Origin of the sequence: Streptomyces sp. NPDC002602 (assembly GCF_042889445.1) — a bacterium.
In the GTDB taxonomy this organism is placed as follows: domain Bacteria; phylum Actinomycetota; class Actinomycetes; order Streptomycetales; family Streptomycetaceae; genus Streptomyces.
This window is the reverse complement of the sequence record NZ_JBIAQX010000001.1, coordinates 953,021-1,010,433: the sequence shown is the minus strand read 5'-3', so window position 1 is coordinate 1,010,433 and position 57,413 is coordinate 953,021. Positions and strand designations below refer to the sequence as shown.

At 72.1% G+C, this 57,413-nt stretch carries 49 protein-coding genes, 2 pseudogenes and 3 riboswitches (1 of these 54 cut by a window edge); of the genes and pseudogenes, 31 read left to right on the top strand and 20 right to left on the bottom strand.

All coding sequences use genetic code 11. The features are described from left to right. Positions 1-120 carry the final stretch of a non-ribosomal peptide synthetase gene (locus ACFYW3_RS04110; RefSeq protein WP_389385458.1) on the top strand. It extends 1,689 nt beyond the left edge of the window, so the window shows 120 of its 1,809 coding nt (coding positions 1,690-1,809); its start codon lies beyond the left edge, outside the window; its stop codon occupies positions 118-120. Beyond that, positions 117-1,340, top strand: coding sequence for an argininosuccinate synthase-related protein (locus ACFYW3_RS04105; protein ID WP_389385457.1), 1,224 nt, complete (start codon positions 117-119; stop codon positions 1,338-1,340). Before ACFYW3_RS04110 ends, ACFYW3_RS04105 begins: the two co-directional genes overlap by 4 nt. A gap of 413 nt (positions 1,341-1,753) precedes the next feature. Here the strand turns inward: ACFYW3_RS04105 and ACFYW3_RS04100 are convergent, their stop codons facing one another. Next, positions 1,754-2,929 (bottom strand): PP2C family protein-serine/threonine phosphatase, encoded by a 1,176-nt coding sequence (locus ACFYW3_RS04100; RefSeq protein ID WP_351758306.1) that lies wholly within the window; start codon positions 2,927-2,929, stop codon positions 1,754-1,756. A 222-nt stretch (positions 2,930-3,151) separates the two neighbouring features. On the opposite strand from ACFYW3_RS04100, the gene ACFYW3_RS04095 reads away from it, so the two are divergent. From ACFYW3_RS04095 to ACFYW3_RS04055, 9 genes are all read left to right on the top strand, one after another. Beyond that, complete coding sequence (locus ACFYW3_RS04095; RefSeq protein WP_351758304.1) at positions 3,152-3,733, top strand: MarR family transcriptional regulator; 582 nt, start codon at positions 3,152-3,154, stop codon at positions 3,731-3,733. Positions 3,734-3,962: 229 nt separating this feature from the next. Continuing rightward, on the top strand, positions 3,963-5,189 hold the full coding sequence (locus ACFYW3_RS04090) for a PP2C family protein-serine/threonine phosphatase (RefSeq protein WP_389385456.1): 1,227 nt from the start codon (positions 3,963-3,965) through the stop codon (positions 5,187-5,189). Further along, a complete protein-coding gene (locus ACFYW3_RS04085; protein ID WP_389385455.1) occupies positions 5,171-6,955 on the top strand; it encodes an ATP-binding protein in 1,785 nt (594 codons plus the stop codon). Before ACFYW3_RS04090 ends, ACFYW3_RS04085 begins: the two co-directional genes overlap by 19 nt. After that, positions 6,952-7,410 carry a response regulator gene (locus tag ACFYW3_RS04080; protein ID WP_351758299.1) on the top strand — a complete coding sequence of 153 codons (459 nt, stop codon included), beginning with the start codon at positions 6,952-6,954 and terminating at the stop codon, positions 7,408-7,410. The genes ACFYW3_RS04085 and ACFYW3_RS04080 overlap by 4 nt, the downstream gene beginning before the upstream one ends. 72 nt (positions 7,411-7,482) lie before the next feature. Then, positions 7,483-7,863, top strand: coding sequence for an STAS domain-containing protein (locus ACFYW3_RS04075; protein WP_351758296.1), 381 nt, complete (start codon positions 7,483-7,485; stop codon positions 7,861-7,863). Positions 7,864-7,968: 105 nt separating this feature from the next. Next, a complete protein-coding gene (locus tag ACFYW3_RS04070) occupies positions 7,969-8,514 on the top strand; it encodes an ATP-binding protein (RefSeq protein ID WP_389385454.1) in 546 nt (181 codons plus the stop codon). A gap of 370 nt (positions 8,515-8,884) precedes the next feature. Then, positions 8,885-9,259, top strand: a complete 375-nt coding sequence (locus tag ACFYW3_RS04065) for a hypothetical protein (protein WP_389385453.1) — start codon at positions 8,885-8,887, stop codon at positions 9,257-9,259. A gap of 42 nt (positions 9,260-9,301) precedes the next feature. After that, positions 9,302-10,132, top strand: coding sequence for an ammonia-dependent NAD(+) synthetase (gene nadE, locus ACFYW3_RS04060; RefSeq protein WP_351758290.1), 831 nt, complete (start codon positions 9,302-9,304; stop codon positions 10,130-10,132). A 532-nt stretch (positions 10,133-10,664) separates the two neighbouring features. Beyond that, entirely contained in the window at positions 10,665-11,015 is a 351-nt protein-coding gene (locus ACFYW3_RS04055) for a hypothetical protein (RefSeq protein WP_351763523.1), read from the top strand. 131 nt (positions 11,016-11,146) lie between these two features. Here ACFYW3_RS04055 and ACFYW3_RS04050 read toward each other — a convergent pair whose 3' ends face one another. Together ACFYW3_RS04050 and ACFYW3_RS04045 are read right to left on the bottom strand one after the other, a co-directional pair. Next, positions 11,147-11,668: a universal stress protein gene (locus ACFYW3_RS04050; protein ID WP_389385452.1), complete on the bottom strand. Its 522-nt coding sequence runs from the start codon at positions 11,666-11,668 to the stop codon at positions 11,147-11,149. 678 nt (positions 11,669-12,346) lie between these two features. Then, positions 12,347-12,661 (bottom strand): GNAT family N-acetyltransferase, encoded by a 315-nt coding sequence (locus tag ACFYW3_RS04045; RefSeq protein ID WP_389385451.1) that lies wholly within the window; start codon positions 12,659-12,661, stop codon positions 12,347-12,349. A gap of 149 nt (positions 12,662-12,810) precedes the next feature. On the opposite strand from ACFYW3_RS04045, the pseudogene ACFYW3_RS04040 reads away from it, so the two are divergent. Continuing rightward, positions 12,811-13,187: pseudogene (locus tag ACFYW3_RS04040) on the top strand (VOC family protein). A gap of 182 nt (positions 13,188-13,369) precedes the next feature. Here the strand turns inward: ACFYW3_RS04040 and ACFYW3_RS04035 are convergent. From ACFYW3_RS04035 to ACFYW3_RS04025, 3 genes are all read right to left on the bottom strand, one after another. Then, positions 13,370-14,593, bottom strand: coding sequence for a lipase family alpha/beta hydrolase (locus tag ACFYW3_RS04035; protein WP_389385450.1), 1,224 nt, complete (start codon positions 14,591-14,593; stop codon positions 13,370-13,372). A gap of 218 nt (positions 14,594-14,811) precedes the next feature. Next, positions 14,812-15,921, bottom strand: coding sequence for a HAMP domain-containing sensor histidine kinase (locus ACFYW3_RS04030; protein ID WP_351763533.1), 1,110 nt, complete (start codon positions 15,919-15,921; stop codon positions 14,812-14,814). Then, a complete protein-coding gene (locus ACFYW3_RS04025) occupies positions 15,914-16,777 on the bottom strand; it encodes a response regulator transcription factor (protein ID WP_389385449.1) in 864 nt (287 codons plus the stop codon). The genes ACFYW3_RS04030 and ACFYW3_RS04025 overlap by 8 nt, the downstream gene beginning before the upstream one ends. A 123-nt stretch (positions 16,778-16,900) precedes the next feature. Here ACFYW3_RS04025 and ACFYW3_RS04020 point away from each other — a divergent pair, with 123 nt between their 5' ends. From ACFYW3_RS04020 to ACFYW3_RS04010, 3 genes are read left to right on the top strand one after another with little or no spacing between them, the layout of a single operon-like run. After that, positions 16,901-17,617: a glycosyltransferase family 2 protein gene (locus ACFYW3_RS04020; RefSeq protein WP_389385448.1), complete on the top strand. Its 717-nt coding sequence runs from the start codon at positions 16,901-16,903 to the stop codon at positions 17,615-17,617. Further along, positions 17,614-18,234, top strand: a complete 621-nt coding sequence (locus tag ACFYW3_RS04015; protein WP_351763539.1) for a DUF2064 domain-containing protein — start codon at positions 17,614-17,616, stop codon at positions 18,232-18,234. The genes ACFYW3_RS04020 and ACFYW3_RS04015 overlap by 4 nt, the downstream gene beginning before the upstream one ends. Next, complete coding sequence (locus ACFYW3_RS04010) at positions 18,231-18,887, top strand: class I SAM-dependent methyltransferase (RefSeq protein WP_389385447.1); 657 nt, start codon at positions 18,231-18,233, stop codon at positions 18,885-18,887. The genes ACFYW3_RS04015 and ACFYW3_RS04010 overlap by 4 nt, the downstream gene beginning before the upstream one ends. A 68-nt stretch (positions 18,888-18,955) precedes the next feature. Here ACFYW3_RS04010 and ACFYW3_RS04005 read toward each other — a convergent pair whose 3' ends face one another. After that, positions 18,956-19,360, bottom strand: a complete 405-nt coding sequence (locus ACFYW3_RS04005) for a hypothetical protein (protein ID WP_389385446.1) — start codon at positions 19,358-19,360, stop codon at positions 18,956-18,958. Next, the gene (locus ACFYW3_RS04000; RefSeq protein WP_389385445.1) at positions 19,360-20,502 is read right to left on the bottom strand and encodes a molybdopterin-dependent oxidoreductase; all 1,143 of its coding nucleotides are present in this window, start codon (positions 20,500-20,502) and stop codon (positions 19,360-19,362) included. Before ACFYW3_RS04000 ends, ACFYW3_RS04005 begins: the two co-directional genes overlap by 1 nt. A 115-nt stretch (positions 20,503-20,617) precedes the next feature. On the opposite strand from ACFYW3_RS04000, the gene ACFYW3_RS03995 reads away from it, so the two are divergent. The 7 genes from ACFYW3_RS03995 (at position 20,618) to ACFYW3_RS03965 (ending at position 26,743) form a co-directional block, all read left to right on the top strand. Beyond that, positions 20,618-22,039 carry a glycosyltransferase 87 family protein gene (locus tag ACFYW3_RS03995; protein WP_389385444.1) on the top strand — a complete coding sequence of 474 codons (1,422 nt, stop codon included), beginning with the start codon at positions 20,618-20,620 and terminating at the stop codon, positions 22,037-22,039. Positions 22,040-22,113: 74 nt separating this feature from the next. Beyond that, entirely contained in the window at positions 22,114-22,374 is a 261-nt protein-coding gene (locus ACFYW3_RS03990) for a hypothetical protein (protein WP_389385443.1), read from the top strand. A gap of 492 nt (positions 22,375-22,866) precedes the next feature. Then, entirely contained in the window at positions 22,867-24,045 is a 1,179-nt protein-coding gene (locus tag ACFYW3_RS03985; protein WP_389385442.1) for an ATP-binding protein, read from the top strand. Then, a complete protein-coding gene (locus ACFYW3_RS03980) occupies positions 24,042-24,443 on the top strand; it encodes a roadblock/LC7 domain-containing protein (protein WP_351761614.1) in 402 nt (133 codons plus the stop codon). The genes ACFYW3_RS03985 and ACFYW3_RS03980 overlap by 4 nt, the downstream gene beginning before the upstream one ends. After that, the gene (locus ACFYW3_RS03975; RefSeq protein WP_351761611.1) at positions 24,440-24,817 is read left to right on the top strand and encodes a DUF742 domain-containing protein; all 378 of its coding nucleotides are present in this window, start codon (positions 24,440-24,442) and stop codon (positions 24,815-24,817) included. The genes ACFYW3_RS03980 and ACFYW3_RS03975 overlap by 4 nt, the downstream gene beginning before the upstream one ends. Further along, complete coding sequence (locus ACFYW3_RS03970; RefSeq protein WP_351761609.1) at positions 24,792-25,385, top strand: ATP/GTP-binding protein; 594 nt, start codon at positions 24,792-24,794, stop codon at positions 25,383-25,385. Before ACFYW3_RS03975 ends, ACFYW3_RS03970 begins: the two co-directional genes overlap by 26 nt. Positions 25,386-25,393: 8 nt before the next feature. After that, entirely contained in the window at positions 25,394-26,743 is a 1,350-nt protein-coding gene (locus tag ACFYW3_RS03965; protein ID WP_389385441.1) for a cytochrome P450, read from the top strand. Positions 26,744-26,829: 86 nt separating this feature from the next. Here ACFYW3_RS03965 and ACFYW3_RS03960 read toward each other — a convergent pair. The 4 genes and pseudogenes from ACFYW3_RS03960 to aceA all read right to left on the bottom strand — a co-directional run. Next, positions 26,830-27,252, bottom strand: a pseudogene (locus tag ACFYW3_RS03960) (5-methyltetrahydropteroyltriglutamate--homocysteine S-methyltransferase); the annotation flags it as partial. A 170-nt stretch (positions 27,253-27,422) separates the two neighbouring features. Beyond that, positions 27,423-27,648, bottom strand: a riboswitch (cobalamin riboswitch). A gap of 147 nt (positions 27,649-27,795) precedes the next feature. After that, positions 27,796-28,680, bottom strand: a complete 885-nt coding sequence (locus tag ACFYW3_RS03955; protein ID WP_389385440.1) for a 3-hydroxybutyryl-CoA dehydrogenase — start codon at positions 28,678-28,680, stop codon at positions 27,796-27,798. Beyond that, entirely contained in the window at positions 28,677-30,275 is a 1,599-nt protein-coding gene (gene aceB, locus ACFYW3_RS03950; RefSeq protein ID WP_389385439.1) for a malate synthase A, read from the bottom strand. The genes ACFYW3_RS03955 and aceB overlap by 4 nt, the downstream gene beginning before the upstream one ends. A 116-nt stretch (positions 30,276-30,391) precedes the next feature. Continuing rightward, positions 30,392-31,681: an isocitrate lyase gene (gene aceA, locus ACFYW3_RS03945; RefSeq protein WP_351763325.1), complete on the bottom strand. Its 1,290-nt coding sequence runs from the start codon at positions 31,679-31,681 to the stop codon at positions 30,392-30,394. 378 nt (positions 31,682-32,059) lie between these two features. Here aceA and ACFYW3_RS03940 point away from each other — a divergent pair, with 378 nt between their 5' ends. After that, positions 32,060-33,475 carry a short-chain fatty acyl-CoA regulator family protein gene (locus ACFYW3_RS03940; protein ID WP_351763323.1) on the top strand — a complete coding sequence of 472 codons (1,416 nt, stop codon included), beginning with the start codon at positions 32,060-32,062 and terminating at the stop codon, positions 33,473-33,475. A gap of 156 nt (positions 33,476-33,631) precedes the next feature. Here ACFYW3_RS03940 and ACFYW3_RS03935 read toward each other — a convergent pair whose 3' ends face one another. Continuing rightward, on the bottom strand, positions 33,632-35,044 hold the full coding sequence (locus ACFYW3_RS03935; protein ID WP_389385438.1) for a hypothetical protein: 1,413 nt from the start codon (positions 35,042-35,044) through the stop codon (positions 33,632-33,634). A 117-nt stretch (positions 35,045-35,161) separates the two neighbouring features. Then, positions 35,162-35,238, bottom strand: a riboswitch (cobalamin riboswitch). A 161-nt stretch (positions 35,239-35,399) separates the two neighbouring features. Then, positions 35,400-35,472, top strand: a riboswitch (cobalamin riboswitch). 150 nt (positions 35,473-35,622) lie between these two features. Here ACFYW3_RS03935 and ACFYW3_RS03930 point away from each other — a divergent pair. The 8 genes from ACFYW3_RS03930 (at position 35,623) to xdhC (ending at position 48,252) form a co-directional block, all read left to right on the top strand. Continuing rightward, positions 35,623-38,430 (top strand): prenyltransferase/squalene oxidase repeat-containing protein, encoded by a 2,808-nt coding sequence (locus ACFYW3_RS03930; protein ID WP_389385437.1) that lies wholly within the window; start codon positions 35,623-35,625, stop codon positions 38,428-38,430. Further along, the gene (locus ACFYW3_RS03925) at positions 38,427-39,368 is read left to right on the top strand and encodes a hypothetical protein (protein WP_389385436.1); all 942 of its coding nucleotides are present in this window, start codon (positions 38,427-38,429) and stop codon (positions 39,366-39,368) included. Before ACFYW3_RS03930 ends, ACFYW3_RS03925 begins: the two co-directional genes overlap by 4 nt. Positions 39,369-39,372: 4 nt before the next feature. Further along, positions 39,373-40,563 carry an energy-coupling factor transporter transmembrane component T family protein gene (locus tag ACFYW3_RS03920; RefSeq protein ID WP_389385435.1) on the top strand — a complete coding sequence of 397 codons (1,191 nt, stop codon included), beginning with the start codon at positions 39,373-39,375 and terminating at the stop codon, positions 40,561-40,563. After that, a complete protein-coding gene (locus ACFYW3_RS03915) occupies positions 40,560-42,236 on the top strand; it encodes an ABC transporter ATP-binding protein (RefSeq protein ID WP_389385434.1) in 1,677 nt (558 codons plus the stop codon). The genes ACFYW3_RS03920 and ACFYW3_RS03915 overlap by 4 nt, the downstream gene beginning before the upstream one ends. After that, positions 42,233-43,060, top strand: a complete 828-nt coding sequence (locus ACFYW3_RS03910) for an ECF transporter S component (protein ID WP_351762930.1) — start codon at positions 42,233-42,235, stop codon at positions 43,058-43,060. The genes ACFYW3_RS03915 and ACFYW3_RS03910 overlap by 4 nt, the downstream gene beginning before the upstream one ends. 449 nt (positions 43,061-43,509) lie before the next feature. After that, positions 43,510-44,979, top strand: a complete 1,470-nt coding sequence (locus ACFYW3_RS03905; RefSeq protein WP_389385433.1) for a xanthine dehydrogenase small subunit — start codon at positions 43,510-43,512, stop codon at positions 44,977-44,979. Then, the gene (xdhB, locus tag ACFYW3_RS03900; RefSeq protein WP_389385432.1) at positions 44,976-47,372 is read left to right on the top strand and encodes a xanthine dehydrogenase molybdopterin binding subunit; all 2,397 of its coding nucleotides are present in this window, start codon (positions 44,976-44,978) and stop codon (positions 47,370-47,372) included. The genes ACFYW3_RS03905 and xdhB overlap by 4 nt, the downstream gene beginning before the upstream one ends. Position 47,373: 1 nt before the next feature. Next, positions 47,374-48,252 carry a xanthine dehydrogenase accessory protein XdhC gene (gene xdhC, locus ACFYW3_RS03895; protein WP_389385625.1) on the top strand — a complete coding sequence of 293 codons (879 nt, stop codon included), beginning with the start codon at positions 47,374-47,376 and terminating at the stop codon, positions 48,250-48,252. A 12-nt stretch (positions 48,253-48,264) separates the two neighbouring features. On the opposite strand, the gene ACFYW3_RS03890 is transcribed toward xdhC, so the two are convergent. The 7 genes from ACFYW3_RS03890 to ACFYW3_RS03860 form a co-directional block, all read right to left on the bottom strand. Further along, positions 48,265-51,078, bottom strand: a complete 2,814-nt coding sequence (locus tag ACFYW3_RS03890) for an NHLP bacteriocin export ABC transporter permease/ATPase subunit (RefSeq protein WP_389385624.1) — start codon at positions 51,076-51,078, stop codon at positions 48,265-48,267. A 94-nt stretch (positions 51,079-51,172) separates the two neighbouring features. Beyond that, entirely contained in the window at positions 51,173-53,443 is a 2,271-nt protein-coding gene (locus ACFYW3_RS03885; protein WP_351762922.1) for an NHLP family bacteriocin export ABC transporter peptidase/permease/ATPase subunit, read from the bottom strand. Next, positions 53,440-54,246, bottom strand: a complete 807-nt coding sequence (locus ACFYW3_RS03880) for an HlyD family efflux transporter periplasmic adaptor subunit (protein WP_389385431.1) — start codon at positions 54,244-54,246, stop codon at positions 53,440-53,442. Before ACFYW3_RS03880 ends, ACFYW3_RS03885 begins: the two co-directional genes overlap by 4 nt. Positions 54,247-54,364: 118 nt before the next feature. After that, complete coding sequence (locus ACFYW3_RS03875; protein ID WP_053680387.1) at positions 54,365-54,595, bottom strand: hypothetical protein; 231 nt, start codon at positions 54,593-54,595, stop codon at positions 54,365-54,367. 686 nt (positions 54,596-55,281) lie between these two features. Beyond that, positions 55,282-55,857: a TetR/AcrR family transcriptional regulator gene (locus ACFYW3_RS03870; protein WP_389385430.1), complete on the bottom strand. Its 576-nt coding sequence runs from the start codon at positions 55,855-55,857 to the stop codon at positions 55,282-55,284. Between the two features lie 148 nt (positions 55,858-56,005). After that, positions 56,006-56,845 carry an NAD(P)H-binding protein gene (locus tag ACFYW3_RS03865; protein WP_389385429.1) on the bottom strand — a complete coding sequence of 280 codons (840 nt, stop codon included), beginning with the start codon at positions 56,843-56,845 and terminating at the stop codon, positions 56,006-56,008. Further along, positions 56,842-57,267 carry a nuclear transport factor 2 family protein gene (locus ACFYW3_RS03860; protein WP_351762910.1) on the bottom strand — a complete coding sequence of 142 codons (426 nt, stop codon included), beginning with the start codon at positions 57,265-57,267 and terminating at the stop codon, positions 56,842-56,844. Before ACFYW3_RS03860 ends, ACFYW3_RS03865 begins: the two co-directional genes overlap by 4 nt. Between the last annotated feature and the right edge of the window lie 146 nt (positions 57,268-57,413).

Genomic DNA, 57,413 nt, shown 5'->3' with positions numbered 1-57,413 from the left:
GTGACCCGGAAGCTGGAGAAGCTGCTCGGCTTCGAGGTGCCGATGCGCCTGGTGTTCGACGAGCCCACCGTCGCGGAGTTCAGCGCCGCCCTCGCCGAGCGCCACGAGGAGGAACAGTGAGGCCCCGGACCCCGATCCGCTCGTTCGATGACCTGCGCCTCCACGCGCCCGACCTGTCCTCCCCCGTCGTCACCCTCTTCAGCGGGGGCCTGGACAGCACGTACCTGCTGCTGCGGCTGGTGCGTGCGGGCGTCCGGGACGTCCACGCGCTGAGCGTCGACCTCGGTGAGGACGAGAGCGGCGCGCACAAGCAGGCGTTGGCCGACCAACTCGGCATCCGGCTGCACCTGGTGGACGCCCGCGAGAGGTTCGCGCAGGAGTACGTCCGCCCCGCGATAGCCGCGCACGCGGTGTACCTCGACACCCACCCGATCAGCAGCTCCCTGAGCCGGCCGCTGATCGCCGAGATCGCGGTGGACACGGCGCGCGAACTCGGCGCCGGCACGGTGCTGCACACCGCGAACCGCTCGCAGAACACCCTGCGCCGGCTCAACGGGGCCCTGGACCTGCTCGGGTTCGCCGGGCGCCACGGCAGCCCGTACGACCTGACCCCCGTCGACCGGGACCGCAAGATGCACGAGTTGAAGGAGGCCGGGCTCGACCAGTTGAACGAGCGGCTGGTCAGCGGCGACTCGAACCTGTGGTGCCGGGAGTTCGAGTCGGGGATCCTCGACGACCCCGAGGACCACGCCGTGCCGGAGGAGCTGTACCGGTGGAGCGTTCCCCGGCCCGGTACGGGACCGGAGGAGATCGAGATCGGTTTCGACCGTGGCCGGCCCGTCTCGGTGGACGGTCGCGCCCTGCCGTTGACGGGACTCGTCGAGACGCTCAACCGACGGGTCGGCGCGCACGGCATCGGCCGCTACTCCGGGCTGGAACACCTGGCCGCGGGACAGAAGGTCCTGGAGGTGCGGGAGATGCCGGCGGCGACCCTGCTGCTGCGTTCGCACCGTCACCTGGAGACGGCGACGCTGCCCGCGGAGACCATCAGGGAGAAGATGCACCAGGAGCAGATCTGGGTGCGCGAGGCGTTGGAGGGCCGTTGGTTCGACGGTCTGCGGCGGGCGAGCCAGGCGTTCGTCGACGTCTGTTCGCAGAGCGTCACCGGCACGGTCCGTTGGCGGCTCGGGGCGGGGACGGCCGTGACGCGGTCCATCGTCGCCCGGGAGCCGCTCTACCTCCGGGACCGCGAGGCGTGGGAGCACGCCTCCGTCGCCGCCGAGCGGGGCTCCTTCGCCACCGCTCGCGAACCGGACCTCCGAAGGGCGTCCCGCACGTGACGCGCCGACGCCCCCGGGGCGCAGCGCGGGACCTGCCCGTGTCGGCCGTCGTCCACGGGCGCGGCGCGGCCGGCCCCCTGGGGATCCCGGACACGGCGCGGGGCCGTTGCGCGGTGGTGTTCCTCGGCGACCCGGGCGATCCCCTGGTCGCCGCGGACCCGGCCCCGGTGCCGGCATCTCGGACGTCCTGAAACCGGCGGGCGGGGACGGAGTGGATCCCGGGCACGGGCTACGGCTCGGCCCCCGGATTCGCCGAGCCGCGGGTCACCCTCAAGGCCGTCCAGGACCGCACGGGCGCCTTCTGGTCCGAGGCCGAGGGCCGGCACCGGGCGGGCCGGCGGAGTCGGCCCGCCCCGCCCGGCGGCTCGACTCGGACGATCAGGGCCGCCCTCGCGCCGGTCCGCCCCGGAGGATCAGGCCCCTTCCGGCGGCCGGCCCACCCAGTCCAGGCACAGCACCGTGGCGTCGTCGGTGGACTCGACGCCCACGCCCCGGTGGCCCGCGAGGTGTTCCAGGATCGCCCCCGGCACCTGGGAGGGCGGCAGGAGCCGGGTGCTCATGATGGCCCGGGCGAGTGCGCGCAGGCTGTAGCTCTCGCCGACCGGCGAGGCCACGTCGTACACCCCGTCGCTCGCGATGAGGAGCCGGTCTCCCGGCTCGACGCGGAAGTCCTGGCAGGTGTAGACCGTGTCCTCGAACATCCCGAGGGGCAGCTGCGCCTCCAGCTCGACGGCCTCGACGTTCCCGTCGCGCAGACGCCAGACCTTCGGCGACCCCGCGTCGACGATCTCGACGCGCCCCGTGTCCAGGTGGAAGTCGAGCAGCAGCATCGCCAGATGGCGCTCGCCCCGGTACTGCCCGTAGACGGCCTGGTCCGCGAGGGAGGCCTGGTCGACCAGGCCGAGCCCGGCGCGGCGCGCGTTGCGCACGGCGTTGACCGCCAGGTTCGTCAGCAGCGCGGCGTCGATCCCGTCGCCCATGCCGTTGTTGACGCCGAGGAACAGGTGGTCGGCCGAGGTCGACCAGTCGAAGCCGTCGCCGAAGATGGCGTAGGCGGGCTCCAACTGCGCGCCGAGGCTGTACTCGGGACGGGCGCAGGAGCGGCCCGGGAGCAACTGCCACTGCATCTCGGCGGCGAGGGTCAGCCGGTCGGTGCGCCGCGCCTGACGGAAGAGGTCGGTGTCCCGTTCGGCCACGAGAAGCTCGTGACCGAGCGCGTCGGCCACGAGCCCCAGCTCGTCCCTGGCCTCGGGCGTGCCGGCGCCCTTGGGCAACGTGACGCTCAGCACTCCGAGCCGGTCGCCGCGCACGCTCACCGGCAGGTGGACGATGACCCGCTCGCCGGCGTCCACGAGGTACGGCTCCTGGGCGCCGAACGCCCGGCCGGGGGCCGTGGAGTACACCGACACCGGCTCGGCGCCGTGCGGCGGTGTGGTCAGGGGCTGCAACCGGGTCATGGCGTAGTCGGCCAGCAGCAGCTCGACGGACAGCGCTCCGTGACGTGCGACCAGCAGCGCGCGGATCTCGTCGAGCAGCTCGTGGGGTGCCGCGGCGCGCAGGATGCGCTCCACCGAATCACTTGGGGGCACGGGGTGCGGCCTGCCTCTCCTCTTCGTGGGTGTGGACGCGATGTGTGCATCCGGTAGAGGAGTGTCACACGCGTCGCGGGCCCGGGCGTACCGGTGCGCCGCCAACCCCGCCCGGGGCGCCGGGTTCCGGGCCGGGCGGGCGTGGCGCGCCGATCTTCGGCCGTGCCGGGCGGGACCGGGCGGAAGCGACATCCGGGGCGCGACGGTGGCAGAGTGGGCCCCATGCCCCCTCTCGACGGTCACCCCGGCACGGAAGAGCACCCTTCCGTGACGACCGGTGCGGTCGCGGAGCTCCTCGAAGTGCTGCTGGCTCGCGGCCAGGACGCCACGACCCCCGCGATATCGCCCTCGCAACTGCGCGCGCTGCTCGTCGTGGAGCAGTCCGAGGGCATCAACCTGCGCACCCTGGGCTCGATGCTCGGCTCCCGACCGCCGTCGGTGACGCGTCTGTGCGACCGGATGGAGGCCATGGGGTTGCTGACCCGCTCGCGCAGCCGGACCAGCGGGCGCGAGGTCGAGCTGTACCCGACCCGGCAGGGCCGGGCGCTGCTGGACGAGTACCGGGCGATCCGGCTGCGGGAGCTGTCCGCCGTCCTCGACCTGATGGAGCCGGCCGCGATCGAGGCGCTGATCGTGGGCCTGACGGGGTTGCGGCGGGCCGCGGCGGATCTCTTCGCCGCGGGGGCGCGGGCGGCGGGCGCCGAGGCGACGGTGGCCCCGCACGGGGCCCCGGCCCGGGAGTCGACCGCCAGGGGCGCGGGCGTCGGACCGCTGCGTACCACCCGGCTGTCCGACACGGCCTGACGTGCTCGGGGCGAGCGCGACGGATCCGGGCAACTGGTCAGACCCTGATGATTGACCAGTTAAAATATTGCCCGATGGCAAATGATCGCTCTAGTCTCGCTCCGGACGCACCAGGCGCCCGTCGGGCCTGCGCACTGTGTGGCGAGAGGGGAAAAGCAACGCCATGGGGAGCGCTCTCGGCCTGGGGTCCTCGCACCCTGCCGACAACCCGCCACCACTGTCACGCGCAGTGGTGAGCCCGCCTCGGCAGGCCACCTCGATCGACGAGGACCGCTCCCGCGCGCTGTGGAGCGGTCTTCCCCCGCGTGTCCTGCTCATCGAGGACGACGAGGGTGACGCCCTCCTCGTCGAGGAACTGGTCGCGGACAGCGGCGTCGACGTGCGGCTCGGTCGCGCGGGCTCCCTGGCGGAGGCCCTGCCCCGGCTGAAGGGCGAGGCGCCGCAGTGCGTCCTGCTCGACCTGCACCTGCCCGACGCCCACGGTCTCGACGCCCTCAACAAGGTGCTGGCCAACGCCGCCGAGGCCGCCGTGGTCGTCCTCACCGGTCTTTCGGAGGAGCAGGCGGGTCTCGCCGCCGTCGCGGCGGGGGCACAGGACTACCTGGTCAAGGGCCGGCTGGAGCCGGACGTCTTCATGCGCGCCATCCGCTACGCGATCCAGCGCAAGCACACGGAACTCGCGGCGGCCTCCCTCCAGGCGAGCAGGCTGCGCGCGGAGGAGAACTCCCGACTGGAACGCGGCCTGCTGCCGACGCCGCTCCTGCTGGACGACACCGTCTCGGTCTGTGCCCGTTACCGGCCCGGTCGGGCCCAGGCACTCCTCGGCGGCGACTTCTACGACGTCGTCCAGACACCGGACGGGGCGACGCACGCCGTCGTCGGTGACGTATCGGGGCACGGCCCGGACGAGGCGGCCCTGGGCGTGTGCCTGCGCGTGGCGTGGCGGGCGTTCGTCATGGCCGGCGCCCGCGGTCAGGACCTCCTCGAACTGTTGGAGAAGATCCTGGTCGCCGAGCGTTCCGGGCCCGAGATCTTCGCCACGCTCATCGCGGTCACCCGGCCGGCGGACTCGCCGCACATCAGTGTGCAGCGCGCCGGCCATCCCGGCTTCCTGGTGCGCTCCTCGGCGGGCGTGCGTCTGGAGGAGGTGCCCGGCGGCCCCGCGCTGGGCATCGTGCCCGACTGGGACACCCGCTGGCCCGTCGTCCAGGTCCCCGTCGAGAACACGGGAGCCGTGATGCTCTTCACCGACGGCCTGATCGAGGGCAGGATCGGCTCCGGCTCGGACCGCCTCGACGAGGACGGGCTGCTGGACATCGCCCGCCGCCACAACGACCTGCCCGCCGACGCCTTCGTCGACACCCTGATCCACACCGCCCAGAGCCTCGCCGCGGACAGCGGGGGGCTTGCCGACGACGTCGCCGTACTCCACCTCGAATGGAACACCTCCTTGTGAGTGCCCCGGACCCGACAGCCCCCCCGACCCCCCGTACCGGCCGTACCGGGCTGAGCCTGCGCGCGTGGTTCATGACCGTGCTGGCCCTGCTCGGGGTGATGGTCGTCGTCACGGCCGTGGTCGGCGCCGCCCTGCTGTCGAACACGACGGCGGCCGGTGACCGGCTCGTCGACCGGATCGCGCCGGCCCAGCGGGAGGCCCTGCGACTTGAGTCCGCCCTGCTGGACCAGGAGACCGGGGTCCGCGGCTACCTGCTGACGCGCGACCCGAAGTTGCTGGAGCCGTACGAGCGCGGCCTGGAGAACGAGCGCGGATCGGCCAAGCGGCTGGCGATGCTGCTCGACGGCGAGGACGAGGCCGGGGCCGACCTCGGCGCCGTCGCGACGGCCGCGCGCACCTGGCAGGACTCCTTCGCCACGCCCAGCCTCGCGTCGGCGAGGGCCGGGACGGCCGGGCCGTCGGTCCAACTGGGCAAGGACCGCTTCGACGAGGTCCGCGAGCGCGTCAAGACCCAGCAGACCCGGCTCGACACCCTGCAGTCCGACGCCCGCGCCACCTTCGCGCAGGCCCGCTCCGAACGCGACCACGTCCTGCTGGCGATCGTCGTGGCCTTCCTCGTGACCGGCCTCTGCCTGGCCGTCCTCCTGCAGATGAGCGTCGTTCGGCCGCTGGCCGAGGTCCGGGCCGCGTCCCGGCGGGTGGCCTCGGGCGCGTTCGAGGAAGAGATCCCCGAGACGGGACCCTCCGACCTGCGGTCGCTCGCCCGCGCGGTGGAGGCCATGCGCCGCCGGACCGTCGCCGAGCTGACGGCCTCCCGCCGCTACGCGGAGGAGCTGAAGCGGACCGCCGGGGACCTCGACGCGCAGGCGGTGGAACTGCGCCGCTCCAACGCCGAGCTGGAACAGTTCGCGTACGTCGCCTCGCACGACCTCCAGGAACCGCTGCGCAAGGTCGCCTCGTTCTGCCAGCTCCTGGAGAAGCGGTACGGGGACCGGCTCGACGAGCGGGGCAGCCAGTACATCGGCTTCGCCGTCGACGGCGCCAAGCGCATGCAGGTCCTGATCAACGACCTGCTCACGTTCTCCCGGGTGGGCCGGGTCCAGGACGCGCGGGAGACCGTCGCCCTGGACGGCACCGTCGACCGCGCCCTGCGCAACCTCGCCACCGCCGTCGAGGAGAGCGGGGCCGAGATCGTGCGGCCGGAGCGCCTGCCCTCGGTGTCGGGCGACCCCACCCTGCTCACCATGCTCTGGCAGAACCTCGTCGCCAACGCCGTGAAGTTCCGCTCCCCCGACCGCCCCGCGCGCGTCGAGATCGCCCTGCGCGACGACGAGGAAGGGACCGGGGCCGAACCGGGCTTCCACACCTTCACCGTCACGGACAACGGCATCGGGATCCCGGCCGAGTTCGCGGACAAGGTGTTCGTCATCTTCCAGCGCCTGCACGGCCGGGAGACCTACGGCGGCACGGGAATCGGCCTGTCGCTCTGCAAGAAGATCGTCGAGCACGCGGGCGGTCGCATCTGGATCGACACCGCCCACACCGGCGGAACGCGAATGGTCTTCACCCTGCCCGTACTCGTCCACGAGGGGCCCGCGGCAGGCACGGATTCCGGCTCCGCGACCTCAGGCTCCGGCTCCGGCTCCGGCTCCGGCTCCGGCTCCGGCTCCGGCTCCATGACAGGATCCGATTCCGAGTCCGAGTCCGATTCCGGCTCCGTGAACGCGAACGCGACCGTACCGACCACCGAAGGAAGTACCGCATGAGCACCCCTGCCTCCAGGCCGCAGACCCAGCCGGCGGAAGTCCTGCTCGTCGAGGACGACGCGGGTGACGAGCTGATGACCCGCGAGGCGTTCGAGGACAACAAGATCGGCAACACGCTGCACGTCGTCCGGGACGGCCTGGAGGCCCTGGACTTCCTGTACCGCAGGGGCGACCACACGAACGCCCCGCGCCCCGACCTGATCCTCCTCGACCTGAACCTTCCCAAGTACGACGGTCGGCAGGTCCTCGAACAGATCAAGAACGACCCCGAGTTGAGTCACATCCCGGTGGTCGTGCTCACCACGTCGGCGGCGGAGGAGGACATCCTGCGCAGCTACAAGCTGCATGCCAACGCCTACGTGACCAAGCCGGTGGACCTCGACCAGTTCATCCGGGCCATCCAGCAGATCGACGACTTCTTCGTGACCGTGGTGAAACTGCCGCGGTCCGTCTGATTCGAACGCCACGACCGGTGCGCCCGGTCGGGCCGGATCAACCGACATCGGAGAGAGAGAAAGGTGGAGCACATGGACGCTCACACGTTCCCGGGTGGCGATGACGCGCGGTGCCGCGTCGCGACGCGTTCCGAGGGCGACGTCCGCGTCGTGGTGATGGCGGGCGAGTTCGACATGGACAACGTGGACGAGCTGCGCAGCGCCCTGGACCCCGAGGCAGCCGGCGTCGCCCGGTACGTCCTGGACGTCGCGGAGGTCACCTTCGCGGACTCGACGACGCTGAGCGTGATGCTCCAGCCCGCCCTGAACCGCCCCGTGATCCTGGCCGGGGTGGTACCGCCCCGCCTGGGCCGGCTCCTCGACATCACGGGTGCCTCCCAGGTCTTCGCCGCGGCCCCCACACTGGCCGAGGCCATGGTCATGACCGTGCCGTCACAGCGTCACCGACCGTGATCCACGGGCCGGGGAGGGCACTGATGTTTGCCGCTGCGATTGCCGGCGCGGCTACAGGGCAGTCGAGTAGCGTCCGCGCCTGACGGGACCGATGAGGAGGTGAACGTGCGATACGACGTGAACGGACCGGCGCAGCCCGTTCCGCACACCGCCATGGAGGCGAGGGACCGCGTGCGGTTCCTGCTGGGCTCCGCGGGTCTCGTCGGTGTCGGCCCGGACGGGGACGACGTCCTGACCGACGCGCTCCTTGTGACCTCGGAACTGGCGACGAACGCCATCCGGCACGGCGGCGGGATCACCGGATTCAGTGCCTCGGTGTCGGAGAACGGTCTGCGGCTGAGCATCAGCGACCCCAGCGGTGACCGGCCCGTCACCCTGCCCCGCCAGGCCGGGACGTTCCTCGCCGGCGGCTTCGGCTGGCCCCTGATCCAGCGCCTCGCGCACAGTGTGACCGTCACCCTCCTGCCGGCGGGCGGCAAGCGCATCACGGTGCTCGTACCGCTGGCCACGCACCCCGTGGCGACCGAGCGGACCGGGAACCTCGACCCCCGCCTGGACCTGGACCCCGGCTTCGACATGGACCTGGGCCCCGACATGGACCTGGGCCCCGACCGCGACCGTGTGTCGCGCCGGAGTGACGCCGCGTCGTGATCGGTCGTCGGGCGATCACGAACGGTCACAACCGGCCCCCGACAGGTGCGTTCATCCGCATGCTGAGATGCGACGCCGCGGGCCGGGATTCTCGTGGCAAACTCCTCGCCATGCCGCACCAGCCGATTATTGGCGCCGGCGTGCGGGCACCGGACTGACCGAGCGATTCGCCCTCGGTCCCACCGCCCGCACGCAGACCTCTCGCATCCGCGAGGGGTCTTTTTGTTTTCCTCCCCCACCCTGCGCCCCGCCTGCCGACCCGCCCCGACCCCGACCGTCGACCCCGACAACCGCCCCGACCGCCACCCGCGGCCGGCGCCGCACCGTCGTCCACGGCCCGTTCGCCTCCCAGGACAGGAGCCCGCCCCCCATGAGCGTCAGCGACACCCTCCCCGCCCTCGACATCGCCGCACGCCGGTCCGCGTCCCGCGCCGAGCCGCCCGCCCCGCAGGAAGCGGAGGAGGACTCGTACGCGCTGACCGTCACGCTCCGGGACGGCGGGCACGCCCTCTCCCGCATCGTGACCGTGCTGAACAGCCTGTGCGTCACGGAGCTGACCTTCCGGACGTCGAACGAGGCCCCCGCACTCTGCGAGATCGTCGTTCCGGCCGCGGACGCCCCCCGCGCCCGGGCCAAACTGCTGCGCTGCGTCCACGTGCTGGACGTCACGGCCCGGCGCGTGCGGCGCCGAGGGCCGGGGAGCGACCGGGACCACGCCGAAGACCCGCCCGGACGTCCTGGGTAGGGTGGCGCGACAGCACACCGTGAACAGCATCAAGGAGCAGACGTGAGCGAGCCGGCGTCCATCGCCCTGCAGCAGGAGATCGCCCGGGACCTGCAGGTCGCCGAGACATTCGATGCCGAGCGGGAGATCGAGCGTCGGGTCGCCTTCCTCGCCGAGCGGCTGACCTCCACCGGTCTGCGTTCCCTCGTGCTCGGCATCAGCGGCGGCGTGGACTCGACCACGGCCGGCCGACTGTGCCAGCTCGCCGTCGAGCGGGCCCGGGCCGCCGGGCACGAGGCACGCTTCCACGCGATGCGGCTGCCCTACGGGGTCCAGGCCGACGAGCACGACGCCCGGCTCGCGCTCTCCTTCATCCGGGCCGACCACGTGCTGACCGTGGACATCAAGCCCGCGAGCGACGCCGCCCTGGAGGCCTCCCTGGCCGCCGGCGTGGACTTCCGCGACGCCCGTCACCAGGACTTCGTGCACGGCAACATCAAGGCCCGGCAACGCATGATCGCCCAGTACGCGGTGGCCGGCGCGCACGACGGCCTGGTCGTCGGCACCGACCACGCCGCGGAGGCCGTGTCGGGGTTCTTCACCAAGTTCGGTGACGGGGCCGCGGACCTGGTCCCGCTGACCGGGCTGACCAAGCGCCGGGTGCGCGCCGTCGCGGACGTGCTGGGCGCGCCCGCCGAGCTGGTGTGGAAGACCCCGACGGCCGACCTGGAAACCCTCGACCCGGGCAAGGCCGACGAGGACGCCCTCGGTGTCACCTACGACGACATCGACGACTTCCTGGAGGGCAAGCCGGTGGCCGAGCCGATCTTCGCCACCATCATCGGGCGCTACCGGCTGACCGACCACAAGCGCCAACTGCCCGTGGCCCCCTGATTCTCCGGCCGCGGGCGACGGATCGGTGGAACCGGTGGGCGCGGGCGCCCGGCTCGGGGGTCGGGGCCGCCCCGGGCCCCCTCGCGGGGGCTCGTCGCAGGGAACGGTCCTAGGGCCTGTCGTCAAAGTGTCGTCTGCCTCGCGACGCCTGGCACGCACTCTCGCCGCACCGGGCGAAAGCCCCAGTACGTCCAGTACGCGGGCTTCCGCCCGGCACGCCGAGAGCCCGCACCAGACGCCGCGAGGCCGCCCTTCGGGCGACGACGCCACTTTGACGACAGACCCTAGGGGATGCTCGGCGGGGCACGTCGGCTGGGCCTGACCTCGGGGCCAGACGTCGGGGCCTGGCCTCGGGGCCGGTGCGAGGCCCGAGCGGGTGCCGGGACCGGGTGCGGTGGGTACGGCGCCGGAGGATCCGCCGGGCCCGACGGCCTCGGGTTCATCCGGCCGGCGGAACAGCGGATGCCGTCCGCCTCCCTGCGGGGCAGGCTGTGCGCAAGGACCCCATCACCGCACAGACGAGGACCGCGCCATGTCCCACAGTCGGCGTATCGGCGTCATCACCGGGGCCGCAGCACTGTTGCTGACCGCCACCGCCTGCTCGGGCCTGGGCCGGAGCACCGTCGGCATGCTCACCTTCCGCGGCCACGAGTCTCCGGTCGTGTTGAGCTACTCGAACACCCCGGTCACGGGCTGCCACAAGATCGCCATCCCCAGGGGCGCCACCCACGTCGAGAACAACACCCTCGTCGACATCGTCCTGTACCGGACGCCGAACTGCCAGAAGACCGATCGGGCCGACGGGATCTACGTCGCGACCACCCTGTCGAACGTGACGGCTCCCCGCACCCTCCCCTGGCGCAGTTTCAGCGTCATCCACTGACCCGAACGGCCCGCCCGCCCTGGCCGGCCCGCCCGGCCCGCCCGGCCCGCCCGCGCACCCCCGCGCCGGCGGGCCGGGTCCGTGGTGCGGCCGGCGGCCCGCTCCCTCCCCGCTCCCTCCCGGGGCCGGGGTCACGGGCGCCCCGTCAGCTCGCGGGCGTCCATCGGCATCCGCCATCTGCGCCGCCGGCGTACGGACTCCAGGTCGGCCCGGAGCGGACCGGGCGGCACCACCAGGACCGGGCAGGACGCGTGCGCCAGGCAGTACCGGGCCACCGAGGGCCGCAGCGCGCGGAGCAGCGGGGCCCGGGTGCCGGTGCCGACGACGAGCAGGTCCCCGGGATCCGCGACCGCGTCCACCAGTACGGCGCCGGGCGTGCCGCGCGCGGTCAGTCCGGCCAGGGTGACCCCCGGCGGGCGCGCCCCGAACGCGCGGTCGAGTATCTCCCGCAGCCGTTCGACCGCTGCGGACCGGCAGCCGTCGAGCACCGACGGACCACCGGAGCAGCGCCCGGCCGGCCCACCGCCGGGCGGTTGCCAGGCCAGTACGACCCACAGCTCCGCGTCCCGTATCCGGGCCTCCGTCGCCGCCCGGTGCAGCGCGGTCAGGCTCCCGAGGGATCCGCTGGTCCCCACCACGACGCGTCCTCGCACAGTCCCCGCCCTCCTCACGTGGTCCGACACGGTCCATGGAACGGCCGCGACGGGGCGCCCGGCGGCCTCCCTGACGGTTTCCGAACGCGGGACCCGGAGTTCTTGACGCGGCCCTCGCGCCGCGGCCGTCGACGATGGGGGCCGCGTACGCGCGATCGGTCACCTCACGGCGCCGACGCGGGACGAGCGTGGTCATGCCCTCTGCGTGGCGAGCAGTGGGGAGGTTCCCCTTGTGGGCCGCAATGTCGCGTCCTGTCGCATGGATCACCGCGAGGCTTGCCGCAATGGCCTTCCCGCCGTTCACGACGAGCCGAGCCCGAGCCGGGGCTGACCGTCCACGTGGAGCGGGCTGAGCGGGCCGAGGCCCTCGGGTTTGCTCTCGCCCGCCTGGTGGGACCGCACGCCCCTTTCGGGAAATCCGCAGTACGCCGTCTCACCGGACAACCACACACACCGCGACGGCCGAGAATCCCCCATGGCATGAAGACGCACCCGCGCGAGCCCGCGCCTGCCCGACACGGAAGAGCGTGCGACCTCCGCGCTGTCGGGTCCTCTCTTCCGCACACCCCGCCGGCCGCGCCGCCGCACGACGCACGACGCACGACGCACGACGGGCGACGCACGACGGGCGACGGGCGACGGGCGACGGGCGACGGGCGGAGGGTTGGCCGGGGCCGCTCAGAGGCCGAACTGCGCCCGGCGCCCCTCGGGAACGAGGTCCGTGTACTCCGGGTGCTTGCCGATCCACCCCCGGATGAAGGGGCAGTACGGCAGGACGTCGAGTTTGCGGGCCCGGACGTCGTCGAGGGCCCCGCGGGCGAGCAGGCCGCCCAGGCCCTGGCCGGCGAAGCGGGGCTCCGTCTCGGTGTGGATGAAGGCGATCTCGCCCTCCGAGAGGAAGTACTCGGCGAAGCCGGCCGTCTCCGTCCCGTCCGCTCCGGCGAGGATCTCGTACCGGGACTTCTCGGGGCGGTCCACCACTGTTGTTTCCATGCTGCGTCCTCCTGCGCGGTGATCATCCGGTTGTCCCGTCAGATGATCCACTGTCCGCGCATCCGACCAACACCCGCCCACGTCATACGGACGTGACGGCCCGGTGCTCGGTCGCGGATCGTGATCAGGCGTCGTGAGACGCTCTCTTCATGATCGCCAAGCTGCAGTGCGTGGTGTTGGACTGTGCCGATGTCATCGAGCTGTCCCGGTTCTACCAGTCGCTCCTCGGCGGTGTGGTGAACCAGCCGGATCCGCGGTGGTCGACCGACGAGGGCTGGGCCACGCTCCATGCCGACGGTGGGTTCGTGCTCGCCTTCCAACGGGTGGAAGACCATCGGCCGCCCCGGTGGCCGGACCCCGCCCGCCCCAGCAGTTCCACCTCGACCTGGGGGTCACGAACCTGGACGAGGCCCAGCGGGAGGCGCTCGATCGGGGCGCCACGCTGCTGGACGAGGGAGCCGGAGGGCGGAGTTGGCGCGTCTTCGCGGATCCGGCGGGACACCCGTTCTGCCTCGTCAGGGACTGACAGGAGCAACGGGGGGGGTACGGCCACACGGTGGCCCCGTTCCGCCGCCCCGAACAGGCGGGACGGCGGAACGGACACCAACCGGATGCCATCCGAACACCAACCGGATGCCGTCCGAACGCCGTCCGGACGCCGGGGGGAGACGTCGAACGGATGCCGAGGCGCCGGTGAGGTCGGCCCCGTTACGGAAGCCGCTCGATCAGCCAGGTGCCGAGCTCTGAGGTGATCTTGGTGTGTTCCTCGTTCCGGGAGGCAAGGACGAATTCGTCGAACTCGCTCTCCTCCGGCGGGAGGTCGTCGATGCTCGCGTACAGATCCGCTCGGGTGTCGATGTCGCGCACGTCGACCGCGCTGACGGCCGGCACGAAGCAGTGACTGCGGATCGGGTGGTCCACACCGAGACCGATGATCTTGTTCAGCGCGTCGGCGAGGATTCCGAAGCCCTCCAGGGTGCCACCGGGCGCGCCGTCGACATCGGGGAGGCCCGGGGCGTGGACCTCGGCCTTCTGGGAGGTGATGACCCGCAGCGTGGCCGCGAGGGAGTCGGTGCCCGTCGGCTGGGTGCGCAGATCGGTGCCGGTGATGCCCAGCCCCTTGCCCTTGACGGCGGTCGCTCCGGCGGGGATGCCGTTGCCGATGCCGGTTCCGACGCCATTGGCCAGCGCGATCTTGCGGGGCCGCCGGGGCCAGTTGCCCACGCTCTCCAAGGCGGCCAGGAAGTCGGTCCGTTCCTGGCTGACGGCGGGAGAGTCCTCCCACGTCTCGATGTGCCAGCGCAGGAGCTGCCGGGCGGCCGGGCTGTTCATCTGGTCGGAGAATCGCGGGTTCAGCTTGCGGATGTAGTGCGCGAACGCCTGGAGCGCGAGGGGAATGTACGCGCCGCGGTGCGGGCTGTCCCACGAGAAGTAGAGGGAGGTCTGGTGGTCGGTGTCCTCGGTCTCCATCTTGGCCAGTGCGTAGCGGGTGACCAGGCCGCCCATGCTGAAGCCGCCGACCACGAGGGGCTCCTCGCCGATCCGCTCCTCGATGGCGCGCAGGATCGCGGCCGTGGCCGCCTGTGCGTTGACCAGGATCGAGGCGCTGCGCTCCTTGAATCCGAGCAGGATGACGTCTCGCCCCGCCTTGCGGAGGGAGCTGATCAGCGGATGGTTTCGGGTCTCCAGGCCCGCCCAGGAGAACTCCAGGGTGCTGGGGCCCGAGTTGAATCCGTCGGCCAGGATGATCGGCTTGACCAGGCCGTGCTTGCTGTTGGCGAAGTACACCCACGCCGTGCCGTGGGGCAGTTGCCACTCGGCATCCGGCTTCGGCGGCGCCTCGGCGGGGAGTTCACGGGGGCCTGCGGCCAGGATGACGGGCGGGGCCGCGGCCAGGGCGTTGGCGGTCTGCTGCTCGAACGGGTCACTCATGCCGATCCCTTCACCGATGAATACGTACAGCTCCAGAATGGACACTCAGCGTGACGTTCGGGAAGGTCGTCGACTCAAGTTGACTCGTATGAGCGATCGATATCCGGACACATCCTCAATCGCGCCGCCGCGGTCCGAGCAGGGCCGCGATCGGCGAGGCGGACGGGAGACGGACGCGAGGGCGGACGGCAGGGGGACGGCAGGGCCCGCACCGGGGCCTACACCGGGGCCGGAAGGGTCAGCTCGAAGCGGCAGCCGCCGGGCACGTTGTGGACGTCGGCCTGTCCCGCGTGGGCCTCGACGATGCCCCGGACGATCGCGAGGCCCAGACCCGCCCCCGACGGAGGGGTGCGGGCCGGGGCGCCACGCCAGCCGGTGTCGAAGACGCGCGGAAGGTCCTCCTCCGGGATGCCACCACAGGCATCGGTGACCGACACCACCACCGCGCCCGCGCGGCGCTCGGCGGCGATCGCGACCGTGCCGTCGGCCGGAGTGTGCCGGATGGCGTTCACCAGGAGGTTGGACAGCACCCGGGTCATCTCCTTCCCGTCGACCTCCACGGGCAGCGGGGCCACGCCCTCGCCGGCCAGGTGAACGCCGTGTTGGCGGGCGAGGGCGTCGGCGCCCGCCAGCGCGTCGCCCACCAGGTCGTAGACGGACAGTCGGGTGGGGCTGAGACTGAGGGCGCCGGCGTGGATGCGGGACAGCTCGAACAGGTCCGTGACCATCGAGTTGAGGCGTTCCACCTCGGCGCGCATCTGCCGGTGGTAGCGGGCCGGATCGGCCACGAGGCCGTCCTCCAGGGCCTCCGACATCGCGCGCAGGCCCGCGAGGGGGGTGCGCAGGTCGTGCGAGATCCAGGCCACGAGTTCGCGCCGTGAGGTCTCCAGGGCGCGTTCCCGTTCGCGGGAGGCGGCGAGGCGCGCGCCGGTCCGGTCCAGTTCCCGGCTCAGTGCGGTGAGTTCGGCGGGAGCGGGCACGGTGGGCGCCGTGAAGGTTCCCACCTCTCCGAACTCGCCCGCCGCGCGCACGAGTTCCCGGCAGCGCAGCACCACCTGACGGCCCAGCAGCAGGGCGGTGACGAGCGACACGGCGGCGGCCATCGCGACGACCGTGGTCACCACGGCCAGGTCGTGGGAGGACAGGAACATCGCCCATGCCACCGTGAGCGTTCCGGCCAGCATCGCCGAGACCGCGACGGCCGCCACGACCGCGAGGGAGACGGCGATGCTGCGACGGCGCAGTATCCGCAGGGCCACCGCTCCGAGGAGCCCGGCGGCTCCCGCGCCGAGGAGCGCGTACAGGGCGATGAGGAGCAGGTCACTCATGGCCGTCCTCCGTTCGGACACGCGCGGCACCTGACACGCCCGCCGCGCCCGCCGCGCCCGAGGCACCCGCCGCGCCGCGCGCGGCGTCCGGTACCGCTTCGAAGCGGTACCCGGCGCCCCACACGGTCCTGATCAGCTGCGGATTCGCCGGGTCGTCCTCGATCTTGGCGCGCAGTCGGCGGACGTGGACGGTGACCGTGGACAGGTCGCCGAAGTCCCATCCCCAGACCTCGCGCATCAGCCGCTCCCGGTCGCAGACCTGCCCCTGGTGTCCGAGGAAGTAGGCGAGCAGGTCGAACTCCCTGAGGGTGAGGCCCAGTTCGGCGCCGTTCTTGGTGACCCGGCGGGCGGCCGGGTCCATGGCGATCCCGGCCGCGGCGAGCACGGGTCCGGCGTTCGGGGCGGTGGTCGAGGCCGCCCGGCGCAGGACCGACCGTACGCGCAGGACCAGCTCGCGCGGGCTGAAGGGCTTCGTCACGTAGTCGTCGGCGCCGACCTCCAGGCCCAGGATCCGGTCGTCCTCGTCTCCGCGCGCGGTGAGCATGACCACCGGGACGGGCGGGGTGCCGTCCCGGTGGGCGCGCAGTCGACGGCAGACTTCCAGTCCGTCCATGCCGGGGAGCATCAGGTCGAGGACGACCAGGTCGGGTCGGTCCTCTTGCGCGGCGCGCAGCGCGGCCGGTCCGTCGGCTGCCCGCTTGACCCGGTATCCGGCGCGTTCCAGGTAGCCGGCCACCACCTCCGAGACGGTCGGGTCGTCGTCCACGACCAGGACGAGGCCGGGGGTCTCGGCGGGCGCGGGTTCCCGCTCGGTGTGCGGGCCCGTGTCCGGATGCCGCTCGATGCTCGATGCCATGCCTCAAGGGTGACACCGCGGGCCGCGGCCGGGGCCCTCGGAGGTCCGTACGCGGCACGGCGTCCGCGTTTCGTAAGGTCTTGAATCGCCTTTCCGGGCTGTCCGGTTCCTACGGTGTGGAGGGTGACTGAATCTGCCTGTGCACCGCCTCGCGCGGACCTCGTACTGCCGTGTCTCGACGAGGCGGAGGCACTTCCCTGGGTGCTGGCCCGTGTGCCCGCCGGCTGGCGGGCCATCGTCGTCGACAACGGTTCCACCGACGGCTCCCCCGACATCGCCCGCGCCCTCGGCGCCACGGTCATCCACGAGCCCCGTCGCGGGTTCGGGTCCGCCTGCCACGCCGGACTGTTGGCCGCGCGCGCCGACCTGGTCTGTTTCTGCGACTGCGACGGCTCCCTCGATCCCGGGCTGCTCGCCCCCATGGCGGCCCGGATCGCCGCCGGCGAGACGGACCTGCTGCTCGGCCGTCGCCGGCCGAGCGGCCGCGGTGCGTGGCCGGTCCACGCCAGGGCCGGCAATCTCGCGCTCGCCCGGATGGTGCGCCGCCGCACCGGCCTGCGACTGCACGACCTGGGGCCGATGCGGGTCGCGCGCCGCGAGGCCCTGCTCGACCTGGCCCTGACCGACCGCCGCAGCGGTTACCCGCTCCAGATGGTGGTGCGGGCCGCCGACGCGGGGTGGCGGGTGAGCGAGACGGACGTCCCCTACCTGCCCCGCTCGGGGAAGTCCAAGGTCACCGGTACCTGGCGGGGCACCTGGCACGCCGTGCGCGACATGCGCCGGGTCCTGGGCGAAGCCCCCGGCGCCCCTTGCGCACCGGGTGAGGGGGTCGCCGCGTGAGCACTCTCCTCGTCATCGCGAAAGCGCCCGTCGCCGGGCGGGTGAAGACCCGGCTGACCTCGCGCTTCACCCCCGATCAGGCCGCCGGGCTGGCGTGCGCCGCGCTCCGCGACACCCTCGCCGCCGTCCTCGCCACCCCGGCGCGACGGCGGATCCTGGTCCTGGACGGGGAAACCGGCCCCTGGCTGCCGGACGGCATCGATGTCCGGCCGCAGTGCGCGGGGACCCTCGACGCCCGCCTCGCCGCGGCTTTCGCCCTGGCGGGCGGACCGGCCCTGCTCATCGGGATGGACACCCCTCAGGTCACCCCGGAGCTGCTCCGGCAGGGCCTCGATTTCACGGACACCGACGCCTGGTTCGGGCCGGCGGACGACGGTGGTTTCTGGGCTCTTGGGCTCGCCGACCCGGACCCGGACCTGTTGCGCGGCGTCCCGATGTCCGTACCGGACACCGGCGCGGTGCAGCGGCGGCGGCTGATCGCCGCGGGACTGGCCGTGCGGGACCTGCCCGAGCTGTGTGACGTGGACACCCCGCAGGACGCGGCGCGCGTGGCGGCGGCCGCGCCGGCCACCCGTTTCGCGGCCCTGCACGCCGACCTGTGCGCGGTGGCGCGATGACCGTCCGGCTCCTGGAACCCGCCCGCACCTGGCAGGCCGACCCGTACGCCGAGGCGCTGCGCGCCGGACAGGGGCCCCTGTTCCTGCGGCGCGGCGACGGTTGGCTGCTGCCCCTGGACGTCGAACGCTGGTGCGCGGAACCTGACAGCGCCGACGACACCGTCCTGGACCGCTGCCGGGGCCCCGTCCTCGACGTGGGCTGCGGCCCGGGCCGGTTGGTCGCCGCGCTCGCCCGACGGGGGCACACGGCGCTCGGCGTGGACGTCACACCGGCGGCCGTGGAGCGCACCGTGCGGGCGGGCGGCAGCGCCCTGTGCCGGTCGGTGTTCGACCCGCTGCCCCGCGAGGGTGGCTGGGGGTCGGTGCTGCTCATCGACGGCAACATCGGGATCGGCGGCGACCCCTCGGCCCTGTTGCGCCGCGCGGCCGAACTCACGGCTCCCTCCGGGTCCTTGTTCGTCGAGGTGGTCGGCGCCGACGTGGACGAACGCGTCGAGGTCCACGTCGACGACGGACACGGCGGGCGGGGGTCGCCCTTCCGGTGGGCCAGGCTCGGTACCCGCGCCCTGTGCGCGGCGGCGGAGGGTGCGGGCTGGAGCCCGGCGGGCACCTGGCAGTCGGCGGGCCGGCACTTCGTGCACCTGGCCCGCTGACAGCGCCCGTCGGACAGCCGCCCTCCGGCCGGAAGCGTTCTTCCGGCCGGAGGGCGGCTTCCGTGCGTTCAGTGCCGGCGGGCCGCCCGGCGCAGGGCGGCGCGCGTGCCCGTGTACAGGAGGGTGAGCACGGCGATCGCCGCCATCGTCAGCAGCCAGTCGCGCAGGTAGTCCAGGGGCAGGACGGTCGCGTTGGCGACGGCGCCGGGGCGCAGCAGCGGGGGCAGGGCGACGGCGGTGAGGGAACCCGCGACGATCAGGGCGGCGCGCGGGGCGCCGCGCGGGCGGAGTCCGGCCGCCGCGGTCAGGGCGGCGACCGTCATCACGAGCGGGGCGACGAACCCGTCGTGCACCACGACCGCGCCCGCGAGCCACAGGGCGATCCGCCAGGGTTCGGGTTGCCGGACCAGGAGCAGCCCGCCCCAGGCCATCAGGGCGAGTCCGAGGGCTCCCAGCACGTATCGGGACCTCATCACACGACCTCCAGTCGGCCGACCCATTTGGTCTGCAGGACGCCGGGCCGGTTGGGGGCGATGATCCGGGCGGGGTAGCCGTGGTCCAGGGAGAGCACCTCGCCGCCCAGCCGCAGGGCGAGCAGGGTGAGGGGGTCCTGCGCGTGCAGGCGTCCCATGTCCATGACCCGGTAGGCGCCGGCCGCCTCCAGCGACACCACCCGGGCGCGCGAGCCGGGGCCTCCTCCCGCCCGCTCCAGCAGGTCGCGGACCCGTACCCCGGTCCAGTGGGCCGACTTGCTCCATCCCTCGACGCAGGCGATGGGCAGCGTCACCTCGTGCTGGGGCAGGGCGTTGAGTTCCTCCAGGGTCAGGGTGAACGGGCGGGGTCCGTGGACGGTCAGGCGCCAGTCGGCGAGCGAGGCCTCGGTGACGCGCGCGGCGGCGGCCGTACGGTTCACGGGCAGTCCCTGGACTCCGTGCGCCGGGCTGCGCGGGGCGAACAGCACCAGTGGGCCGAGCGCGGTCACCGACTGCCCGGCGGTGGTCACCGTGACCGCTCCCACCGCGGCGGCCACTCCGATGAGCAGTTGGCGCCGGTTCGGTCCGTCGGCTTCGGGCAGGGAGAGGGTGCCGGGGGAATCGAGGGTGAAGTGGTCCCGGATCCGGGGCCATTGCACCGCGATGTGCAGCAGCAGGGCGCCCATGACGACCCAGGCGACGGCGTAGTGGACGGGCACGAAGTCGAACGGCCACGGATACCACTGGAACGTGTTCAGCAGTCCGGTGAAGAGCTGGAACAGGGCGGCCGCGACGAGCACCGCCACCGACAGGCGCTCCAGCGCGTGCGGGACGGACCGTACGGGCGGCCACGCGAACAACCGCGGGTAGACCGCCCACAGTTTCGCGAGCAGCAGCGGGATCGCGGCGATGCCCGAGACGACGTGCAGGCCCTGGGTCAGCCGGTAGCCCCAGTACGGGCGGCTCGGCAGATGGTCCGCGAGCCATCCCGGCGGGTGCTGGAGGAAGTGGCTCAGCACACCGGTCGCGAAGCAGACGGCGAAGGTCAGGGCCAGCCAACGGCCGATCGCGGTCGCGGTGCGGGCGTCGTGGAGCCGTGCCTTGAAGGTGATCGGCGGGCCCGGGGGCAGAGTGAAACGCATGTCTCCATCACACCCCCGCGGCCAGGGCCGAGGGCGGCTCGGACACCTTACGAAACGCGGACGTCAGGGGCGTCGGGCCCCGCCGGACGGGCTCTTGCTGGAACGCTTGCGCCTTGTGAACCCGCGTACCGCCCTCGTCTCCGCCGCCCTCGCCGCCCTCGTCGTGGCGCTCGTCCTCACCGTGCGGTACGACGGTGTCTTCACCGACCCGGTCGGACTGTTCGCCCGGTACGCCGCGTGCTGGCTCCTGTTCGCCGTCGCCCTGGCGGCGCTGCGGCGCGTCCCGGCCGAGCGCGTCGTGCCGCTGATCCTCGCCGGGGCGGTCGCCGTCACCGTGACCGGGCTGGTCGCGCCGCCCCGGACGAGCACCGACTCGTACCGTTACGCGTGGGACGGCCGGGTCCAGTCCGCCGGGATCTCGCCGTACGACCACGCGCCGCGGGATGCGGCGCTCGTACGGCTGCGCGATCCGTGGCTCTTCCCCACGGGGGCCGCCTGCACCGGTCCGGACCTCGCCCCCCTCCCCCGGGCGGGCGCCGCGCCCCACTGCACGCGCATCAACCGGCCGGGCGTCCACACCATCTACCCGCCCGTCGCCGAGGCGTACTTCCTGGCCGTCGACCGGTTGTCGCCACCAGGGGTCCGACACAAGGCCTTCCAGGTCGGCGGCGCCCTGATCTCCCTCGGCGTGACCGGCGCGCTGCTCGCGATCCTGCGGCGCCGGGGCGGTGACCTCCGGCGGGTCGCGTACTGGGCCTGGTGTCCGGCCGTGGCCGTCGAGGCCGTGAACAACGCGCACGTCGACGTGTTGGGCACGCTCCTCGCGGTCGTCGGCCTCGGCCTCGTCGCCTCCCGGGCGACGGGGCGCCGGGCCGGCGGCGGGCTGCTGTTGGGCGCCGCGGTCGCCACCAAGCTGCTGCCCGCGATCGTCCTGCCGGGCGCGCTGTCGGGCGTCCGCCGGGTCCGGGACGCGGCCGTGGTGCTCCTGCCCGCGGCGGCCTTCACCGCCCTCTCCTACCTGCCGTACGTCCTCCTCTCGCACGGCTCCGTCCTCGGCTACCTCGGCGGCTACGTGCGGGAGGAGGGGTACGAGGACCCGGCGTCCGGTTCCCGGTACTCGCTGTTGCGCCTGGTGCTGCCCGACGGCTGGGCGTTCCCCGTCCTGCTCGTCGTCGTGGCGGGCGTGTGCGTCCACGTGATGTGGCGCGGGGACCCTCGGCGGCCCTGGAGCGGGGCGCTGACGGTCATCGGCTGCTCCTTCGTGCTCCTCACTCCCGGGTACTCCTGGTACGCCCTGCTGCTGATCGCCCTCGTGGCCCTGGACGGTCGCTGGGAATGGCTCGGCGTGGCGCTCGCGGGCGCCGCCGTCTACGTACTGGGCCCGGTCTTCGGCCACGCGGCGGCGCTGAGCGACATCGCCTACGGCGCCGCGGTCGCCCTGGTTCTCGCCGTCACCCTGCTGCGGCGCCGTACTTCTGCCGCGGCGGGGCAGGGTCTACCGTCACCTGTACGAGGAGGAGACGGTCGGCGACCGTGACGGGACCCCTGGCCTCCATCGGCGCGTCCGACCCCCGGCCGGCGGGCGGGGCGGAACCGACTTCGGGAGCGTGAGTGGAGACAACCCTCGTGGTGGTCGCGATCGTGGTGGCCGCGCTCGTCGTCAAGACCGCCGTCGCAGAGCTGAGGGAGCCGGGCGCGGGCCGCGTGCAGTGGACCTTTTTCCGCGATGCGCGGGCCCTCGCGGCGGGGGCCTGTACCGCGGTCCTCCTCGGCCTCGTCGGCTGGATCCAGGCCGGTGGTGAGGGCGTCCTGTGGGCCGCCCTGGCCGGGGTCCTCGTCGCCTTCGCCGTCGGCCGGGGCCGCCGAACCTGAGTCCTGGGGCGCTGTCGCGGTCGGTGGGCGATCCGGTGGCGGGGACCGCCCGCACGGGAACCCTGTTCGGCCCGGAATTCCCGTTCTCCGAAGATCCCCGGCCCGCTGGAGAACGTCACGCCGATCCCGCGACCGGAAAGGCCGCCACATCGTGAGCGGCGAAATCCGGAATAGTTGATTCCGGACCGAACTCGCGCCCGAACTCACGCCCGAACTCGGACTCGCCGGGTCGCGCGCTCCCCGCCCTTCGCCGAGGTACGGCGAGGTCGATCAAATCGAGCCAATGGGCATCAAGAAGACCCTTGTTGACGGTCGATCACCTGTTCACACCCAGTGATACGATCATCGCACTTGCGGGCGGCAGATGGTCATAAAACGACATCTCCGAGCACGGCGACCATCCGGGCGGAACCCCCGGCGCGGGCGGTCCGCCGGCGCACCCGCATTTGACGGAATTCAGCAACTGGCCGTCAGTCGCCTGAAGAGAGTCTTATGACGTATTACATACAGACCCCAGTGCTCTGGGCCCTTTTCGTCGCCGTCGTCGGCGCCATAGCCGGCGCCGCCGCCGTCATCGTTCGCCAGCGCAGGGCGACCCGGGACCTCAGACACGAGTTCGAAGAACTCACACACCATTACGCCGCACTGGAGCACAGTTTCTCCACATCCGTCGAGGCCGAGAAAGAACAGGCCCAGGACGCGACGAAATCCGTCCTCAAGTCCGCCATGCGGACACTTCAGGGTCTTGCCGCCGAGCAGCAATCGGTCATTTCCGGACTCCAGAGCAAGTACGGCGAGTCCGTCATTCTCCAGGACCTCCTGGAGATCGACCACACGAACTCGCAGTTCGGGCGGCGTGCGCAATCCATCGCCGTGCTGTGCGACGGCTGGCTGGGGCGCCGGCGCGACGTCGCCTCGGTCTATGACGTGGTCCGCAGCGCACAGGGACGCATCCGCCATTTCCGGCGGGTGGAGATCCTTTCGCAGGTCGACTTCGGCATCACCCACCGGGCCGTCGAACCCGTGGCACTGGCCCTCGCCGAGATGCTCGACAACGCCACCAGCTATTCCAGCCCGGACACCGTTGTCGAAATCAACATCCGCACCGTGCCCAAGGGCATTTGCATCGTCGTCGACGATGCCGGCGTCGGCATGAACGAGGAGGAGCGGGCCAGGGCCGTGAGACTCCTGACGACCGAGCGGGTCTCCGGCGTCTCGGGGCTCGGCAACCCTCCGCAGTTCGGCTTCGCCGTGATCGGCGTGCTCTGCGAGCGATTCGGCTTCGAGGTGTCCGTGGACTCCAGCTCACCGTACGGCGGCGTCCGCGCCGTTCTCCTCCTGCCGCACGAACTGCTCACCGGCATGCCGGAGCGCAAGGCCCCGGCTCCGGCCGGCGCCGCGTCGACCGCACACCCCGGCGGCCCCGAGTACGCGGTGGGCACGTCCTCGACCGTCGACGGCCTGCCCAAGCGCAGCCGCAAGCGGCCAATGGCGATCGTGCCCGGCAACACCCAGGGCACGGCGTCGGCGCCCCGCTCCGACGCGGAAGCCGCGGCGATCATGGGCGCGTTCCAGCGGGGCACGCTCCACGGACGAGCCACCCCCTCGGGCTCGTCGGGCCAGACGAGCAGCACACGTGATGCGAGCAGCGAAGGACATGAGGTCCCGTGAACAACGATCTGTCATGGATGCTGGACAGCGCCCTGGAGATACCCGGGGCGCTGCACGCGGTCCTGGTCTCCGCAGACGGCCTGCTGATGGCCCGGACCAGGGACTTCGACAAGGACAACGCGGACACGGTCGCCGCCGCGATGAGCGGTGTGCAGTCCCTCAGCCGCTCGCTCGGGTTCTTCGTCGACGGCGGCCACCTGCAGTGGCGTCAGACCCTGGTCGAGTTCGACGGCGGCTGGGTCTTCCTGATCTCCGCCGGGGAGGGCGCCTACCTCGGCGTCTCGGCCTCGCCGGACGTCGACATGCAGGACATCACCTTCCGCATGCAGCAGCTCGTCGGCCAGTTGGGCAAGGCCTTGACGACGCCGCCCCGCGAGAACCTGGGCGTCCACTCGTGAACGGCTTCGACGAACCGGAGCCGGAGGCCGCGGAATTAGTGCGGCCGTACGTCATCACCAAGGGCCGCGGCCTGCCCGACGAGGAGCACCTGTCCCTCATCACCCTGGTCACCGCCGCGGGTGACCGTCAGCAGCGTCCGACCCAACTGTCTCCCGAGGAACAGGGCCTGTTGGACCTGTGTACGGCGGGCTACCTCTCGGTCGCCGAGATCGCGGGGCACACCCGACTGCCCATGGGTGTGGTGAAGATCGTCCTCGCCGCCCTCACCGAGGGCGGCTACCTGATCACCCGTCCTCCCGTGCAGCGGGCCACGCTCACGGACCGCCACATCCTCGAGGAGGTGCTGAATGGTCTCCGCACCAAGTTTGGCTGAGCAGGCGTACGTCCGCGACGGAGCGACGCAGACGGCCGTGAAGATCCTCGTCGTCGGTCACTTCGCCGTGGGCAAGACCACGTTCATCGGCGCGATATCGGAGATCCCTCCGCTGTCCACCGAGGAGACGATGACCCGCGCCGGTGAGTCGTTCGACGACCTCAAGGGAGTGCGGACCAAGACCACCACCACGGTGGCCATGGACTTCGGCCGGCTGACGATCAGCGAACGCGTGGTGCTGTACCTGTTCGGGACCCCCGGCCAGTTGCGGTTCGTGCAGATGTGGGAGGACATGGCCCGTGGCGCGCTCGGCGCGTTGGTGCTGGTGGATCCCGAGCGACTGGCGGACTCCTTCGCCGTGATCGACCTGATCGAGCAGTACGGCCTCGACTACGCGATCGCCGTCAACCGCTTCGACGGAACGCCCGATCGCGCGGAACGGGCCCTGCGCGAGGCGCTGGACCTGCTCGACGACACCCCGGTCGTCACGTGCGACGCGCGCGACCCCAAGTCGTCGGCCGACGCATTGATCACACTCGTCCGCTATTTGCTGGACCGCGCTCGCTAGGAGCAGACATGGACGCTCAACACACCGCACCCGTTCCCCCGCCCGGGTGCCCCGCTCACCAGGTCGGCGGCCGGGTGCCGCTGCACGGTCCGGGGTTCGCGGCCGATCCCCAGGCGTACTACACCTACCTGCGCCACTACGGCCCCACCGCTCCCGTGGAGCTCGCTCCCGGGGTGGAGGCCACCCTCGTCACCGATTATTCGACGGCCCTGCAACTGCTGCAGGACTCCGGTTCCTTCCGCAAGGACGCCCGCCGCTGGCGGGAGTTGAACGAGGGCCGGGTCAGCCGGGACAACCCGGTCGCGGCCGTTCTGTCGTACCGCCCCAACTGCATGTTCAGCGACGGCGTCGAGCACTTGCGGCTGCGTCAGGCCATCACGGACAGCATGGGTCGCGTCGACTCGCGCAGACTGGCCCGAAGCACGGAGCAGGTGTCCGACTACCTTGTTTCGCAGTTCGGTTCACGTGGTTCGGCCGACCTGCTCGGCGACTACGCCAAGCAACTGCCGCTGTTCGTGTTCAACGAACTCTTCGGCTGCCCCGCCGACATCGGCGACCGCGTTCTGTTCGGCATCACCGGCATGTTCGACGGAGTCAACGCGGAGCGGGCCGCCGAGGTGCTGTACGGAGCCGTCGGTGAACTGGTGGCGCTCAAGCGCGCCCAGCCGGGCGAGGACGTCACCTCGTGGCTGATGCAGCACGAGGCGAAGCTGAACGACGAGGAGATGGTCCATCAGCTCGCCCTGTTGTTGGCGGCGGGCAGCGAACCGCTGCGGAACCTGATCGGCAACACCTTGCACCGTCTGCTCACCCACGACGCGTACGCCCACAAGGGCGGCCTGATCGACGAGGCCATCGACGACACGTTGTGGGAGAACCCTCCCCTGCAGAATCTCGCGCCCCACTACCCGGCCTCCGACATGGAGTTCGCCGGGCAGAAGGTGCAGGCCGGCGATCTGATGCTGGTCAGTTTCGCGGCCGCCAACACCGGGCCGGCCCTGGCGGCCGCGCGTCAGGCCGGCAGCAACCGGGCCCATCTGGCGTGGAGCGCGGGCCCGCACGCCTGCCCGTCGAAGGAGCCCGCCCGGCAGATCACCGTCACCGCCATCGAGAACCTCTTCAACCGGCTCCCGGACGTCGAGCTCTCCGTGCCGGAGGACAGCCTGGTGTGGCGCCCGGGTCCGTTCAACCGCGGCCTCGCCACGCTGCCCACCAGGTTCACGCCGTTCGAGACGGTCCGCGAGAACGCGCCGCGGGCGCGGGCCGGTGCGTCCACGAGCCACGACACGACCGTGGCCGGCCACCGGCGTGAACACAGCGGAAAATGGAGCCAGTTCCTCAACTGGCTCACCAGGTGATCAAGTCCACTCCGACCGGCCTTCCCGCCGCCGCATGAGCGTTCCTCCTCAAGGGTAGTGAGCATCGCGTTGTTCGATGTCACTTACGAGGCAAAGACGGTGTCGGGCCCGAGTTCGGGGACCAGGTGGTGGTAGTTGGTGTCGAACCACTTGGTCATCTCCAGCGGGGCCACGTCCTGTGTGCCGCGCGCCATCGCGAAGTAGCCGTCGAGCGGATCGGCCGACACGGCCGTCCGGTGGCGGGCGGGGATCGCGCCGACCATGACCGTGGTGTCCAGGACGTGGTCGTAGTACGAGAAGTCGCCGGTCGGAACCTCGGTGATGCCGGCTTCGGCCAGTTGGGCCCAGTTGGTCCGGCGCAGGTCCCGGGCGGTCTGCCGGAGGGTGTCCGCGGTGACGCGGCCCTTCCAGTAGCCCTCGATGGCCTTCTTCAGTTCGCGGTTCTGGCCCTGCCTGGGGTAGCCGTACACGGTGGCCCGTACTGCCGCGGCTGCGGACTCGGTGGTCACGGAACTCTCCTTCGCGAGCTTGTCTCCATGGACCCGGTGAGGGCCGAAGGCGCGAAGGGTGCCGGAACGGGCGGACCGCCGGGGCCGCGTACGTCCGTGTACGCGACGGGGAGGTTCCGCCTGAAGCACGCCGACCCGCCCACGAGGTCACCGGGAAACCGGGCGCGGTCGATCGCGCTCGGGCAACGGGCAGGTCTTCGGACTCGCGGGCACGCCTGCCGGTCTCCCGGCGGGCACCTACTGGCCGTCGCTTCCCAGGACCGGTTCCGGTCCCAGTGCGTATGACGGCGGTCGTTCCCGCTCACCGCTGCGGGGCAGTCCCGGATTCCCACCGGGTTCCCTCTTGCGACGCATCCCGCCTGGCGGACGGGGCGAACCAGCTGCGAGGCCCACACTAGGTCGACCGCCCGGTGAATGAACACGGCTTCCCACATGTCGGACGGTGAAATGAGACACGGTGGGGGTGCGGCGACACCACTCGCCACACCCCCACCGTCGTGCGTGCCTCCGGCGCACCCTCAGCCCGGAGACCTGCCGGGGCCCTCAGCCCCGGCCGTATGTGTGGAACCCGCGGCCGCTCTTGCGGCCCAGCAGCCCCGCCTGCACCATCCGCTGGAGCAGCGGGGGCGGGGCGTACAGGGGTTCCTTGAACTCCTCGTACAGCGACTCGGCGATCGCGGCGACGGTGTCCAGACCAATCAGGTCGGCCAGTTTGAGCGGTCCCATGGGGTGGGCGCAGCCGAGTTCCATGCCGGCGTCCACGTCGGTGGCGCTCGCGAACCCGGATTCGGCCATGCGGATGGCCGAGAGGAGGTAGGGGACGAGCAGCGCGTTGACGACGAAGCCGGCCCGGTCCTGGGAGCGGACGGTCGTCTTGCCGAGGGCGTCGCGGGCGAAGGCCTCGACCGAGGCGAGGGTGTCCGCCGAGGTGTGCAGGGAGGACACCACCTCGACGAGCGGCAGGACGGGCACGGGGTTGAAGAAGTGCAGGCCCACCACCCGGTCCGCGCGGCCGGTGACCATGCCCAACCGCATGATCGGGATGGCCGAGGTGTTCGTGGCGAGGATGGCCCGCGGGTCTGCGACGAGCTTGTCGAGGGCGGTGAAGATCTCCGTCTTGGCCTCGGGGTTCTCGGTGACGGCCTCGATGACGAGTTGCCGGTCGGCGAGGTCCTCCAGGTCGCCGGTGAACACCAGTCGGGCCAGGGCGTCCTCGGCGGTGATCCGGTCGAGCTTTCCGCGTTGGACGGCGCGTTCCAGGGAGACGGCGACGCGTTCGCGGGCGGCTCGGGCGGCGACGGAGTCCGCCTCGGCCACCACAGTGTCGAGGCCGGCGCGGGCGCAGACCTCGGCGATGCCGGCGCCCATCCGGCCGCCGCCGACGACCCCGACGCGTTGGATCCGGGGCGCTGCCGCGGGGGCGTTCACGCGTTCACCCGCACGGCGGCGACGCGGACGAGGTGGCGGGTGTAGGCCTCGGGGGTGAAGAAGGCGGGGAGCCGCACGGACAGCGCGGTGTCCACGAAGACCTCCCGGGCTTCGAGGACCAGCGCGCGGGGGTCCTCGGCCTCCAGGGCAGCGCATTCGGCGTCGAGGAACTCGACGACCGTTCCCCGGTCCACCCGGTCGTGGCGCAGCCACTGCCAGATCTGGACTCGGGCGATCTCGGCGGTCGCGGCGTCCTCCATCAGGCCGCCCAGGGCGACGGCGCCGCTGCCGCGCAGCCAGGCGTCGAAGTAGCGCAGGGCGACGGCGACGTTGGAGCGGATGCCGTCGGGGGTCGGCGGGGCGGCGATCCTGCGGACGGACAGCAGGTCGGCGGCGGTGACGTCGACGTCCTCGCGGGTGCGGTCCAGTTGGTTCGGTCGGTCCCCGAGGACACCGTCGAAGACCTCGCGGCAGACGGGGACAAGGCCGGGGTGGGCGACCCAGGAGCCGTCGAAGCCGTCCTCGGCCTCCCGTTCCTTGTCGAGGCGGACCTTGGCGAGCGCGGCGGCGTTGGCGTCCGCGTCCCTGCTCGGGACCTGCGCGGCCATGCCGCCGATGGCGTGGGCGCCGCGCCGGTGACAGGTCCGCACGAGCAGTTCCGTGTAGGCCCGCAAGAAGGGGGCGGTCATGGTGACCTTCGCCCGGTCGGGCAATTGGAAGTCGGTCCGGTGGCCGAAGGTCTTGATCAGGCTGAACAGGTAGTCCCAGCGGCCGGCGTTCAACCCCGCGCTGTGCTCGCGCAGTTCGTGGAGGATCTCCTCCATCTCGAAGGCGGCGGTGATCGTTTCGATGAGGACGGTCGCGCGCACGGTGCCGCGGGGGATGCCGAGGAGTTCCTGGGCCAGGACGAACACGTCGTTCCACAGGCGGGCTTCGGTCCGGTTCTCCAGCTTGGGGAGGTAGAAGTAGGGGCCGTGCCCGGCGTCGATCTGCCGCCCCGCGCAGTGGAAGAAGTAGAGGCCGAAGTCCACGAGGGAGGCGGAGACGGGCCGGCCGTCGATCTCCAGGTGTTCTTCGAGGAGGTGCCAGCCGCGCGGGCGGACCATGATGGTCGCGAGGTTCGCGCCGAGGCGGTACTCCTTGCCCTCGGGGGTGGTGAAGTCGATGCGTCGTTCGATGGCGTCGAGCAGGGTGAGCTGCCCGCCGACGATGTTGTTCCAGGTGGGGGCGGTGGCGTCCTCGAAGTCCGCCATCCAGATTTTCGCCCCGGAGTTCAGCGCGTTGATCGCCATGCGGCGCTCGGGCGGTCCGGTGATCTCGACCCTGCGATCGGTGAGTCCCGGCGCGAGGGGTGCGACCCGCCAGTCGGGGTCGGTGCGGACGGCGGAGGTGGCCCGGGAGAAGTCGAGCGGCGAACCGGAGACCAGGTGGGCGGAGCGGCGGCGGCGTTCCTTGAGGATCTCCAGCTGGCGATCCGCGAACGCGGCGTCGAGTCGACCGACGAACTCCAGGGCGGCGGGGGTCAGGATCTCGTCGTGGCGCTCATCCGGCGCGCCGAGAACCCGGACGCTGCCGGTCAGGGGCGTGAGTGACATGCGGTTCTGCTCCTCGGCGTGGGACGGCGGGCGCCCGAGGGCCAGGCCTCTCGGGCGCCGTCGGACGGCGAACGACAGGGTGCTGGGCCCTGTCGTCGAAGTGGCGCCGGCAGGGCCTAGTGGAACTGCTCTTCCTCGGTGGAGCCGGAGAGCGCGGTGGTGGACGAGGCCGGGTTGACGGCGGTGGAGACCAGGTCGAAGTACCCGGTGCCGACCTCGCGCTGGTGCTTGACGGCCGTGAACCCCTGGGCTTGGGCGGCGAACTCGCGTTCCTGGAGGTCGACGTAGGCGGTCATGCCGTGTTCGGCGTAGCCGCGGGCGAGGTCGAACATGCCGTGGTTGAGGGAGTGGAAGCCGGCGAGGGTGATGAACTGGAAGCGGTAGCCCATCGCGCCCAGCTCGCGCTGGAACTTGGCGATCTGGTCGTCGTCCAGGGCCGCCTTCCAGTTGAAGGACGGCGAGCAGTTGTAGGCGAGCATCTGGTCGGGGTACCGCGCGTGGATGGCCTCGGCGAACTCGCGGGCCTGCTCCAGGTCCGGTGTGCCGGTCTCCACCCAGATCAGGTCCGCGTACGGGGCGTAGGCCAGGCCTCGGGCGATGACCGGCGCCATGCCGTTGCGCACGTGGTAGAAGCCCTCGGCGGTGCGTTCGCCGGTGCAGAACTCGGCGTCGCGCTCGTCGACGTCGCTGGTCAGCAGGGTCGCGGCCAGGGCGTCCGTACGGGCGATGATCAGGGTCGGGGTGTCGGCGATGTCGGCGGCCAGCCGGGCCGCGTTCAGGGTGCGGATGTGCTGGGAGGTGGGGACGAGGACCTTGCCGCCGAGGTGCCCGCACTTCTTCTCCGAGGCCAGCTGGTCCTCGTAGTGGATGCCGGCCGCACCCGCCGCGATCATCGCCTTGGTCAGCTCGAACGCGTTGAGCGGGCCGCCGAAGCCGGCCTCGGCGTCGGCGACGATCGGCGCGAGCCAGTCCGTGGTGTCCGTGCCGCCCTCGGCGGTGGCGATCTGGTCGGCGCGCAGCAGCGCGTTGTTGATCCGACGGACCACCTGGGGAACCGAGTTGACCGGGTAGAGGCTCTGGTCCGGGTAGGTGTGTCCGGCCTGGTTCGCGTCGGCCGCGACCTGCCAGCCGGAGAGGTAGATCGCCTGGAGACCGGCGCGCACCTGCTGGACCGCCTGGCCGCCGGTCAGCGCGCCCAGCGCGTGGATGTAGTCCTGCTCGTGGAGCTGCCGCCACAGGCGTTCGGCTCCTCGTCGGGCGAGGGTGTGTTCCTCGCGGACACTGCCCGACAGCCGGACCACGTCCTCGGCCGAGTAGGTGCGCTCGATGCCCGTCCAGCGGGGGTCGTCGGCCCACCGCTGCTTGAGCTGCTCGGCCGCCGCCGCCGTCGTGTTCGCCTCTGCCATGACCGTCACCGTTTCCGTCCGTCGCGTGTCTTGCCAATGACCCTGGTACTGATCCGGGCATTGGCACTCTGTGCCTGAGAAGAGGTGCGGCCGCCGAACCCTCCCGTGGGCCGGAGCTGAGCAATGCTGCCGATCTTCGGGAGCGGACTGTCACAACCACCCGACATCAGGGCGTGATTCGGGGAGCTGAGGTCCATCCCGGCTACCGGTTTCGGCTGGCCGCAGGACTGACTCTGACACTGGCACGGGGTGCCATCAAGGAGGTACATCTGCCAAGCTTTGCCAATCTTCGGAGCCGGAATTGCCAAGGTTGCGAAGCCCTCCCGGGACGGTGGCCGACGTATCCTGCCCGGGCCCGGCCAACGGTGAAGGAGTGCGGTGAGCAAGACGTACGCGGGGGCCAGACTGCGGCGGCTGCGCGAGGAGCGGCGGATGACCCAGGCAGACCTGGCCAGGGTCCTCGCGATCTCCCCCAGCTACCTCAACCAGATGGAGCACGACTCCCGCCCCCTGACGGTGCCCGTGCTGTTGCGGCTCACCGAGGCCTTCGGGGTCGACCCGGGCTTCTTCTCCGAACGCGACACCAGCCGGCTGGTGGCCGATCTGCGCGAGGCCCTCGCCCAGCAGGTCGCCGAGGCCCGCGTCTCCCCCTCCGATCTGGCGGAGCTGGCCACCCGGATGCCTGCCGTCGCCTCGGTCCTTCTCGACCTTGGCCGGCGGAGCCAGTTGCTGGCCGAGCGGCTGGCCGACGCCGCCGATGGCCGGGACTCGCCGGCGGAGGCTCCGCGCTCACCCCACGAGGAGATCCGCGAGTTCTTCTACCGGCGTCGGAACTACCTCCACGACACCGATCTCGCCGCGGAGGCGCTGGCCCGCGAGATCGGCATCCGGCCCGGGGACGTCGTCCACGCCCTCACCCGTCACCTCTCCGAGCGGCACTCGATCAGGACGACCACGGACTCCGACCGGCTGCACCACTACGATCCCTCCACCCGGGTCCTGCACCTGTCCAGCCGGCTGCGCCCGGGGCAGCAGGCGTTCCGCATGGCCACCCAGCTCGCCCTGATCGAGTACGGGGACGAACTGGACCGGCTGGCCGCCGAGGACTTCCCCGTCGGGTCCCCCGCCCACGCGCTGGCCCGGATCGGCATCGCCAACTACCACGCCGCCGCGCTGATCCTCCCGTACACGACGTTCCACGCGGCGGCCGAGGAGTTCCGTTACGACATCGAGCGGCTCACGGACCATTTCGGTCTCGGCCACGAGACCGTCTGCCACCGGCTCAGCACCCTCCAACGCCCCAGGCTGCGCGGGGTTCCCTTCTCCTTCGTCCGGGTGGACCGGGCCGGAAACATGTCCAAGCGGCAGTCCGCCACCGGATTCCACTTCTCCCGCGCAGGCGGCACCTGCCCGCTCTGGAACGTCTACGAGGCCTTCGCCGCCCCCGGCCGCATCCACGTCCAGGTCGCCGCCATGCCCGACGGACAGCGCCACCTGTGGACCGCCCGGGCCGTCACCCGTCACCGCGGCGGATGGGGCGACCCCGGCAAGACCTTCGCCATCGGCCTCGGTTGCGAGATCCGGCACGCCTCCCGCCTGGTCTACGCCGACGGCCTGGACCTCGACAACGCGGCGGCCGCCACCCCCATCGGCATGGGCTGCCGCCTCTGCGAACGCCTCGACTGCCCGCAGCGCGCCGTGCCTCCGCTGGGCCGGCCCCTTGCCGTCGACGAGAACAGCAGCACCTTCGTTCCCTACCCGGTCACGGGCGCACCCCCGTCCGCCCGCGGCTGACGAGAGGGCACGGCGGATCGTCGCAAGCGGTCGATCACCCGCTCCAGGACCAACCAGGCTCCGGGAGATCGGCGAACCCGGACAGGCCGTCGGCCGGCCCGGGCGGTCTGACAGCGGGTGCGGACCCCGTGCGCGGGGTCCGCACCCGCCGGCGGATCAGGCGCCCCAGCGCAGGGCGATCGTGTCGCCCACGTTGATCACCTTGTTGCGGGCGGCGCCGGCGAAGGCGGAGCCGTCGACGCCGACCTTCCAGGTGTTGGAGCCGCTGTTGGCCTTGCCGTTGACGTGGGTGATCGTGCCGGTGCCCGAGGAGGGGGTCACACTCGTGACGCATCCCGACGGGGTGGCCGCGGTGGTCGCGGCGTTCAGGACGTCACCGAGGGTGGTGGTCGTACCGGTCGGGGTGAAGGCGACCGAACAGACCTTGAGGTTGCCCGCGCCGTCGTCGACGGTCAGCGCCAGCTTGGTGGCGGTGCCCGCGGTGAAGGTGGACTGGGCGACCCACTGCGGGGCCCCCGGGGTGACCGGGACCGGCGGGGCCGAGGTGAATCCGCCACCGGCGACGGCGCGCAGCGCGTCGATGGACGCGTAGGCGGAGGGGGTGGTGTCTGCCGGCTTGTACTTGAAGCCGCCCGCCGGGTTGTACTGGTTGGCGATCAGGAAGTCGATCGGGGTCTTGCCGTTGGCGGTGAGGAAGTCACCGGTCTGCGGGTTGATGCCGCAGGCGTTGAGGCCGGCGACGCCCCAGCCGTTGGAGCTGGTGTTGACCCCGTACATGGAGTTGAAGGCACCGGAGTTGGCGACGAGCGTGCTCTTGAGGAAGTTCCTCGCCTGCACCACGTCCGTGTCGGTGGAGGGGACCCCGGAGACGCAGAGGGCGGCCAGGGCGGCGCCGGTCATGTCGACGTCGCTCGCGGAGCTCAGGACCGTGGGGTTGCCCTCGGCCTTGTTGTAGGTCCAGCCGCCGTCCACGTGCTGGTTGGCGCGGATGCGGGTGACCATGGAGTCGGTCAGCGCCTGCGGGACGCGGGCGCCGCCGGCCTGCGTCTTGGCCCCGCCGAGCGAAAGGGCCGCGAAGACGGTGCCGTTGAAGTTGCCGGACGGGCCGAAGTAGCCGGCCTCCGCCGTCTGCCAGTAGGAGTAGACGTTCGCGACGAGGTTGCGCGAGGCGGAGACGCGGGCCGGGTCGATGCCGGCGGCGTACGCGTTGAGGGTGCCGCGCTCGAAGTCGGTGACGACCGGGGAGCCGGACGGCCATCCCGCGGTGGACAGCAGGTTGCGGTAGACGGTGCGGGCGTTCTTCGTGGTGTCGCCACCGGGCGCGACGTCCACGACGGCCGTGCCGGCGGCCGCGAGGGCGCTGAACGCCCACTCGTTGGACAGCCCGGAACCCGCGTACGAACCGTCCGCCGCCTGAAGGGACTTGAGGTAGGCGACACCGTTCGTCTTGGACGTGGCGATCTGCGCGGGACTGGACGTCGCGAACGCGGGCAGCGCCGTGAGGGCGAGGGCGCCGAGCGCGGCGGGCACCGCGAGCGTGAGGCGACGGAACGTGCGGGGACCGGACATGGCCTGCTCCTGGAATGAGGGACGCCGGCCTGACCGGAACTCCTGCGGGCGGGCAGCCCGGAGCGCGGTGGCGGCCGTCCGAACGCGTGGTACGGCTGGTGAATCGCTGTGTCGTATGGGCATTCGGGCTCGGAAGCGGCCCCCTGCCGTTCCACACCGCTGCGCGTCAGCCCCGGATTCGCACCGGGTTCCCCCACTTGGCAGCCCAGGACGCTACCCGAGTGATCAAGGGTCCGCCAGCCGGCGGTCACGGGCTCGGATCGCAGGGGAGCGGACCCGAACCGCCTGAGACGCGGACCACCTTGACGGCGTCTTTGTCCGCGTGCTCCAATCCGGCTGATAAGCACTCAGCCCCAGGGGAAGCCGGTCGGAATCCGGCGCTGACCCGCAACCGTAGGCCCGGCACCACCGGGCGAGCCGGAATGCCTGGAGCCAAGTTTTCAGCGAGAAGCGCCGTCGAGGACTACGGCGTGGTTCGAATGGCCTCCCCTCGCCCCACGGCGGCAGGCGGCGCCCACGGCGCCCGGCGGAGGTCCTTCGCCACGCACTGGTCCGCCCGGCCGACCCGAGGGGCCGTCGTGGGGACCGCAGAACAACCAGAGCAACGCGCGAGGAACAAGAGGCTGTTGTCGCTCCTGTCGGCGGCGCTGTTGACCTTCGCGGCGAGCGTGGCCTTCGTCGGCGGGACGGCGCCCGCCTCGGCCGACCCGATCGAGGGGTGCACGGCCACCACCGGCGCGATCGTCGCCGTGGACTTCGGCCCCTTCGGCGGCAAGGTCGAACGGGGTTGTGACACCACCCCCACCACCGGCTACGAGCTGCTGCACACGGGCGGATTCACCACCGAGGGCACCGGCCACGACGGCCCCGCCTTCATCTGCCGCATCGGCAACGGATCCTTCAACTCCGGTACGCAGTACCCCACTCGGGACAAGGAGGACTGCGTCCTCACCCCGCAGGCCACCGCCTACTGGTCCTACTGGGTCGCCGCGCCGGGCCAGAAGAACTGGACCTACAGCTCGCTCGGCGCGATGTCGCGCACGCCGAAACCCGGTGACGTGGACGCCTGGGTGTTCGGTGGCACGGACATCGGCGGCTCCTCGGGCAAGCCCACCTTCACCCCCGACGACGTGCGGGCCGGCGGGGGTGTCCCCTCGCCGGACCCGACCGGGCCCTCCACCCCGCCCACCGGTCCGGGAGCGGTCGACCTGCCGGCCGCCACCCGCTGGCTCACCGGGAAGCTGACGAACGGGGAGCGCGTCGTCGACGAGGGCGCGACCACCGCGAACCACTTCCTCACCACCGAGGTCGTCTTCGCCCTGGCCGCCGGCGACCGGGAGAGCCCGGTGGCCCGCAAGGCCGCCGACTTCCTGGCCACGCCCGCGCAGACGGACGCGTACGCCTACCCCGCGGGCAAGGACGGGATCCCCGACGCCACCGCCGCCGCGCGGCTCGCGCTCGTCGCGGAGGCCACCGGCAGGGATCCCCGCGCCTTCGGCGGCCATGACCTGCTCGGGGACCTCGTGAAGTACGTGTGCCCGAGGAACATCGGCGACGGCGAGACGATCGACGGCTGCCTCACCAAGGGCGACTTCCGCACCACGGGCCAGTCCGACGCCCAGGCCATGGCCGTCATCGCGCTGCTGAACGGCGGTGTCACTCCCCCGGTCGACGCGGTGAACCGGCTGACCGGCCTCCAGTGCGAGGACGGCGGCTTCACCTCCATCCTGATCCGCGCCGGCGGCTGGTGCGACAGTGACGCGACCTCCACCGGTCTGATCGCGCTGGCCCTCAAGCGGGCCGGCGGACACGACGCCGCCGTCGAGAAGGCGCGGGACCACCTCAAGAAGTCCCGGCTGGCGAGCGGCGCCTGGCCCTCCGCCTCCTACGGGACGACCGGCAGCCCGAGTTCCACCGCCTGGGCCGCCCAGGCCCTGCGCGCGCTCGGCGACGCGAACCCCGCGGACGCGGGCCTGGCCTGGCTCTCCAAGCACCAGTTCAGCGAGGGCGGCTTCGGCTTCGAGGAGGACGACACCGAGTCGCGCCTGTTCGCCACGGCCCCCGTCGTCGTCGCCGGCGCCAAGAGCGACCTGGTGACACTGACCACCAAGAAGCCCGACCCGAAGCCCACGGACCCCAAGCCCACCGACCCGAAGCCCACGGACCCGACCCCGACCATCGCGCCGGGCGACGGGCCGAACATCAAGAAGGGCGTGGCGTACATCACCGACCCCACCCGGCTGATCCAGGGCCGGTTCTACGACGGCTCGCCCGGCGCGAGGTTCGCCGACTACGGCATGACCATCGACGGTGCCTACGCCCTGGCGGCCACCGGCGGGGACAACGCCACACTCCGCGACATCGTCGACTTCTTCGACAAGGGCGGCAAGGACGGCCAGAACCGCGGCATCCACGACTGGACCCTCGTCGGCACCAAGCGCGCGGGCGGCGGCTCCATCGGGAAGGTGGCCCTGCTCGCCCAGGCCGTGGGTCGCGACCCCCGGAACTTCGGTGGCCAGGACCTGATCGGCGCACTCGCCAAGATCACCTGCAAGGCGAAGACCACCACGCCCAAGGAGTGCGCGGCGAAGGGCAACTACACCTACGCCAACTCCGTCTTCAAGCAGTCGCTCGGCATCATGGCGCAGGTCCGCGCCGGTGAGACGGCCGCCGCGGCCGAGCCGATCGCGTACCTCAAGACCCTCCAACAGCCCTCCGGCGGCTGGGTCAGCCTGATCGGCGAGCCCAGCAACACCGAGGTCGACTCCACCGCCATGGCCGCCATGACCCTGGACCGGCTGCCGGACGCCGACTCGCAGCGGGCCGTGGACAAGGCCCTGGCCTGGCTCGCGGCGCAGCAGAAGGCGGACGGCGGATTCCAGGGCGCCTCCGGTAACTCCGTCAACTCCTGCGCCCTCGCCATTCAGGGGCTCTCGCTGGACGCCACCAAGTACGGCGCCCAGATCGCCAAGGCCCGCAGGTTCCTGGCGACCCAGCAGAACGCCGACGGTGGCTTCAACGTCATCAAGGACGACCCGTCCGGTTCCGACATGCGTGCCTCCACCCAGGCCATCAGCGGCACCACCGGCATCTCCTTCGCCACCCTCGCCCGCAGCCTCGACGGCACCAGCGGCCGGCCCGTCCCCGTGATCACGTCCCCGTCGCCCGGGGGTGCCGGTGGCACGCCGGTCATCGTGACCCCCGGCGAGAGCGCGGGTGCCTCGGGCGGCGGCGCTCTCGCGCAGGGCGGTTCGGGTGGCCGCCTCGCGTCCACCGGCCTCCAGGTCGGAGCGCTCGCGGGCGCCGCGGCCGTGCTGACGCTCGCCGGTTGGCGGCTCGTGGCCTTGTCCCGTACCCGTCGTGACCTGGCGGAGGCGGACCGATGAGCTTGCGCGTCACACGCGTCCTCGCCCGCGCGGCGGCCGCCCTGGGGCTGACGGTGGCGGCCTTCGCGGCCACCGCGGCCCCGGCCGGGGCCGCCCCGCAGCCCATGGGCCAGTGCACGACCTCCTCCGGAGTCGTCCTCGCCGTGGACTTCAGCCACTGGGGAGGGCCCGTGTACCGATCCTGCGGGACGACGCCCACCACCGGCTACGAACTCCTCAACCAGGGCGGCTGGGCCACCACCGGCACCGGCCACGACGGCCCCGCCTTCATCTGCCGCATCGGCTACAGCGGGCACCAGGGCGGGAAGCAGTACCCGACGCCGCAGCAGGACGACTGCGTCCTGACCCCGCCCGCCTCCGCCTACTGGTCGTACTGGCACGCGGACCCGGGCCAGAACACCTGGGACTACAGCCAACTCGGCGCCATGCTCTACAAGCCGAGGCCCGGCAGCGTCGACCTGTGGGTCTTCGGGAGCACGAACATCGAGGGGACCGAGGGCAAGCCGAACGTCACCCCGGACCAACTGCGCGCCAAGAACGCCCGGCCGACGGGCGGCGCCGAGCCGGCGCCCCGGGACACCCGCACCGCGGCCCCGCTCCCGCCGAACGTGGACACCGGACCGAAGCCGGGGAACCCGCCCCCCGCCACCCCGCCGCCCGCGACGACGCCGCCGCCCGCCCCCACGGCCTCGGGAAGCCCGTCGGCCTCGCCGAGTCCCCCCGTGAGCGTCCCGCCGACGCCCACCACCCCACCGACGACCGGCGCCCCTCCCGTGGCCGCCCCCGCGCCCGGGCCCGAGGTCGTCGACGCGGCGCCCGCCGCCGACGCGAAGCACGACGCGGGCTCGTACCTGCCCGCCGTCGGCGCCGGGGCGCTGGTGCTGCTGATCGGCGCCGCCGCCGTGTTCGCCGCCAAGCGCCGCCGTCGTACGGAGTAGCCGCGTGTCACGCACCACCACCGCGACCGCGGCGGCCGGGCCGCCCGCGTCCGGCCCCGCGCCGGACGCGGGCGGCCGCCGGCTGCCCCGCACCCTGCACCCCGTCGCCTGGTGGATCTGGGCGCTCGCCCTCGCCACCGCCGTCAGTCGCACCAACAACCCGCTGCTGCTGTTCCTCGTCCTCGCTGTCCTCGGCCACGTCATCACCATGCGCCGCACCGAGGCCCCCTGGGCGCGCGGCTTCAAGTACTACCTCTACCTCGCGCTCACCGTCGTCACGATCAGGGTGCTCTTCCGCGCGATCTTCGCCACCGGCATCACCCCCCGGGACCACTTCCTCTTCTCGCTGCCGCACATCCCGACCCCCGACTGGTACGCGGGCATCCGACTCGGCGGGCCCGTCTCGCTGGAGGCGCTGCTGTCCGCCGCGACCGACGGGCTGCGACTCGCCTGCATGCTGTGCTGCATCGGCGCCGCCAACACCCTCGCCAACCCGAAACGGGCCTTGCGGATCCTGCCCGGTGCCCTCTACGAACTCGGCGTCGCCGTCACCGTGTCGATCAGCGTCGCCCCCCAACTGGTGCAGAGCGTCCAGCGGGTGCACCGGGCCAAGCGGCTGCGGGCCGGCCGCGCAAAGGGCCTCAGGGCCCTGCGCGGCATCATCGTGCCCGTCCTCGAAGACGCCCTGGAACGTTCGCTGCGCCTGGCCGCCGCCATGGACTCCCGCGGCTACGGGCGGGCCGGCACCGCCACCCGCCGCTCCCGCCGCGCGACCGGCGCCCTCATGCTCCTCGGCATGTGCGGTCTGTGCGCCGGGGCCTACGGGCTCCTCGACGCCACCGCGCCGCAACTGCTCGGACTCCCCGCGATGGGCGCGGGCGCCCTCCTGTGCTTCGCGGGCCTGCGTCTCGGGGGCCGACGCATCACCCGTACGTCCTACCGCCCCGATCCCTGGCGCCTCGCCGAGTGGGCCGTCGCGGGCTGCGGGGTCCTCTCCGCCGTCCTGCTGTTCACCAACGTCGGCTTCAACGCTGCCGAGCTGAACCCCTCGATCTATCCGCTCAGTTGGCCGACCCTGCCGCTCGTCCCCACTGCGGCGATCCTCCTCGCGGGAGCCGCCGGCTTCCTGGCCCCGCCCCCGAGCCCGCCCGCCCGCCCGGCCGTTCCCGCACAGCGCACCGAGGAATCCAAGTGATCACCTTCGACCAGGTCACCGTCCAGTACGAGGACACGAGCGATCCGATCCTTCGGGACGTGGACCTGACCGTGGAGGAGGGTGAACTCTGCCTCGTCGTCGGCCACACCGGCGTCGGCAAGTCCACGCTCCTGGGCGCCGTCAACGGCCTCGTGCCGCACTTCACCGGCGGCACCCTCTTCGGTCGCGTCCTGGTCGACGGCCGGAACACGGCGGACCACCCCCCGCGCGAACTCGCCGACGTCGTGGGCGTCGTGGGACAGGATCCGCTCGACGGCTTCGTGACCGATACCGTCGAAGAGGAACTCGCCTACGCGATGGAACAGTTGGCCGTCCCCCCGGCCACCATGCGCAAGCGCGTGGAAGAGACCCTCGACCTCCTGGGCCTCGCCGACCTGCGTCACCGCGCCCTGCACGAGCTCTCGGGCGGGCAGCAACAGCGCGTCGCCATCGGCTCGGTCCTCACGGCCCATCCGCGCGTCCTCGTCCTGGACGAGCCGACCTCCGCACTGGACCCGACGGCCGCCGAGGAGGTCCTGGCCGCCGTCACCCGCCTGGTCCACGACCTCGGCGTCACCGTGCTCCTCGCCGAACACCGCCTGGAGCGCGTCGTCCAGTACGCCGACCGCGTCATCCACCTCCCCGGGAACGGCCGTGTCGTCTCCGGAACGCCCGCCGAGGTCTTCCGAACCTCGTCCATCGCCCCGCCCATCGTGGAACTGGGCCGCGCGGCGGGCTGGACCCCGCTGCCCCTGTCGATCCGCGACGCCCGCCGCGCCGCCGCGCCCTTGCGCAGGTCCCTGGCGGACACCGCACCCCCGCCGGCGCGGCCCACCTCACCCGAAGACCGTACGGAGCTCCTCGTCGCGGGCGGTGTCACCGTCACCTACCACGGCGTCCCCGCCGTCCGGGAGGTGGGCCTGACCCTGCACGGCGGGGAGATCACCGCCCTCATGGGTCGCAACGGGTCCGGCAAGTCCTCCCTGTTGTGGGCGCTCCAGGGGTCCGGGCCGCGCAAGGCCGGCTCCGTGGCCGTCGCCGCGCCCGGCGGAAAGGCCCAGGACCCGCGGAAGCTCTCCGCCTCACAGGCCCGGCAACTGGTCGGCCTGGTCCCCCAGACCCCCACCGACCTGCTGTACCTGGAATCCGTCAAGCAGGAACTCGACCAGGCCGACACCGAATCCGAGGTCGCCGCCGACGGGATCCCGGCGCGCGCCATCCTGGACCGGCTGGCGCCCGGCATCCCGGACTCCAGCCACCCCCGTGACCTCTCCGAGGGGCAGAAGCTGGCGCTCGTCCTGGCGATCCAACTGACCGCGGCACCCCGGGTGCTGCTCCTCGACGAGCCGACCCGCGGGCTCGACTACCGCGCCAAGGGCGAGTTGATCCGCATCGTCGACGATCTGGCCGCGGAGGGCCGCGCCGTGGTGATCTCCACACACGACGTGGAGTTCGTCGCGCGCGCCGCCGACCGGGTCGTGGTCATGGCCGAAGGCGACATCGTCGCCGACGGCCCCACCTCCGAGGTCATCGTCGCCTCCCCCGTCTTCGCCCCCCAGACCGCGAAGATCCTGGCCCCGCTGCCCTTCCTCACCGTGGAGCAACTGAGCGCCGTACTGCCAGCCGTACTGCCCGCCGCACCGCCCACCGACGGAACGGACCCGGCCTCGTGAGCACGTACACCGCGGCCATCCGCATTCGCGCCCGGGCCGGGATCGTCATCGGCATGGCCGCCTTCCTCGGGATCGTCGCGTTCTTCTGGCCGTTCCTCGTCGCGCCGGGGAAGTTCGGCTCGAACTACGCACCGCCGCTGATCTTCGGTGTGCTGCTCGTCGTGGTGCTGTGCGTGGTGATCTCCGAGATCGCCGAGGGCGGCATCAACTCCAAGGCCCTGGCCATGCTCGGGGTCCTGTCGGCCGTGAACGCCGCGATCCGTCCCCTCGGCGCGGGCACCGCCGGCATCGAGACGGTCTTCTTCATCCTCGTCCTCGCCGGGCGCGTCTACGGACCGGGCTTCGGCTTCACCCTCGGCTGCACCTCGCTCTTCGCCTCCGCGCTGATCACCGGCGGGGTCGGGCCGTGGATGCCGTACCAGATGTTCGGCTGCGCCTTCGTCGGGATGCTCGCCGGGTTCCTCCCGAAGGCGACCGGCCGCCGCGAGGTCGGCCTGCTGGCCGCCTACGGTTCGGTCTCCGGGTACCTCTTCGGCTTCCTCCTCAACCTGTCCTTCTGGCCCTTCTCCCTCGACCCCAACAGCTCCCTCGCCTACCTGCCCGGGCTCCCCTTCACCGAGCAGTTCCACCGCTACCTCGCCTTCGACCTCGCCACCTCCCTCGGCTGGGACACCGGCCGCGCCGTCACCAACTTCGTCTGTGTCTGTCTCGCCGGCCCGGCCGTCCTCACGGTCTTCCGTCGCGCCGCCCGCAAGGCCCGCTTCCAGGCTCCGATCCGCTTCCACCCCCAGAGCCCTCCGGGCACACCGCCTGCCCGGGTGTGAGGGGTGGCGTGTCACCGGCCGCGGGTCCGGCGAGGACCCGGCTGGAGTCGTGTACGAGAGCCTCCCCCGCGAAGTGGCCGGCCTTCGTACGATCAACCGGGATGGGGCTTGACCGGTGAACCTGCGGCAACGTAACTTCGACCGCACCCGCTCACGAGCCACTGGAAGGAGGCGAAGTCGGATGTCGACCATCTCCGCGATGCTTCGCCTCGCCCACCAGATCGCCTGGGCTCCGGGTCGCGTGGCACACGGCTGCTGAACGGCCCTTCCTTAGCCGGCGTGCCCGATCGCGGCCCCGGCACCTTCTCCTGCCCTTCACCCTTCACGGCACCTCGCTGCGTGCCGATGCGTCGCGCTCGGGTTCATCGGGCCGCGCCACTGAACGAGAAAGCACCCCACATGGCGACCAGGACCATCACATCGACCGTGCGCCGGAACGAGGACGTGCCATGGTAGCGGCGCGCGTCACGGTCAACGGAAAAGAAGCGCCGATCGCGCCGTGCGCACCCCACACCACGGTGCTGGACTTCCTGCGCGAACGCGGCCTCACCGGCACCAAGGAGGGCTGCGCCGAGGGTGAATGCGGCGCCTGTTCGGTCCTCGTGGCGCGGCCCGGGGTGAACATGCCGACGGACTGGGTGGCGGTCAACGCCTGCCTGGTCCCGGTGGCGGCGCTCGACGGCCAGGAGGTCGTCACCTCCGAGGGTCTCGCCACCGCCGGCGCCCCCGGCACACCGGCCGCGTTGCACCCCGTACAGGAGGAGATGGCCGTCCGCGGCGGCTCCCAATGCGGTTACTGCACACCGGGGTTCATCTGCAGCATGGCCTCCGAGTACTACCGGCCCGGCCGCTGCGCGCACACGGACTCCAACTCGGCCGGCGCCACCGATCCCGAGCACGGTCCGAACGGCTTCGATCTGCACGCGCTGAGCGGGAACCTGTGCCGCTGCACCGGCTACCGCCCGATCCGCGACGCCGCGTTCGCCGTCGGATCGCCCGCCGAGGACGACGTGTTGGCGCGGCGTCGAGAGGAGTCCCCGCCCGAACCGGTCGCCACCGCGTACGCGCACGGCGACAGCGTGTTCCTGCGGCCGGGCACCCTGCCCGAAGCGCTGCGGCTGCTGCGCGAGCGGCCCGAGGCCGTGGTCGTCGCCGGCAGCACCGACTGGGGCGTGGAGGTCAACATCCGCTCGCGCCGCGCGACTTGCGTGATCGCCGTCGATCGGCTGCCCGAACTGAGGGAACTGCGCGTCGAATCCGGCCATGTGGAGATCGGGGCGGCGCGGACTCTCACCGAGATCGAACGCCACCTCGACGGCAGCGTCCCGCTGTTGGCGGACCTGTTCCCGCAGTTCGCGTCCCGGCTCATCCGCAACGGCGCGACCCTCGGCGGCAACCTGGGTAACGGCTCCCCCATCGGTGACAGCCCGCCCGTCCTGCTCGCGCTGGAGGCATCGCTGGTGCTCGCCGACGCCGACGGCGAGCGCGAGGTGCCCCTCTGCGACTACTTCACCGGCTACCGGCAGAGCGTGCGCCGTCCCGACGAGCTGATCCGCGCGGTGCGCATCCCGCTGCCGCTGTCACGGGTCACGGCCTTCCACAAGATCGCCAAGCGGCGTTTCGACGACATCTCCAGTGTGGCGGTCGCCTTCGCGCTCGACATCGAGGGCGGGATCGTCCGCAAGGCGCGCATCGGTCTGGGCGGCGTGGCCGCCACCCCGATCCGCGCGCTGGCCACCGAGGCCGCCCTGGAGGGCAGGCCGTGGGTGGCGGAGACCGTCGAGGCCGCGTCCCGGGTGCTGCGCGCCCAGGGCACCCCGATGGACGATCACCGTGCCAGCGCGGGCTACCGCTCCGCGATGCTCGGCCAGAGCCTGTTGAAGCTGTACGCGCGAACCACCGAGGCGGTGTCGTCATGAGCCAGTTGTCCGAGCGTCCCGAGAAGTCCGTCGTCGGCGTCTCCATGCCGCACGAGAGCGCCAACCTGCACGTCACGGGGGCCGCGCTCTACACCGACGACCTGATCCATCGCACCAAGGACGTCCTGCACGCCCATCCCGTCCAGGTCATGAAGGCCCACGGCAGGATCACCGCGCTGCGCACCGAACCCGCGCTCGCCGTGCCCGGTGTGGTCCGCGTGCTGACCGTCGCGGACGTACCCGGCGTCAACGATGCCGGGATGAAGCACGACGAGCCGCTCTTTCCCGACGAGGTCATGTTCCACGGCCACGCGGTGGCGTGGGTGCTCGGTGAGACCCTGGAGGCCGCCCGGCTCGGTGCGGCGGCCGTCGAGGTGGAACTCGACGAGAAGCCCTCCGTGATCTCGCTGCGGGACGCGATCGGGGCCGGCAGTTTCCACGGCGCCCGGCCGGTGATGCTGACCGGGGACGTCGACGCGGGTTTCGCCGACTCCGCCCATGTGTTCACCGGGGAGTTCCTGTTCTCCGATCAGGAACACTTCTATCTGGAGACGCACGCGGCGCTGGCCCACCTCGACGAGAACGGGCAGATGTTCGTCCAGAGCAGCACCCAACATCCCTCGGAGACGCAGGAGATCGTCGCGCACGTGCTCGGCCTGCACAGCCACGAGGTGACCGTGCAGTGCCTGCGGATGGGTGGCGGTTTCGGCGGCAAGGAGATGCAGCCGCACGGGTTCGCGGCGATCGCCGCGCTCGGCGCCCTGCTGACCGGTCGCCCGGTGCGGGTGCGGCTCAACCGGACCCAGGATCTGACCATGTCCGGCAAGCGCCACGGGTTCCACGCCGAGTGGAAGATCGGATTCGACGCCGAGGGCCGCATCCAGGCCCTGGACGCCACCCTGACGGCGGACGGCGGCTGGAGCCTGGACCTGTCCGAGCCGGTCGTGGCCCGCGCCCTGTGCCACATCGACAACACCTACTGGATTCCCCACGCACGCGTCGTCGGTCGCATCGCCAAGACCAACAAGGTCTCGAACACCGCCTTCCGCGGGTTCGGCGGACCGCAGGGCATGCTGGTGATCGAGGACATCATGGGCCGGTGCGCGCCGCTGCTCGGCCTGGATCCGATGGAGTTGCGCGAACGCAACTTCTACCGGCAGGGCCATTCGACGCCGTACGGGCAGCCCGTGCCCCACCCCGAACGCATCTCGATCGTCTGGGAGCAGGTCAAGGCCGACGCGAGGATCGCCGATCGCAGGCGGGAGATCGAGGCCTTCAACGCCGCGCACCCGCACACCAAGCGGGCCCTCGCGCTCACCGGGATCAAGTTCGGGATCTCGTTCAACCTCACGGCCTTCAACCAGGCCGGCGCCCTGGTGCTGGTCTACAAGGACGGCTCGGTCCTGATCAACCACGGCGGCACCGAGATGGGGCAGGGCCTGCACACCAAGATGTTGCAGGTCGCCGCGACCACGCTGGGCATTCCCCTGCACAAGGTCCGGCTGGCCCCCACGCGCACCGACAAGGTGCCCAACACCTCCGCCACGGCCGCAAGTGCCGGGGCGGACCTCAACGGTGCGGCGGTGAAGAACGCCTGCGAGCAGATCCGCGAGCGGCTGCTCCGGGTCGCCGGCACCCGACTGGGGGCGAACGCCTCGGACGTGCGGATCGTCGAGGGCGTCGCGCGCGTCCTCGGCAGCGACAAGGAGCTGGCCTGGGACGAGCTGGTGCGCACCGCGTACTTCCAGCGGGTCCAGTTGTCGGCGGCCGGGTTCTACCGGACCGAGGGGCTGCACTGGGACGCGAAGGCCTTCCAGGGCTCGCCGTTCAAGTACTTCTCCTACGGCGCCGCCGCGGCCGAGGTGGAGGTGGACGGCTTCACGGGCGGGTACCGGATCCGGCGCGTGGACATCGTGCACGATGTCGGCGACAGCCTCTCCCCGATGATCGACATCGGTCAGGTCGAGGGCGGTTTCGTGCAGGGCGCGGGCTGGCTGACGCTTGAGGACATGCGATGGGACACCGGTGACGGGCCGAACCGCGGCCGGCTGCTGACCCAGGCGGCGAGCACCTACAAGCTGCCGAGCTTCTCGGAGATGCCCGAGGAGTTCAACGTCAGGCTGCTGGAGAACGCCACCGAGGAGGGCGCGGTCTACGGGTCCAAGGCGGTGGGTGAGCCCCCGCTGATGCTGGCCTTCTCGGTACGGGAGGCGTTGCGGCAGGCCGCCGCGGCGTTCGGTCCCGCCGGGGTCTGCGTGGAGCTCGCCTCGCCCGCGACACCCGAGGCGGTGTACTGGGCGATCGAGGCGGCCCGCGGGGGCGGTGCGCGGCAGGACGGTCACCCGGCCGCCGGCGAAGTCCCCTCCGAGGCCGGCACTCTGAGCCATGCCTGACATGAGCTGGGTGGCCGCCGTCGCGCGGTTGCGGGCCCGCCGGGAACCCGGCGTGCTCGTGACCGTCGCGACCGTGCGCGGCCACGCGCCCCGCCGGGCCGGTGCCAAACTCGTCGTGGGACGGGCCGAGACGTGGGGTTCGATCGGCGGCGGCAACATCGAGGCCGTCGCCATCGACCGGGCGCGCGAGCTGTGCGGTACGGCCGATCCCGAGCCGGAGCTGATGGAGTTCGCGCTCAACGACAAGGTCACCGGCCCGCACGGCGTGCAGTGCTGCGGCGGAGCCGTCACCGTGCTGCTCGAACCGCTGCCGGTGGTCCGGGCGGTGGCGGTCTTCGGCGTCGGCCACGTCGGCTTGGAGCTGGCCCGCATCCTGGCCCGGCAGAACCTCGACCTGTACCTGATCGACACCCGGCCCGACATGCTCACCGACGAGCGGCTCGGCGTGCTCGCGGACGCGATGGCGCGGATCCACGTGCGTCACACACCGCTCCTTCCGGAAGAGGTGCTCGCGGAGCTGCCGACCGGCACCCACGTCCTGATCATGACCCACGATCACGCCGAGGACGCCGCGCTGTGCGACGCCGCCCTGCGCACCGCGGGTCTCGGGTCGATCGGCCTGATCGGCTCGTCCGCGAAATGGGCACGGTTCAGGCAGCGCCTGGCCGACGAGGGCGGCCACGACGCCGCCGGCATCGACCGGATCAAGACCCCGATCGGAATCACCGGGATCACCGGCAAGGAACCCGCGACGATCGCGGTGAGCGTCGCGGCGGACCTGCTCCGGGCCTTCGAACAGGACCGCGAACAAGACCCGGAACAGGGCCGTGAACAGCACCGCGAACAGGCGGCGCCGTACGCGATCGCCGGCGGCCCCTGAGGGGGCCCGTCATCACAACTGTCGACGGACCAGGTCGTGGAAGAGGCCGGTCGTGTCGGCGAGCAGTTCGGCGGGCGGGCCCTGCTGGGCGATGCGGCCGTCCGCCATGGCGATCACCCGGTCGGCTCCCATGATCGTGGAGAGCCGGTGGGCGATCACGACGCGGGTGGCGCGCAGGGCTCGGGTGGACTCGACGACCACGCGCTGGGCCTCGTTGTCCAGCGCGCTGGTGGCCTCGTCGAAGAAGAGGACGCGCGGCTTGCGGATGAGCGCCTGGGCGATCATCAGTCGTTGGCGCTGGCCTCCCGAGACGGTGCCGCCGCCGTCGGACAGCATGGTGTGCATGCCCATCGGCATGGCCTTGATGTCCTGCGCCAGGCCCGCCATGGCGGCGGCCTCCCACGCCTCTTCGAGCGAGAACGTGCCGGCGCCGCGGATGCAGTCGAGGATCGAGCCGGTGAAGGGTTGGGCGTTCTGCAACACGACGCCGCACTGCCGGCGTACGGCCGTCTGGTCGAGCGCCGCCAGGTCCTGGCCGTCGTACAGCACGCTGCCGGAGTCGGGCTTGTCGAAGCCGATGAGCAGTCGCAGCAGCGTCGACTTGCCGCAGCCGCTGGCCCCGACGATCGCGACGAACTCTCCTTGCCCGATGCGGAAGTTGACGTTGTCGAGGACGAGTGGTCCGTCGTCGGCGTAGCGGTACGACAGGTCCCTGGCCTCGATGGCGCCGGTCAGCTCGCCCGGTCGGGTACTGGACCGGACCACCTCGGGGGTCTCCCGAAGCAGCGGCTTGACCTGCTCGAACATCGGCAGCACGGCAGCGGCCGAGATGAGGGCTCCGGTCAGCTGCGTCACCGAGGACAACAGCATCGTCAGTGCGGTGCTGAAGGTGAGGAACTCGCCGGCGGACATGGCGCCGCGGGCCGGTCCGGCCAGCAACATGAACATCATCAGTGTGCACAGCGGCAGGTAGACGGCGCCCAGGACCGTGATGACGTTCTGTATCCGGCCGATGCGCTGCTGGAGGTCGCGGGTACGGGCGAACTCCCGCGCCCAGGCGGCGTACGCGAAGCTCTCGGCCGCGGCGACACGGAGTTTGGGCAGGCCGCGCAGGGTCTGGAAGGCCTGGTTGTTGAGCCGGTAGCCGAGCGCGATCAGCCGGCGTTGGTAGCGCAACTGCCACAGCCCCAGGCCCAGGAAGACCCCCGCGACGACGACCAGCATGGCGAGCGCCACCATCGCCAGCGGCACGCTGTAGACGAGCAGCAGTACGAGGTTCATCGCGCCGACGGCGCCCGCCTGTACGCAGACCGGTCCGATGCCGGACAGCACGCGGCGGATGGCGCTGATGCCCATCGCGGCTCCGGCCAGTTCGCCCGTGGAGCGGCCGGCGAAGAACTTCGTCGGCAACCGCAGCAGCCGGTCCCACACCGCCGGCTGCAAGGTGGCCTCGACGCGGCCCTCCATGCGCAGGAGGGAGGTGTTCTGCAGCAGCATGAAGGCGGCCGAGACGATGCCGGTCGCGAGCAGCGCCAGCCCGGTCTGCACGATGAGGCCGTTCTCGCCCTGCGGGACGTAGCGGCCGAGGACCCGGCCGGTGGCGATCGGCACCAGTGCGCCCAGGGCCACCGCGACCAGGCCGCCCAGGAGGAGGCTGCGCAGCTCCGGGAGGGTGCCGCGCACGCTGAACCGGAGCAGCGCCGGCAGGCCCACCCGCCCGTCGGGCAGCGGGCGGTACAGCATGACGGCGCGCGGCTCGAAGACGGCCTCGTTCGTCGTGCCGACGCGCTCGCGCGTGCCGGTCGCGGGGTCGACGGCCTCGTAGCCGCCGCGCCGCCACAGCAGGGCGACCGGCGTTCCGTCCTTCTCGCGCCGGCCCACCAGCGGCCCGGTGTTCTCCCGCCACCAGCGCCCGCCGAGCCGGACCACGCGGGTGCGGATCCGGGAGGCGAGCGCGATGCTCTCGACGGGATCCACCTGCCCGGCCGTGCCGCCGGGCTCGCCCGGTTCGGACAGGGTGATGCGGGCCGCGTCGGCGACCAGCCGGCACACGGCGAACGTCGCGTCGACACCCGCGCCGCCGCGGGAATCGCGGCCGGAGCGGACGATGGACGCGAGCAGTGTCCGGTCCGCCTGGCTGCTGGCCGCCCGGCCCGCCTCGATTCCGGCCGCCGTACGGTCCTCGTGCGCGCGCTCCAGCTCTTCGATCCAGCCGTCCAGGGCGTACAGCAGCCGGTACTGCTGGTCGACCATGCCCTGCCACATCGCCGCGTCGACGAGGAGGGTGCCCACCGCCTCCGCCTCGTACACGGCCCCGTATCGGACGCTGCCCGGGGTGATCTGCATCCAGAGGATGTCGTCGTCGGCCCCGCCGTGTTCGGCGGGTGCGCCGCCGTCCAACGGTGCCTGGTAGAGCACGCGCAGGCCGCGGCCGATGCCGCGCGTGAAGGCGTCCTCCAGGGGGCTCGGTCGCCCTGCGGCGGGCACGCCGTACTGCCCTTGATCGGCGTACCACGGCCCGCCGTGGACCCCCTCCCCTGGGAACTGGTCGCCGTACTCGGGTCGGTACAGCTCCCGCAGTTCGATGCGCCGCAGCAGGCATCCCTGGAGGGGACGGCCGACCAGGGTGTGGTCGGGGCCCTCGGCCGGGCCCAGCAGCAGGGTGCCCGGCTCCAGCCGGCCCAGGAAGTGCCAGTGTCCGGCCTGCGCGGCGTCGACGGCGAACAGGTCCAACGCGCCCCGCACGACCAGCCACAGGACGAGCGGGCCCTCCAGGGACAGGCTGCGCAGGCCCGTGCAGTCGACCGGCGAGCCCAGGGCGCCCAGTGCCGCGACGACCGGGTCCGGGGCCCCGCCCGGGTGGCCGGCGGCGACGGCGCCGGAAGCGGCGTCCGTGACGGTGTGATGGGCGTGCGTCACCTCAGTGCTCCTTGACCAGTTCGGCGTACGGGCCCCGCGCGGCCACCAGGTGCTCGTGCCGGCCGCGTTCCACGATCGCGCCGCGGTCGAGCACGACGATCTCGTCGCTGTCGCGGACCGTGCTCAGCCGGTGGGCGATGACCACACAGGCGCAGCCGCGGCGGCGCAGGTTGTCGATGATGACCTGCTCGGTCGCCGCGTCCAGGGCGCTGGTCACCTCGTCGAGCACCATGACGCTGGGGCGGCGCACCAGCGCCCGGGCGATCTCCAGGCGCTGGCGCTGACCGCCGGAGAAGTTGCGACCGTCCTGCTCGACGCGACTGTGGATGCCGCCGGGGCGGCGGGCGACCACGTCGTGCACGGCGGCGTCCTGGAGGGCCACGACGACGGCCTCGTCGGGGATGGAGGGGTCCCACAGCGTGACGTTGTCGCGGACGGTGCCTTCGAAGAGGAAGACGTCCTGGTCGACGAAGGAGACGGAGGCGGCCAGCGCGCCGCGCGGGATGTCCTCCAGCCGCATGCCGTCGATGCGGATGGCCCCCTCCCAGGGCGTGTGGAGGCCGGAGATCAGCCGGGAGACGGTGGACTTGCCGCTGCCGGAGCCGCCGACGAGCGCGACCTGTTGCCCGGGACCGACCGAGAGCGAGAAGTCCGTGAGCAGCGGGGCGTCCAGGGGGCTGTAGCCGAAGGTGACGTGCTCCAGCTCCACATGGCCCTTGAGGCGTCGGGTACCGGCGGCGGGCTCGCGCCGCGAGTGGACCGGGTCGACGGGAAAGTTCTCGACGTCCTTGAGGCGGGCGACGTCGGCCGCGAAGTCCTGGATCCTTCCCGCGACGCCGCCCAGCCGGGAGATCGGCGCGGTAAAGCTGGTCACCAGGGCCTGGAAGGCGACGAGGAGACCCACGGTGAGGTGCCCCTCCGCCGCCCGCAGGCCGCCGATCATCAGGATCAGCGCGCTGTTGAACGCCGCCAGCGTGGGTGCGACGAGCGCGAGCCACGCGCTGGGCACGCCGAGCCGCTGCTGCACGTCGAGGGTGACGGCGTGCTGTCCGGCCCAGCGCCGGAAGAAACCGTTCTCGCCGCCCGTGGCCTTCATGGTCTCGATGAGTTGGAGACCGCTGTACGAGGTGTTGGTCAGCCGGGCGCTCTCGGCGCGCAGCTTCTGGGTGTCGGTGGCCCTCAGCCGGATCACGATCCGCAGGGCCACCACGTTGAGCAGCGCCACGGCCACGCCGACGAGGGTGAGCTGCGGATCGTACGTCCACAGCAGCACCGCGTAGATCACGACCACCACGGCGTCCACGCCCGCGGCGGCCAGGTCCCTGGCGAGGGTTTCGGCGACCGTGTCGTTGGATTGCAGGCGCTGGACCAGGTCCGCCGGGTTGCGCTGGGAGTAGAAGGTGACCGGAAGCCTCAGGAGGTGCCGGAAGAAGCGGGCACCTCCCAGGGTGGAGGAGATGACGCGCCCGCGCAGCAGGTTGGCCTGTTGCAGCGCGGTGAGTGTCGCGGTGAGCACGAGGGCGACGGCCATCGAGGCGAACAGCACCCCCAGCAGGGACGTCTGCTCCCCGATCAGGAACATGTCGATGTACGTGCGGCTCAGCGCCGGCACCGAGGCACCGACGGCCACCAGGAGGAGGCTGGAGAGCACGGCGGCGGCCATGGTTCCCGAAGTGCCCCGCAGGCGGGCCGGCATGGCGCCCAGGACGCCCGGCTTGCGGCCGCCGCGGCGGAAGCCGTCGCCGGGTTCGAAGGTGAGCACGACACCGGTGAAGCTGGTGTCGAACTCGTCCAGGGGGACGAACCGGCGGCCCTTGCCGGGGTCGTTGACGTACACGCCCTTGCGGCCGAACCGGCGGCTCATGCCGTCGTAGACGACGTAGTGGTTGAACTCCCAGAAGAGGATGGCCGGGCCGCTGACCTCGGCGAGCGCGGCCAGGCCCATCTGCATGCCCTTGGCCGTCAGCCCGTAACCGCGGGCGGCCTTGAGGAGGTTGCCGGCGCGGGAGCCGTCGCGCGAGACGCCGCACGCGATGCGCAGTTCCTCCAGGGGGACGAAGCGGCCGTGGTGCCCGAGGACCATGGCCAGTGCGGCGGCGCCGCACTCCACCGCCTCCATCTGCAGCACGGTGGGGGTGCGTACCGGGCGGGGCGTCCGGCCCTTGGGCGCCGGTTCGGGCCTGCGGCGGGTGCCGCCCTTGGGCTCGGGGCGGTGCCGTCGGTGTCCGGACGAGGGGAGTCGCGGCGGGGTGCCGGTCCGCGGCGCGGTCACGGCAGCAGCCAGTCGACGGGCCGTTGCACGGCGAGGTGGACGGCGCCGGTGACCGGTGTCCTCGACGGGACCTCGTCCGGGGGGCCGTCCCCGGAGGACCAGCGGTAGCCGGACTCGGTCGAGGTGGAGGGGTCCAGTTGTACGAGTACCGCGATCGGGTTGCCGTCGCGGGTGAACTGTTCGGCCAGCCCTCCGTCGCCCAGGAAGCCGCCGATCCGCGCCGTGGTCTGGGGCGCGCGGCCGACCGCCTTGACGCGGCCGCGCAGCGTGCCGAACCGCTCCTTCGGGACGGACTGGACGGTCAGGTCCACGCTCGCGCCGACCGGGATCGCCGAGGCGCTGCCGCCGGGCACGTACAGCACGGCCACCAGCGGGTCCTGCTGGTTCTTCACCCGTTCCACGGTCGCCACGTCCGCACCGGTGGAGACGACCGAGCCCACCTTGGCGACGAGTGTCGCCACGCGGCCGCCCGTCACCACGCGCACGGGGCGGTCGCCCTGGGCCGTACGGACGTTGATCAGGGGCGCGCCGGCGGGCAGCAGCCGGCCCTCCTCCGCGAGGACCGCGGTGACCTGTCCCGCGACCGGGGTCTGCAGTACGTAACTGCCCTCGGCATGGGTGAGGATGCCGGGTGCGCTCAGCTTGGAGAACACGCTGCCGGTGAAGGCCCAGAAACTCGCGGCGGCCATGACGATGACCGTGACGACCAGGACGAGCCGGCCCTGCGGGCGCGCGAAGCGTACGGGCAAGTCGAGTTCTTCGGGCGATTGCAGCTTGGAAAGAGCCTTTTGGCGAAACTGCACGGACTATTCCTTCGACTGCATTCGTGGCGGCCTGGCGTATCGGTCGGGCGGGGGCACGCGGGCAGCCGTGAACCCCGGAGCCGTGGGGGACGCTCCGGGGTTCACGGGGATATCCCGATCAGAGACCGGCGATACCGGTGTTCACCGAAACGCCGGTGACGCCCGTGACGACGCCGGGGACCTGCGACACGATGCCCGTCGCGGCCTGAACGGTGTTCAGGGAGCCCAGGACGTTGCTGACGTCGCTGGTCACGGCGCCGACCAGGCCACCGGACACGCCGATGATGCCACCGGAGACGGCGTCCAGCTCGGTGTCGGCGATCTCACGGGTCTCGATGTCGTTACGCATGGCGCGCACCTTTCATTGGGGGGAGGAATTCATTCACGCGGAGGCGGAGCGGCCCGAAACCGGGCCACCCATTTCGACTGCCGCAATGCGCAAGATGTAAGCACGCGAACGGGTCACCGGACCAATCCCGTTGACACCCCATCACGGGTGGACGCGCACCTGCGACTACTGAAGTGCAGCTTGATTCACCGAATGGTGACGGCTTCTCCACAAGATCGAGTAACAGATGTGGGGCTTCCCTTCCTTACACGGAACCAACCAACACGAAACCACCACAAACGGACGGGACATTCCGGTCATATCGCCGAGCGGGGAGGTGAGTTGTCGCAGTCGCGCACAGGATGTGCAGGTTTCCGTAAGGCGCGTGGGGTGACGGGGTCGTCACGCCCGGTGTGCGTGGGTACGGGTGGCGGCGCGGCGCCTCGGCCCGAGGGGAGCGGCGCGGCGTCCGGCGGGGACGGCGAGGCGTCGGGGGCGGGTGGCGAGGCGTCCGGCGGGGGGGGCGGTGCGGCGGCCGGGGTAGGCGACGAGGCGTCCAGCGGGGACAACGAGGCGTCCGGGGAAGGCGACGTGGCGTCCGGCGGGCGCAGTGAGGCGTCCGGGGAAGGCGACAAGGCGTCCGGCGGGCGGCGCGGGAAGTCGTCCGGCCTCGGCCGGGCGGGCTGGGCGACCTCGATCGGGCGGGCTCAGCCGGCGCCGAGGACCTTGTCGATGTACGCCGCGAGCGAGGACCGCAGGCCTTCCGCGTCCACCCCACGCTCGTCGATCAGGTGGGCCACGAGGTCGGCGCGGATGGCGGCCAGCAGTGCGTGGGCGGTGAAATCCGCGTCGTCGACGCCGGGCACCTCATCGAGCGCCGTGCGAAGGACCTCGTGCCACCAGCCGTAGTGCTCGGCCTGGTAGGGGCTGCTGAGGCCGGCGTCCTCCGCGGCCGCCATCAGGTTCCGGTTCTCGATCTTGAAGCGCAGCGAGGCGTCGAGAAGGTCCGACACCCGCTGTCGCGGCGAGGACCCGGGCGCGTCCATCGCCTCCCGCACGGCGTGCCGGAGGGGTTCGAGGCGGGAGGCGATCACGGCGCCGATCAGGCCCGCGCGGTCGCCGAAGCGGCGGAAGAGGGTGCCCTTGCCGACGCCCGCCGCCGCGGCGATGTCGTCCATCGACACGCTCTGCGGGCTGCCGCTGGCGGCGAAGAGGGCGTCGGCCGCCGCCAGGACGGCTTCTCGGTTGCGCAGGGCGTCCGCGCGTTCCGTGCGCTGGGCCACGGCTCCTCCTTGGTCTTCCGCCCGTCACCGACGGTCCGCGCCGCCGGGATGCGGCGGGTCGGTTCGTGACGTCATCGGGCCAGTCGAAGATACGCGTTCCCGCGCGCCGACGCCGATCCCGCCGGGGCGGCACGGGAGCGGCTCCCCCTCAGGCGATCTCCCTCTCGACGAAGGCGCGGAAGGTGCCCGGAGGGCGGCCGGTGAGGCGTTCGACGGTGTCCGTGGTGCGGTCCTCCGCGCCGTCGGCGATGGCGCGGTCCATCGCGGCCAGCATGGTGGCGAACTCCGGCGGGATCTCGGCCGCCCAGCGGTCGCGCAGTTGCTCGAACGTCAGATGCCGGTGCACGACGCTCCGGCCGGTGGACTCGGTGAGGATCGCGGCGACGTCGTCGTGGCTCAACGTCTGCGGACCGGTCAGGATCAGGTCGGTGTCGGGGGCCTTCTCGTCGACCAGGGCCCGTACGGCGACGGCGGCGATGTCCCGCGCGTCGACGAAGCCGATGCGGCCGGCGCCCGATGCCGTCGAGATGGCACCTTCCTCACGGATGCCGCGGGCGTGCGGGGTGGATCCGGTGAAGTTCTGCATGAACCAGGAGGGCCGCAGCACCGCCCACTCGTCGAACAGGCCGGGCAGCGCCTGATGGACCTGCCCCACCGCGGGACCGCCCGCCGGGATCGCCGACGCACCGAGCAGCACCGCGCGCCGCACCCCGGCGGCACGGGCCTCGTGGAGGAAGGGCAGCATGACCGCGGCCGGCTCGGAGGAGCCGACGGGCGGGACGAGGTAGACGCGGTCGACCCCGCGCAGGGCCTCGCCCCAGGTAGCGGGCTCGTTCCAGTCGAAGCGGACGGCCTGGGCGCCGTCCACCGGGGCGGCGGTGCGCCCGGCCGCCTTGACGTGGTGACCTTCGGCGAGGAGACCGGCGGTGACGCGGCGGCCGGTGGTGCCGGTGGCGCCGATGACCAGGGTGGCGTTGGGGTCGCTCATCGCCCGGCTCCCGTGAAGTCGGCGCCGGGCTCCTGCACGGCGAGGGGGTTCCAGTAGTCGCGGTAGGAGGTCATGAGGCCGTTCCTGACCGTGACGACGGCGATGTAGGTCATGTCGAAGGGGCCTCCCGTCTTGACCAGGCGGCCCACGCCGCGCATCTCGACCACGATCGTCTCGGGGACGGCGGTCTCGTGGACCGTCACCTCGGGGAAGTCGTGGAGGTCGATGTGGTCCGGGTAGTGGCGCATGTAGTCCGCGATGGCCCGGCGCCCTTCCAACCGAGCGGGCCAACCCGGCGGTGCGAAGGGGAACTCCAGAGTCCCGTCTTCGTCCCACAGGGCCACCCAGGCGGGGATGTCCTTCTCCAGCAGCAATCGCAGACCGTGACGGTAGAGCTCCGCAGGAGCCATGGGGAGGGTCATGTCCGAGGTTTCCGTTCCGCTTGAAACGGACCGGCGGTCCGCTTACGGCAAAGATACGGACCGTCGGTCCGTTTCGCAAGGGCGTTGCGCCGTGTACGGGGGGTCCGCGCGCCGCCCCGCGGGGCGGCGCGCGGACCCCCCGTACA

Excerpts from the sequence above, each read along its gene's own strand:
- aceA (WP_351763325.1), bottom strand. The coding sequence starts at position 31,681 with ATGGCAGAGGCGAACACGACGGCGGCGGCGGCCGAGCAGCTCAAGCAG.
- ACFYW3_RS03875 (WP_053680387.1), bottom strand. The coding sequence starts at position 54,595 with ATGCGTAACGACATCGAGACCCGTGAGATCGCCGACACCGAGCTGGAC.
- ACFYW3_RS03985 (WP_389385442.1), top strand. The coding sequence starts at position 22,867 with ATGACGTATTACATACAGACCCCAGTGCTCTGGGCCCTTTTCGTCGCC.
- ACFYW3_RS04010 (WP_389385447.1), top strand. The coding sequence starts at position 18,231 with ATGACCGTCCGGCTCCTGGAACCCGCCCGCACCTGGCAGGCCGACCCG.
- ACFYW3_RS03905 (WP_389385433.1), top strand. The coding sequence starts at position 43,510 with ATGGTAGCGGCGCGCGTCACGGTCAACGGAAAAGAAGCGCCGATCGCG.
- ACFYW3_RS03860 (WP_351762910.1), bottom strand. The coding sequence starts at position 57,267 with ATGACCCTCCCCATGGCTCCTGCGGAGCTCTACCGTCACGGTCTGCGA.
- ACFYW3_RS04065 (WP_389385453.1), top strand. The coding sequence starts at position 8,885 with ATGAGCGTCAGCGACACCCTCCCCGCCCTCGACATCGCCGCACGCCGG.
- ACFYW3_RS03970 (WP_351761609.1), top strand. The coding sequence starts at position 24,792 with ATGGTCTCCGCACCAAGTTTGGCTGAGCAGGCGTACGTCCGCGACGGA.
- ACFYW3_RS04095 (WP_351758304.1), top strand. The coding sequence starts at position 3,152 with ATGCCCCCTCTCGACGGTCACCCCGGCACGGAAGAGCACCCTTCCGTG.
- ACFYW3_RS04005 (WP_389385446.1), bottom strand. The coding sequence starts at position 19,360 with ATGAGGTCCCGATACGTGCTGGGAGCCCTCGGACTCGCCCTGATGGCC.
- ACFYW3_RS03925 (WP_389385436.1), top strand. The coding sequence starts at position 38,427 with ATGAGCTTGCGCGTCACACGCGTCCTCGCCCGCGCGGCGGCCGCCCTG.
- ACFYW3_RS04035 (WP_389385450.1), bottom strand. The coding sequence starts at position 14,593 with ATGAGTGACCCGTTCGAGCAGCAGACCGCCAACGCCCTGGCCGCGGCC.
- ACFYW3_RS03965 (WP_389385441.1), top strand. The coding sequence starts at position 25,394 with ATGGACGCTCAACACACCGCACCCGTTCCCCCGCCCGGGTGCCCCGCT.
- ACFYW3_RS04045 (WP_389385451.1), bottom strand. The coding sequence starts at position 12,661 with ATGGAAACAACAGTGGTGGACCGCCCCGAGAAGTCCCGGTACGAGATC.
- ACFYW3_RS04000 (WP_389385445.1), bottom strand. The coding sequence starts at position 20,502 with ATGCGTTTCACTCTGCCCCCGGGCCCGCCGATCACCTTCAAGGCACGG.
- xdhC (WP_389385625.1), top strand. The coding sequence starts at position 47,374 with ATGAGCTGGGTGGCCGCCGTCGCGCGGTTGCGGGCCCGCCGGGAACCC.
- ACFYW3_RS04055 (WP_351763523.1), top strand. The coding sequence starts at position 10,665 with ATGTCCCACAGTCGGCGTATCGGCGTCATCACCGGGGCCGCAGCACTG.
- ACFYW3_RS04085 (WP_389385455.1), top strand. The coding sequence starts at position 5,171 with ATGGAACACCTCCTTGTGAGTGCCCCGGACCCGACAGCCCCCCCGACC.
- ACFYW3_RS04025 (WP_389385449.1), bottom strand. The coding sequence starts at position 16,777 with ATGGCATCGAGCATCGAGCGGCATCCGGACACGGGCCCGCACACCGAG.
- xdhB (WP_389385432.1), top strand. The coding sequence starts at position 44,976 with ATGAGCCAGTTGTCCGAGCGTCCCGAGAAGTCCGTCGTCGGCGTCTCC.
- ACFYW3_RS03865 (WP_389385429.1), bottom strand. The coding sequence starts at position 56,845 with ATGAGCGACCCCAACGCCACCCTGGTCATCGGCGCCACCGGCACCACC.
- ACFYW3_RS04030 (WP_351763533.1), bottom strand. The coding sequence starts at position 15,921 with ATGAGTGACCTGCTCCTCATCGCCCTGTACGCGCTCCTCGGCGCGGGA.
- ACFYW3_RS04080 (WP_351758299.1), top strand. The coding sequence starts at position 6,952 with ATGAGCACCCCTGCCTCCAGGCCGCAGACCCAGCCGGCGGAAGTCCTG.
- ACFYW3_RS04075 (WP_351758296.1), top strand. The coding sequence starts at position 7,483 with ATGGACGCTCACACGTTCCCGGGTGGCGATGACGCGCGGTGCCGCGTC.
- aceB (WP_389385439.1), bottom strand. The coding sequence starts at position 30,275 with ATGTCACTCACGCCCCTGACCGGCAGCGTCCGGGTTCTCGGCGCGCCG.
- ACFYW3_RS03935 (WP_389385438.1), bottom strand. The coding sequence starts at position 35,044 with ATGTCCGGTCCCCGCACGTTCCGTCGCCTCACGCTCGCGGTGCCCGCC.